We start from the raw sequence: 51,994 nt of genomic DNA, 5'->3' as shown, positions 1-51,994 counted from the left end.
AATTGTAGGGCTCGCACGCACGGTATCTGACAGCACCAACTTGGTGTTTGCCCGTATGTCTGCGGCCGCCAAAGATCCTTGCTGTTCTTGTTAGCAACTATCGCGCCTGCATGATGTTAATGTTACTTAACATAATATACATCGTAGAATATCAAATCGGGAGGAAAAACGGAGCTCGCAGGCTCCGCTTTGTTCACGCTGCCTGATCAGCGATCTGCTCACGCTCCTTGAAGAAAGCTCGAACGGAGGTCAACACGCTCCAGAGCACGATGGCCGCACCAAACGCAAGGAAGCCGGCGCTGATCGGTCGTTCGATGAAGGTCATCATGTCGCCGCGCGACAAGAGCAAGGCTCGACGGAGATTTTCTTCCATCAGAGGGCCCAGCACAAAGCCCAGCAACATGGGGGCAGCCTCGAACTTCAGAACTGCCAACACGTAGCCCACTGATCCGATGACGGCGACCATGAACACGTCAAAAGTGTTGTTGTTGACGCTGTACACGCCCAGGCTGATAAAGACCAGGATGGCCGGGTACAGCACGCGGTAAGGAATGCGCAAAATCGCCACCCACAAGCCAATCAGCGGCAGGTTCAGGACCATCAGCATGATGTTGCCGATACCGAAGCTCACGATCAGGCCCCAGAACAGCTCAGGTTGCTGTGTCATGAGCAGCGGGCCGGGCTGGATGCCGTGGATGATCAGTGCACCCAGCATCAGGGCCATGACCGCGTCACCGGGAATGCCCAGCGACAGCGTGGGCACGAACGCGGTCTGCGCAGCGGCGTTGTTGGCTGCTTCAGGCGCGGTGATGCCCTCGATAGCGCCTTTGCCGAAACGGCTCGGGTCCTTGGCGATCTTTTTTTCCACCGCGTAGGACATGAACGACGCGATGGACGCGCCCGTGCCCGGCAAAGCGCCGAAGAAGCTGCCTACCGCCGTGCCTCGCAGCATAGGCATGATGGATTGCTTCACATCCTCGCGGGTGGGCGTCATGGTGCGCATATTGATGTCTTCGCGCACCTCGCCTTCACGCACCTGGTTCACGCTGGACACTACCTCTGAAATACCAAACATGCCCATGGCCAGGGCCACGAGGTTGATGCCGTCGGTGAGCTCGGGGATGCCGAACTCAAAGCGTGCCTGGCCGGAGTTGATGTCAGTCCCTACCGTACCCAGCAGCAGACCAAACACCACCATAGAAAGGCCTTTGGCGGGTGAGCCCGAGGCCAGTGCGGAGGCGGCGATGAGGCCCAGCAGCATCATGGCGAAGTACTCGGCCGGGCCAAACTTCAGCCCCAGCTCGGCAATGGCCGGGGAGAACAGCACCAGCACCAGGATGCCGAGCATGGAGCCCACAAACGAAGCGATGGTGGTCATGAAAAGCGCCACACCGGCCCTGCCCTGCTTGGCCATGGGGTAGCCGTCCAACGTGGTCACCGCCGACGACGGGGTGCCGGGTAGATTCAGCAGGATGGACGCGGTCGAGCCGCCGTACTGAGCTCCGTAGTACACGCCGGCGAGCATCACGATCGCCGCGGTAGGCGGAATATGGTAGGTGACCGGCAGCAGCAGCGAGATGGTGGCCAGCGCGCCAATGCCCGGCAGCACACCGATCAGCGTGCCGAGAAACACGCCGATAAAGCAGTACAGCAAGGTAACCGGGTTCAGTGCGGCGTCTAGGCCAAGCATCAGTCCGTTGAGGATGTCCATGTGGGATGTCTCTGTCAGGTTTTGGGTCGGGCTGTTCGGTCAGGCGTGCTCAAGGGCTCCAGGGCCAGGTTGGCAAGACCATGCTCAGGCCGAACTTGAACACCAGCCAGGTGATCACCGCGATACCTGCAGCCGTCAGCAGACGGCCCTTCCAGGTAGATGCATCGTCAGCCAGCGAGGCCACGATGACCGCGAGCGCGGTGGAGAAGATCACACCCAGCAGCTTGAGTGTGAAGGCGAACACCACGATGCTGGCCATCACCAGCCCGAAGGTCTTCCAGGCCACCACGATCGGCTCGCCGCGGCGGAAGAACGCCGGCAGCGCAATCAGAAGACCCAGCGCCGCGAGCAAGCCGCCCAAAGCGACCGGGAAATACCCTGGCCCCATGCGGTTGAGGTCGCCGAATTCGTAGCGTTGACCGTAGACCACGGCGAAAATGCCAATGGCGGCCAAGCCCAGTCCCCCGATGATGTCGCGGGTGTCTCTTTTGTGCATGGGTTCTCCTCAGGGTGCCCCGGACGAAGGCCAGGGTCGAGCCGACGGACTCAACCCGAATTGGACGCGGTTTTGGGGTCTTGCGGCTTAAGTAGTTGCACGTAGGGTAAACCTCGCGTAGCGGTCCGGGCGATTCTTCCACTACGGTTTGCTTTGAAGCGCTCGGTCGGCAGGTTCGCTGGGTACCTGTGCAACATCAGCCTGGAGCAAAAGGCTGGCCCGCCTCGCCAGTTCAGGGAAATGAAGTCACCATTTGCCCGCAGGCTGCTTGGCGCGGACCTGTTTGGCGATGAGTTCGACCGCCGCCGGCCGGCCTGCCTGCCGCGCAAAGTCGATCGCGGAGAGTTCTTGCTCGTTGCGCAGCAGCGGGTCGGCACCCTCTTCCAGCAGCAATTGCACCACCGGGTCTCGCCCGTAGCGGGCCGCCATCATCAGCGGCGTAGTCTTGTTCGGGGAATCGGCGTCAATGTAAGCGTGGTGCTCCAGGAGCAAGCGCACCATGTCCAGGCTGATTGGCTCCGGATTGCTGGCCGCGTAGTGCAGCGGCGCCCAGCCCGGCTTGTTGACCTCTGCACCTCGCTGAATCAACCGCTTCGCCTGAGCCAGTTGGCCCTTGAGGGCAGCCATCATCAGCGGACTTTCACCTTGGGCATTGCGTGCCTCTACGGTCACCGTGTTTTGCTTGAGCAGGAAGTCGGCGACCTTGATCGACCCCAGCCGCAACGCGATCAGCAGGCCGGTCTCGCCCTTCTCGTCGCGGGTGTTGAGATCGAAACCCCGCAGCGTGAGCGCCACCACAGCCGACTCGTTGTCGCTGCGGACCGCCGCGAAAAAGTCTTCGAACGATCCGGCTCGGGCGCCAAATGCTGTCAAAGTAATCCAAGCAAAAACAATAAGCTTTTTAAATAAGTTCATTTATCACTTGAGGTTGAAAGGGCGTCACTCGGGTGAAGAGCTGGTCAAAATTGGCGCTGGTGGCCTGGGCCACAGCCTCCACCGGAAGACCTTTGACCTCAGCAATTTGCCGGGCCACAAAGGGCACATAGGCCGGGCTGTTGGTCTTGCCCCGGTGCGGCACCGGGGCAAGGTACGGGCTGTCGGTTTCGATCAGCATGCGCTCCAGCGGCACCCAGCGCAAGAGGTCGCGCAGATCGGCAGCGCTGCGAAACGTGATGATGCCCGAGAAGGAGATGTAGAAATCGAGATCCAGCGCCGCGCGGGCCACGGCTTCGGTCTCGGTGAAGCAATGGAATACGCCGCGCGCCTGGGGCCATCCACCCTCGCCTGCGCTGGCGAAGCCGCCGGCCTCGCGCAGGATGGACAGGGTGTCATCCGAGGCGCTGCGGGTGTGGATCACCAACGGCAGATCGGTCTGGCGCGCGGCCTCGATGTGCACCCGGTAGCGCTCACGTTGCCACGCCATGTCGGCCAAGCTTCGTCCGTTGAGCCGATAGTAGTCCAGGCCGGTCTCGCCGATACCGACCACGCGGGGCAACGCGGCGCGCTGCAGCAGATCCTCCAGACTGGGCTCTTGCACGCCCTCGTTGTCCGGGTGCACTCCCGCGGTGCACCAGAGATGGGGGTGTTCAAGGGCCAGGCTGTGCACATCGTCAAACTCTTCCAGCGTGGTGCAGATGCAGAGGGCGCGATCCACCTCGGCGGCCTGCATGGCGGCCAGGATGTCGGGCAGTTGTGCGCGCAGCTCGGGAAAGCTCAGGTGGCAGTGGGAGTCGGTGAACATGGGCAGCAGTTTCGCACGGGAAGCCGGGCCTGCTGGGTGCTCGCTGGCCTGCGAGCGGAGGAGAGGGCTGTCAGATGGTCTGGGTCGGACGATCCGAGCCCAGCTGGGTGCCCAGGATTTCTTCGATGCGCAGCTTGAGCTGGCGCGATTTTTCATCGGCCGGAAACCGGATACCCACGCCCTGAGTGCGACCGGCCTGGGCTTTGGCTGGTGTGACCCACGCCACCTTGCCCGCCACCGGGTAGCGCTGCGGATCATCGGGCAGGCTCAGCAGCACGTACACATCGTCGCCCAGGCGGTAATCCCGGGTGGACGGGATGAATATGCCCCCATCGGCAAACAGCGGGATGTAGGCCGCGTACAGCGCCGCTTTTTCCTTGATGGAAAGCTGGATCACGCTTGGGCGTGATGCGCTGGCTGGCGGTGAGGTGCTCATGGCCCGTGAGTTTAGCGGCAATCGGGTGGGGGTGAGATCGAGAGTACGCGCAGAAAACCCGCCAGACTTGGCGATTCAGGCCCGCTGCGGCTGCCGCGAGAGCACTTCGCGGGTGCGCGCCGCCCAGGCTTCCTGCGTCAGGCCCGGGTTGAAGGGGTGCTCGACCGACCGCGCCGCCATCAACAGTTCTTTGGACCATTGGGCCAGCGCGGTCCAGCGCGGCGCGGGCGGCAGCTGGGCAGCCGGGAAGAACCGGGGGGGGCCGCCGCTCGCGTGGGCCATCAGGTCGTGGCACAGCTTCTGCAGCACCGAGAGCTGTCGTGCGGCGGGCCAGCCGCTCATCAGGGTCCAGTCGCCGCGGCTCAGGGCTTGCGGCAATGCAGTCCAGGCCTGGGCGTCCAAGCCACTGTGGGCCCAGTCGAGTGCGTCGTCGGGCCGACCACCCGCGGCCTGCAGCCAAACTTGGGCCTGCTCGCGGGTCGCACGGTGCTTGGGGTCGGCGTTGACCTGGGCCAGCAACCAGTCGATGGCCTGGTCTTCGTCGGGCCAGGCCATGGTGTGGGTCTGGCAGCGGCTGCGGATGGTGGGCAGCAGCAGGTCGGCCGCTTCGGTGGCCAGCACCAGGCGCACCGCACCCACCGGCTCTTCCAGGGTCTTGAGCAAGGTGTTGGCCGACTCGTTGTTCATGCGCTCGGCCGGGTACACCAGCACCACCTTGGTGTTGCCGCGCGAGCGGGTGAACTGGGTGAAGCTGACGGCTTGGCGCGTGGCGTCCACCCGGATCAGCTTGCTGGGCTTGCGCTTCTTGTCGTCGATGTCTTTCTGTGCTGACTCATCGAGTGGCCAGGCCAGCTCCTGGCTCAAGGTCTCCGGCATGAGCACGCATAGGTCGGCGTGGGTGCGCACGTCCACCGCATGGCAGCTGCCGCACTGTCCGCAGGCGCCGGCCTCGGTGGGCGCTTCACAAAGCCAGGCGCGTGCGAGCGCCAGGGCCAGGTCGTACTGCCCCAGCCCGGACGGCCCAGCCAGCAGCAGCGCGTGGCCGCGTTGGGCCAGGCAGGTCTGCAGCTGGGCCTGCAGCCAGGGCGCGAGCGCCACGTGGCCTGGGGTTGGGATGCCTCCGCTCATGCGTTGCCGGGCTGCAGCCAGCCGCGAGTTTCGAAGATAGCTCGCACGCTGATCCACACCTCTTCCACCGGGCGGTTGGAGGCGATGCGGGCGAATCGGGCCGGCTGTTCCTGCAGGCGATGTGCATAGCCCGCGGCCACACGCGAGAAAAATTCGACCGGCTGCGACTCGAAGCGGTCGGGCACCCGGGCAGCCGCCAGGCGCTCGGCCGCCGTCGCCGGTGGCAGATCGAACCAGACCGTCAGGTCTGGCTGGCGCAAACCGCCTTCAGGCAAGGCCTGCACCCAGGTTTCAAGCTGGCGCAAGACGCTCAGATCAAAGCCGCGCCCGAAGCCCTGGTAGGCCACAGTGGCATCGGTGAAGCGGTCGCACAACACCACCTCGCCCCGTGCCAGCGCCGGCTCGATCACCTGCTGCAAGTGGTCGCGGCGCGCCGCAAACATGAGCAAGGCCTCGCACAGTGGATCCATGGCGTCATTCAGCACCAGCACGCGCAGCTTTTCGGCCAGCGGTGTGCCGCCGGGTTCACGGGTCAGCGCGACCGCCCTGCCCTGAGCGCGAAAGGCATCGGCCAGACCCGCGATGTGGGTGGACTTGCCGGCGCCGTCGATGCCTTCGAAGCTGATGAACAAACCAGTTGCTGTCATGCGGCAAGCATAAGGCTCGGGCAGCGCGCGCTCAGCGACGCAGGATGAAACGCTGCACGGCGGCGTTGTGCTCTTGCAGGGTGGCACTGAACTGGCTGGAGCCGTCACCGCGCGAGACGAAGTAGAACGCCGGGGTGGCCTGCGGTTGCACGGCCGCGAGCAGGCTGTTCCAGCCCGGCATGGCGATCGGAGTGGGCGGTAGCCCGGCTCGGGTGTAGGTGTTGTACGGCGTATCGGTCTGCAGGTGGATGCGGCGCAGGTTGCCGTCGAAACGCTCGCCCAGCCCATAGATCACGGTGGGGTCGGTCTGCAAGCGCATGCCGATGCGAAGTCGGTTACTGAAAACGCCGGCAATCTGCGCCCGGTCACTTTCAAGACCAGTCTCCTTCTCGACGATGCTGGCCAGGATGAGCGCTTCTTCGGGCGAACGCAGCGGCGTAGTGGCGCTGCGCTGCGCCCAGGCTTCGGCCAGCCGCTTGTCCATGGTCTGAGCGGCCTGGCGCAGCACGGTTGAGGCAGGCGCGTGCTTCACCATGCGGTAGGTGTCGGGGAAAAAGCGGCCCTCGGGGTGGCGGCCGGGGTAGCCAATGAGCGTCATGATCTCGGGCACGCTCAGACCGTCGATGTCCTGCTGCAGGTCTGGCGAGCTGCGCACCTCCGCCAGCACCTCACGAATGTTCCAGCCCTCGAGCAGGGTCAAGCTGCGCAGCGCCTGATCACCACGTACCAACTTGTCCAGCAGACCGCGCGGCGTGGTTCCCGCTTCGAACTCGTAACTGCCCGCTTTGATGTCGCGCGCCTGGCCGGAGAGTCGAAACCAGGCAAACAGCAGCATGGCGGGCGACCGGGCTCCCGCGTCGGCGAGGGACTCGGCCACCCGCCGCGGCGAAGCTCCGGGTTCCACGTTCAGCTCGATCACCTGGGCGGCGTCAATCGGCACCAGCGGGTGTTGAAGCCACCACACAGCAGCACCAGCCACCAGCATGGTCAGCAGCACACACGCAATCAGAAGGCGCTTGAACAGGCGAATCAATGAGGGCAGCCTTGGGCTGGAAGGCGGTGGGGACAAGGGTGCCGGCATGGCCGGACCTAGGGCGCCATGATCATAATCGACCCGTCAGCGTGCCACTGGGCCGCCGCACTCAGGACCTCTCATGACCACCACCCTCCCCTCAGTGCCTCAAGGCGTTGCCCGACTGGATTCGCTGGGCGTGATCCGCGCTCACGGACCGGAAGCCGCCAAGTTCCTGCAAGGCCAGCTCACCCAGGACTTTGCTTTGCTCGGTTTGTCCGAAGCCCGCCTCGCTGCGTTTTGCACGGCCAAGGGGCGCATGCTGGCCAGCTTCATCGGCTTCAAGCAAGGACACGATGAGATCCTGCTGCTGTGCAGCCGGGATCTGCTGGCGGCCACACTCAAGCGCCTGTCCATGTTTGTGATGCGCGCCCAGGTCAAGCTCACCGATGCGAGCGACGCGTTCGCCATCTGGGGCGTGGCAGGTGTTGCAGTGGCCGGCCTGTCCGACACTCCGTGGGGTCATCTTGCCTCCGAGGATGGGACGTCATGGACTCGCCTGTATCCGGCCGAAGGTGTGGCACGTGCCTTATGCGTGCGGCCAGTAGCCGAGGGCGATTTGGCAGAAGCTCCAGTTGGCCCCGCGCTGGACCCCTCAGTCTGGTCCTGGCTTGACGTCATGAGCGGCGTGAGCACGCTGAGCCAGCCCGTGGCCGAGGCGTTTGTGCCTCAGATGCTGAACTACGAATCGGTGGGTGGGGTGAACTTCAAGAAGGGCTGTTACCCCGGTCAGGAAGTGGTGGCACGAAGCCAGTTCCGTGGCACGCTCAAGCGCCGTGCCTACAGGGTGGCTTGCGAAGCGCCCCTGGCGGTGGGTCAGGATGTGTTTCACGACAGCGATGTCGAACAGCCTTGCGGCACGGTGGCCGCGGCAGCGGCATCGCCCGCTGGTGGCTGGAACGGCATCGTCTCCATGCAGGTCAGCGCCGCGCAAGGCGGTCGCCTGTCTTCGGGCAGTGCCGATGGCCCCGAGATCCAGCTGCTTGCCCTGCCCTACCCCCTGCTGGAAGACATCTGACGCCAGTCTCATGTGCCTGATCGCTTTTGCTATCGAGGCCCGACCCGGCTTGCCGCTGCTGCTGGCGGCGAACCGCGACGAGTTTTTTGAACGCCCGACCGCGGCGCTGCACCGGTGGGGCACTGACGGTGGCGTCGAGGTCCTGGCGGGCCGCGACCTGCGTGATGGCGGCACTTGGCTGGGCGTGAGCGAGGCCGGTCGAGTCGCGATGCTGACCAATGTGCGTGGTCCTGACGCCGCCAGCGGCGTGCGCAGCCGGGGCGAGCTGGCCACGCGCTGGTTGCGGGGAGCGCTCGATGAGGCTGCGATGGTGAGTGAGATCGACCCAATGGCCTACGCGGGGTTCAACCTGGTGGTGGGTGACTTGCACCGGGGCCAGTGGGCTTGGCTGAGCAATTGCGACCCGGCTCGGCCCCACGCAGGCCCGCAGTCGACGCTGGCTCAGCAAACGCTGGACCGGGGCATTTATGGCCTTTCCAACGCCTCGCTGGACACGCCCTGGCCCAAGACGCTGCGGCTCAAGGCCGCCATGCAAACGGCGCTGCAGACGAGCGATCTCTCAAGCACCAGCGCGGACTCGGACCCTGAACGCCACACGCTGAGCGCCGCGCTGGCCGATGCCACCCCGGCGCCAGCGGATCGCCTGCCGGCCAGCGGTATCGACTCGGCGCGCGAACGCGCGCTGTCAGCCGCTTTTGTGCACCTGCCCGATGCGGGCTATGGCACACGCAGCAGCCTGGTGCTCAAGGTGCAGGCGCAGGGATCGCAAGCCCCGTCGGTCCAGGCCTGGGAATGGACCCATCTGCCCAACACGCCGGGCTGGACCACGGAGCGACCTGCGTACGCCACGCTCGCGCTTTGAGGTGTTGCTATGGTTTCTGTAGCATCGGCCAGAGCGCCTGCGGAATCATGTTCAGCGTGGCCTGCTCCTGGCCTGGCGGTGTGGCGGCCATGGCGGCGCGGAAAAACTCCATTGCCTTGTTCGTGTCGCCCTTGCCGATCCAGGCGTTGCCGAGCTTGGCGTCGGCATCGAGCTTGTTCGCCGGCCAGCCCTTGTTGCGCAGCTCCATTGATTTGATGGCGAGGTCGTAGTCTTTGGCGCGCATAGCCAGCACGTAGCCGGTGTTGACCATGTCGTAGTCGTAGCGCTCGGCCAGGATGTCCTCGCGCGCCATGGCCAGGGCTTTGGGTTCGTTGCCGTTGCGGCTCAGGAGGATGACTTCCAGCGAGCGCACTGACGGCGCCATCGGTTGCAGCACCTTGGCGCGCTCCAGCATGGCCATGGCCTTGTCGGGCTCGCCCATCTGGGCGTAGCCTCGCGCCACGTTGCTCATGATGGCCGTCACATACGGCCTTGATCCCAGCACCGATTCCCAGATCCAGACCGCGTTGGTCCAGTCGCCCCACTTGGCCAGTTCATCGGCCACCATGGGGGTGATCTTGCGGTAGTGCGGGTTGATGTCAATGCCGCGACGGATCAGGTCTAGCATCTCTTCGCGCTGCTTGATCCACCTGGGGCTGTTGTAGTCACCTGACTGGCTCACCGATAGGGCAATTTTGGTCGCGCGCACGATCAGGCTTTCGGTGGCTGCCGCCTGCTGGGTAATGTAGGCCGCCAGCGCCAGGCAGCCCATGGTGGCCACGGCGCCGACCTGGGAAAACGCGGGCTTCCAGCTCAGCCGCGTAGCCACCGACCAGCCGCGCTGCGCCAGTCGTGCGTCCGACGCAGCCAGGATGGCAAGGCACAGGGCGAACAGCGCGCCGGTGCTGGCCATGCGCCAGGGAAAGCCGGCGTTGCTGACAATCAGAAACGCCATCAGCGCAGCCAGCGTGGTGGCGCGCAACATGCCTTCCTGGCGCGCCTCGTCCCCGCTCAGGCGCCAGGTGCGCCAGGCTGCACGGCTGAGGTAGGCCAGCAGCGCCAGCAGGAAGATCCAGCCGGCCAGACCGTATTCGGCTAGCAGCTGCAGGACCTCGTTGTGCACGTAGTAGTCGGTCTCCAGCTGCGAGCCAGCTTCCTGGTACAGCGGAATGTCCACTTCCCAGGCGCCAGCACCCACGCCCGTCAGAGGCCGGGCCTGGATGATGCGACCGGTGGCCCTCCACATGACCCAGCGCACCGAGAACGAACGTTCGGTGTACTCCTCAGTGACCGCCATGGATTTGGCGCGCGCAAAGCTGCGCTCCAGCGCATTGAGCCCACGGCCCTCCAGACGGTGTTCTTCCACCATCTTGGGGTTGCCGGTGGTGATCAAACCCAGGCCGATCACAGTGGCCACGATCAGGCCGCCCGCCAGGATGCGCCGCCCAGCGTCCCACCCGGACAGCGCCATGTGCTGGCGGTAGCGCCAGACGATGAAGGGCAGCACCACCAGCAGCGCAAAAAAGGCCAGCAGCGCCGAGCGCGTGCCGGTCATGAACATGGCAACCAGGTTGAAGCCGATCGAGAACGCCAGCAAGGCCACGGTGGCGCTGCTTTTGGCACGGGTCAGCAGGTAGACCGAAAACGGCAGCGTGCAGACCACGAACTCGGCGAAAAAGTTGCGGTTGACGAAGGTCGACGCTGGGTTGGGGCCCTGGGGGAAAAACGTGAAGTCAGTCCAGTATTGAAGGGCCGTCCACAACGACGCCACCACCGCGCCCGCGTGAATACCCCAGGCCAGGGTTGGCAGGCGCTCGCGGTCCAGCGTGTTCAGGCCCAGCCATAGGAGCAGCGAGAAGATGAACCAGCGGATGGCTTCCACGCCGGCCAGGTAGGTGTGCGACCAGACCATGCTGCCCAGTGCGTACAACGTGAGCAGCAGCGGCAGCCACATCAGGCCATGCCAGCGCAGAGGCTGAGTACGATTGCGCTGGTTCCAGAAGAACGCCATCCCGGCGCTCAGCGCCGCAAATGACACCACGATGGACTTGAGCGTGTCCTGCAGCATCTCCTCGTTGGGTACGCCCAGCGCCGGGGCCAGGAACATCATCAATGCCAGGATGGCCACCGTCCAGTCGTCCTTGAGCACCTCGCCCGGCAGGGCCGGGGTGGGGGTTGCAGTTGGCGGACGAACTTTCACCGAGGCGGGCGCCTCCTCAGCGGACGGTGCCAAAGCCGGCCTCGCCGCAGCGCCGTTGTTGCCCGTTGTGGGTGAAGGGATGCGTTTTTTCTTGGCCATGAATGGGGAATGGGTGAGGGTCTGGCGGCGCTGATTGGCGCGCGGCCCGCAGACAGCGTGCCTATGCCGTGCCGTTGCAGCCGGCTATTGTCGCCGCATCCCTGGCTGCCCTTACCTAGCTCGCCCGAGCCGGTCACGGCTGGTTACAGCCTGGTGAACATCTCCACATGGCCAATGCCAGCCTCTTCGAACGGTTCGCCGCGTTGCGCAAAGCCCAATCGGCGGTAAAAACCCTCGGCGCTGCGCTGGGCGTGCAGCATCACTTCGCGTTCGCCGCGCTGGGCCGCAGCGTCCATCAGGGCGTGCAACACCTGGCGGCCCACCTGGCCGCCGCGCAGCACCCGGTTGACGGCCATGCGGCCGATCTTCACCACCCCGGGCTGGTGTGGTAGCAGCCGCCCGGTGGCTACGGCTTCACCCAGCCGGTTGTAGGCCACCGCGTGCAACGCCGTGGCATCGGCCGCGTCCCATTCCAGTTCCTTGGGAATCTGCTGCTCCTGAACAAACACCTCGGTGCGGATGCGCTGCGCGTCAGCCCTCAGCGTTTCCCAGTCGCCCGTCTTCAGCACCAGCATTGGCTCGCCCGCCTCGTAGCCCAGCAGGGTTTCTCTGAGAGCGGGGGGCACAGGCCGCGAGGTCTGGCTGGCCGGGTCGGCGAACACATACACGATTTCACCCGATATTAGGTGTTGCTCACCGCGGAAGATGGCGCCGGTGAAGACCATGGACGAGTTGCCGATGCGGGTGCACTTCATGGCCACTTCGATCTGGTCGTCGACCTCGGCCGAGGCATGAAACTCCACCGTCGCCTTGACCACATACAGGTCGCCACCTAGGCTGTCCATGGTGGCCTGGTAAGGCAGGGCCAGTGCGCGCCAGTAGTCGGCGATCGCGGTGTCGAAGTACATCAGGTAGTGCGCGTTGAACACGATCTTCTGCATATCCACCTCGGCCCATCGCACGCGCAGGCGGTGAAAGAAGCGGAAGTCGGCTCGGCAGAGTGAGGTGGTCATTCAATGGGCTCCAAAGGCTTGGCGCAGGGCGCGCGCCGCGTCGTTGTGGGCGGTCATGGCCTCGGGAATGGCCCGACCAAACTGGATGAAGCCGTGCACCACGCCACGGTAAATCTCCAGGTCCACCGCCACGCCACCCAGGCGCAGGCGATCGGCGTACAGCACGCCTTCCTCGGTCAGCGGGTCGCATTCGGCCAGGCCAATCCAGGCGGGTGCCACGCCGTCCAGGTCGCGCGGGTGGCCGGTGTCGTCCACCCCGTCGAGTGGCGCAAAGCGCCAGTCATCGCGGTCGGCCGCACTGCGCAGGTAATGGCCAAAGAAGTAGCTGATGTGCGGTTCTTCCAGCAGGAAGCCTTGGGCAAAGGTCTTGTGTGTGTAGCGGTGTCCTGGTGACCTGCGGTGCCTGGATAGAAGAGCAGTTGCAGCGCCAGCGGCCAGCCTGCGTCGCGCGCTGCAATGGCGGTGACCGCCGCCAGCGTGCCACCGGCGCTGTCACCACCCAGGGCGATGAGCTGGCTGTCCAGCGCCATTGCTGTCGCCCGTTCGCGAAGCCAGGACAGGCTGTCCCAGGCGTCGTGCACGGCAGCGGGAAACGGGTTTTCAGGGGCGAGTCGGTAGTCGACCGAGATCACCGCGCAATGGGCCAGATGAGCCAGGTGCCGGCACAGCGGCTCGTGGGTGGCCATGCTGCCCACGGTGAAGCCGCCACCGTGAAAGTACAGCAGCACCGGCAGCGGCTGCTCGCTGGCGGGTGCGGTCAGCTGTGCTCGCAGACTGGCGCCATCGCGCGTGGGAATGCGCAAGTTTTCCACTCGGGGCAGCTTGTGCAGCGGGATGTCGAGCACGCCAGCGCCTGCCTCATAGGCCAGCTTGGCCTGGGCGGGCGTCAGCGCGTGCATGGGCGGGTGACCTGCGCGGGCTATGCGGTCGAGCACGCCCCGCATGGCTGGCGTGAGCAGGGCGCGTGGGTTGGGGTGGTAGGACATGCGCTGCCATTCTGCCCTCGCCCGCCCCGAGCACCCGGATGCGGGTGACCCGCGAGTGACGCCGCGCTCGGCGCGCAGACCCGTATAGTCACCTTAGTGTTGCGCTGGGCATCACTGTTGCCCCCATCGAAGCAGCGCCCCCAGCGCACACCGTGGAACCGGCTTCGCCGGGCCACAGGTGTGGTCTCCCAGAGGGAAGACGCGAAGCGGCGCAGGGGGCTTGGACATCCTCATGGCCCAGATTCTGTACATCACCAACATCCTGATCGACTTCGGCGCCGTGTCGCAGCTGCAAACCGAGTGTGAGCGGGTCGGCATCACCCGGCCCTTGATCGTGACCGACGCCGGGGTCAAGGCCGCCGGCCTGGTCGACAAGGTGCTGGCTGCCCTGCCCGGCCTGAAGCCCGCCGTGTTTGACGCCACACCGTCCAACCCCACCGAAGCCGCCGTGCGTGGAGCGGTGCAGGTATACCAGACCGAACATTGCGACGGCCTGATCGCGCTGGGTGGTGGCAGCGCCATCGACTGCGCCAAGGGTGCAGCCATCGCTGCGGTCCACACGGGCCCGCTCAAGACCTACGCCACCATCGAGGGTGGCTCAGCCAAGATCACTGATCTAGTGCCTCCCATCATTGCCGTACCGACCACGGCGGGCACCGGCAGCGAGGTGGCGCGCGGTGCCATTGTGATCGTAGAGGACGGCCGCAAGCTCGGCTTTCACAGCTGGTTTCTGGTGCCCAAGACCGCCCTGCTCGACCCCGAACTCACGCTGGGTTTGCCACCCATGCTCACCGCTGCCACCGGCATGGACGCCATTGCCCACTGCATGGAAACCTTCATGGCTGAGCCCTTCAACCCGCCGGCCGATGGCATCGCGCTGGATGGTCTGGCGCGTGGCTGGGCCCACATCAAGCGCGCCACCCGCGACGGCAGCGATCGAGAGGCCCGGCTCAACATGATGAGCGCCAGCATGCAAGGTGCCATGGCGTTCCAGAAGGGCCTGGGCTGTGTGCACTCGCTGAGCCACAGCCTGGGTGGTGTGGACCCGCGCCTGCACCATGGCACGCTCAACGCCATGTTCTTGCCCGCCGTGATCCGGTTCAACGCCGAGGCCGAATCCATGAAGAAGGAGCGACGCCTGGATCGCATGGCCCACGCCATGGGCCTGGGTCAAGGCAGCGAAGTGCCCGGCGCCATCACCGCCATGAATGCCCGATTGGGACTGCCTTCCGGCTTGGCCGCCATGGGGGTGACACCCGACCTGTTTGACCGGGTCATTGAAGGGGCCCTGGCTGATCACTGCCACAAGACCAATCCAAGGATCGCCACGCCTGCCGACTACCTGGCGATGCTGGAAGCGGCGATGTGATCATCGGCTGCCTCTCCTCTTTGGTGAGCAGGTATAAGCAAATTGAATAATCTAAAAGTCGTTTTAAAACAATGGTCTTTCTCTTGTTTATGAGGTGATATCTTAAATTCAGACGCCTCTGATGATGAGTTGAGGCGCAGTCTGACTGATTCTGTCTATCAGCGATTTTTATGGGCCATATTTTCTTTATAAAACAACATCGTTTTGTCGATATCGCATGTGAAGTCTAAAGATGAAGGTGCTTTATTCGAGATGGGGCATGCGGGCACCCACATGCACCTCTCCCCGTGCCTCGGCCAGTTCCACCTGCCGTTGCCGCTCGGCCAGACGGGCCTTCTCTTCCGGGGTTCTGAGATCGTGGCAGTGTTCGCAGCTCACGCCTTTGATGTAGTGCGCTGAGGCCTTGTCGGCCACGCCGAGTGGCCAGCGGCAGGAGCGGCACAGTTCGTGAGGCCCGGGCGCCAGGCCGTGGCCGACGCTGACGCGTTCGTCAAACACGAAGCACTCGCCCTGCCACTGGCTGCTCTCCCGAGGCACCTCTTCCAGGTACTTCAGGATGCCGCCTTGCAGGTGGTAGACCTCTTCAAAACCGCGCATCTTCATCAGTGCGGTGGATTTTTCGCAGCGGATGCCGCCGGTGCAGAACATGGCGACCTTGGTCTTTTTGCCGGCCTCGCCCCGCAGCCGGTCTTGCGCATCCAACCAGGCGGGTAGCTCGGTGAAGGTCTTGATGTGAGGGTTGACCGCGCCGGCAAAGCTGCCGATGGCCACCTCGTAGTCGTTACGGGTGTCGACCACCAGCACCTCAGGGTCGGCCAGCAAGGCGTTCCAGTCCTGCGGCTTGACGTACTGGCCCACGGTTTGATTCGGATCGAGGCCGGGCACGTGCAGCGTGACGATTTCTTTTTTCAGGCGCACCTTCATGCGCAGAAACGGCGGCTTATCGCTCCAGGATTCTTTGTGCGGAAGGCCTGCCAAGCGCGGATCGGCGCGCAAATGGGCCAGCACCGCGTGTACGTCCGCCTCGGAGCCGGCGATGGTGCCGTTGATGCCTTCCCGCGCCAGCAGCAGCGTGCCCTTGACGCCGTGGCGCTCGCAGCAGGCATGCAGCGGCTCACGCAGCTCGGCAAAATCGGGCAAATCGACGAACTGGTAGAGCGCAGCAGTGAGGTAGCGCGCGCTGGCGGCAGGCTGGGGGGCAGAGGTCTTCGGGTGCATGCGAAATTATCCCTTGAGCCTGCTTGGCCGCACCCCTGGCGCAGAAAGCGCCCTGTTTCTGGGACTTACAGCGGCTCGACCACCGCGGGATCTGGGTCTTCCAGCCATGCGGCGAGCTCTTCGGCCAGCTGCACGCTGGCCGCGGTGGCCGCGCTCCAGGCGGCGACGCGGGCGGCCAGGTCGGGGCCGTAGCGGGTGAAGTCGGTGCGGTCGGGCAGCTTGCCGTTGGGCAGGCTGCGCACCCACACGGGGCTGGGCGCGATCACCAGCATGGCGTCCAGCGCCGGGCTGGCCCGGTGGCGCCGTTTCCAGACCTTGTCCAGCCAGCCGGGCACTACTTGCTGCTGAAAATGCGGGTACAGCACGATGGGCGCTGCCGCCTGAGGCTGGTAGCGCAGGTGCAAGTGGTAGTCGGTGATGCCGCCGTCCCAATAGGCGCCAGGCGGTGCACCCTCGATGCCGTGCACCGCGTTGAGGACAAACGGGATGGAGCAGCTGGCCTGCAAGGCATCCATGAAGTTGGCTTCGGACAGCGGCACCTGCCGGGTGCGGAAATCCTGGGTGGCGAAGGGCAGCGGTACTGCGGCTGTTGCGTCGCCCGGAGACGAGAACACTACCCGCTCCAGCCAGGCGCCCAGCGCCTTGCGGTGCACCGCGTTGGCGGCGAACGCGCCCAGGTAGCCCACGGGCGTGCGCACCGGCCCCTGCCGACCCAACACATGGCGGCCGCGCGAGGTGACCACATGCAGGCGGTAGCGCGGGTGTTGTATGACTTCGGCGATGCGGCCGCGGTAGAACAGCCTCAGGTTCTCGCCAAACTGCCCGCTCACCTGGTCGGCGCTGGGCCGTTTCTGCCCAGGTGGCAGCTCGTAGTGCTGGCGGATGTAGTCGCGCTCCAGACGCTCAAAGGCCGGCACCGCGCGATCGAGGCAGGCCGTGGCCATGCGCCAGGCGCCGATGGAGGCGCCCACCAGGTCGACCGATTGTTGGGATCTGGGCAACCAGTCACCAAACAGAAAGCGGTCAATGGGTCCGAGGATCAGACCTTTGGGGCCGCCGGCCGCGGCCGGAATGATGCCCACGTCCTGCGGCTGCAGGCCATGCCTATTGATGTGTTGCCAGGCTTTCGGGCCGGCGTAGAGGCGAAGCGCCTGAAAACGGGAAGCCATGGGCAACGATTGTCGCCGACGCCCGCTTCGGACACTGGGTCATCAACCCAGACAAGGTTCACAGAGCCCTTTTGAAGATAGAGGCTCTTGGCCTCGCCGCTCCAGCGGACAGCTCCAGCGTTGGCTGACCTCAGGCTGGCTCAGACGCGTCTTCGGTACGGGTCAGCGCCGGATTCTCCTCGCCGACCACGATATCCGGGTCGATGCCCAGCGCCAGACCCACCGGATCCGGGTACGTGTTGATCAGCATTTCGCTGCGCATGTGACCTTCCTCGGCCCGGGCGCGCCAGGACGCGATGTGTACCACGCCGGCAATCGGCTCGTAGGTTTCATTTTCAAACGGTGCGCACTGGTGCTCGATGGCAGTGATCATGCGTTTGGGGAAGTGCCATTCTCTGGCCAGCGCAGCACCAACGTCGGCGTAGCTGTAGCCGAAAAGCCCTTTTTCGGCATTGGCCCGCTTGAGATCGAGCATGGGCACGCTGCGCTCCAGATCGATCATCGCTTCGGGCATGCCGACGTGCATCACCAGCTCACCGATGTTGTGGATCAGGCCGGAGGTGAAGGCTGTGCTCTCGTCGATGCGGATCGGCAGCGCGATGTAGCGAGCCAGGTTGGCCGAGTTCAGGCTGTAGCGCCAGAACTGGTTCATGTTCACACTGCCCACGCAGTGAAATCCCTCGCCGAACGAGGCAGCGATCACCAGCGCTCGGACCTTGATCAGGCCTAGGACGTTGATGGCTTCCTTGGCGTTGGACACCGAGCGGGTGAGGCCAAAAAACGCCGAGTTGGCCATCTTCAGCAGCTTGGCGGTGAGCACCGGATCGTCCTGGATCAGGGCCGCCACCTGGCTCATGTCCACTTCTTCCTGATCGAAGGTGGCAATCAGCTTGCGCACCACCTTTGGTGCAGCGGGGAGTGCATTGGGCTGCTTAAGGAGCTTTTCGATTTGCATGGTGTGCTGCCTGGTGGTTTGCGATATGGACAAAGCCTGGTTTAAGGAAGTTTTCGGTGGTCTGTAGGAAAACTTGAGGCGGATTGGCAAAAAAAGGCGCTTAACCGACAAAAGCGCCCAGCGCATTGCTGAACGACCATTCCGATGGATCTTTGCCGAGCACGCTGTCCAAGTCGAGGCCCAGGGTGAGGCCGACCATATCGGGGAAAGTCGAGGCCAGGCCACTGCTGTCGAGCTGCAGTTCTTCGGCGCGGGCTCGCCAGGAAGCCAGGTTCAGCAGACCGGCCAGCGGGTCGTAGGCCTCTCCCTCGAAGGGCTCGATCTGGTTGGCCAGCGCAGACACCATCTCTGGTGGGAACTGCCATTTCTCGATCATGCCGGCGCCGGCCTCGGCGTAGCAGTAGCCCAGCTGGGCTTTTTCGGCGGCAGCGCGTTGCAGATCCAGCGGCGGCGTGGCCATGTCCAGCGGCAGCATGTCCTCGGGCATCGCAATGTGCATGATCAGGATCCCGATGCCGTGGATGAGGCCACCGGTGAAAGCGTTGCCTTCGTTTTGCCGCAACACGCCGGCCAGCGAGCGCGAAATGTCGGCCACGCGCAGGCTGTAGCGCCAGAACTGTTTGAGATCGATGCCGGGCACGTTTTTGAAGCTCGAGCCCAGGGCCGCGGCCATGACCAGGGAGCGCACGTGGGTCAGGCCCAGCAGGGCCACCGCCTCGTCGGCGCTGCCGATCTTGCGGCTGACGCGAAAAAAGGCGGAGTTGGCGAGTCGCAGCACCCGGGTGGTGAGCGCTGGATCGCGCGATATCAGCTCGCCGATGCGGCGTGGGCTCGGGTCTTCCTGGTTCATCTCGCCCAGCAGGTCGGTGACGGCGCGGGGCATGGCCGGCAAGGCGCGAGGGTAGTTGAGCAGGGCTTCCAGTTGCATGGGGAAGGCTTCAGGTCAGGTTTGAATGCCTTTTGTATCGACCTGTCCCCCCCATACTTGAGCTGCGCAGCCCTCTGGAAACCAGCCAATTGCGCTCGATTTCACACCCATCTTTGGGCTGCACGACCCGGGCAGGCCGGGATCAGCGTTTGCCCTGCCCTTGCAGGCGCGCAAAAGCCGAGGCCATGGCCGATGCAGCCGGCGCTCCAGCGCCGGTCGAACGTCCATCGCGCTGGCGTGACGGCTCAAAGCGGTTGTCGCGCGGCATCCCCGCATCGCGCCGAGGGGCTGCAGCGTCGAGCTTCATCGACAAGGCGATGCGCTTGCGCGCCACATCAACCTCCATCACCTTCACCTTCACGATGTCGCCGGTCTTCACGATCTCGCGTGCATCGTTCACGAACTTGTTGGCCAGCTGGCTCACGTGCACCAGCCCGTCTTGGTGCACGCCCAAGTCTACAAAGGCGCCGAACTGGGCCACGTTGCTCACTGTGCCCTCCAGGATCATGCCCTCGCGAAGGTCGCTGATATCGTCCACGCCCTCGTTGAAGCGCGCCACCTGGAAATCCGGACGGGGATCGCGGCCAGGCTTTTCCAGCTCGGTCAGGATGTCCTTGACCGTGATGATGCCAAAGCGCTCGTTGGCGAACAGCTCCGGACGCAAGGCCTTGAGCATGTCGGTCCGGCCCATGAGTGCGGTCACCGGCTGACCAGTCTGTTGCATGATTTGCTCGACCACCGGGTAGGTTTCCGGGTGCACGCCTGTCATATCCAGCGGGTTGTCACCGCCGCGGATGCGCAGAAAACCGGCACTTTGCTCAAACGTCTTGGCACCCAGGCCGGCCACGTCCATCAGCTGCTGGCGGCTTCTGAACGCGCCATGAGCCTCGCGCCAGCGCACCACCGCCTTTGCCACGGTCGGCGACAAGCCCGACACCCTGGAGAGCAGCGGCACGCTCGCGGTGTTGAGGTCCACACCCACGCCGTTCACGCAGTCTTCCACCACCGCTTCGAGCGTGCGCGCCAGCTCGCTCTGGTTCACATCGTGCTGGTACTGACCGACGCCGATGCTCTTGGGGTCGATCTTGACCAGCTCGGACAGCGGGTCTTGCAGGCGCCGTGCGATGCTGGCTGCGCCGCGCAGGCTCACGTCCACATCGGGCATTTCCTGCGAGGCAAATTCGCTCGCGGAGTACACCGAAGCGCCGGCCTCGCTGACCACAACCTTCTGCACCCCGCCTTGCCCGGCTCTCTCCAGCAGCTTGATCAGGTCGGCGGCCAGCTTGTCGGTCTCGCGGCTGGCTGTACCGTTGCCAATCGCAATTAGGTTCACACCGTGCTTTCGCGCGAGCTGGCCGAGTGTGTGCAGGGATCCTTCCCAGTCTCTCCGGGGTTCGTGCGGAAAGACGGTCGCGGTGTCCACCAGCTTGCCCGTGGCGTCGACCACGGCTACCTTCACGCCGGTGCGGATGCCCGGGTCCAGCCCCATCACCACCTTCGGGCCTGCCGGCGCAGCCAGCAGCAGGTCGCGCAGGTTGTCGGCAAACACCTTGATCGCTACCGCTTCGGCGCTCTCGCGCAGGCGGGTGAACAGGTCTCGTTCGCTGGACAGGCTGAGCTTGACCCGCCAAGCCCAGGCCACGCACTTGCGCAGCAGTTCGTCGGCGGCACGGCCTTGGTGGCGCCAGCCCAGATGCAGCGCGATGCGACCTTCGGCCAGCGACACCGCCGCTGCGGGCTTGGTGCCGGTGGTCGCCACCGGCTGGGGTTCTGGCAAGACCAGCTTGGCGTCCAGAATCTCCAGGGTGCGGCCACGGAACACGGCCAGCGCCCGGTGCGAGGGTACGCGGCTGATCGACTCGGCGTAATCGAAATAGTCGCGGAACTTGGCCACATCGGGGTGGTTTTCGTCCTTGCCGGGTAGCAAGCTGCTCTTGAACAGGCCCTGGTCCCAGAGCCACTCGCGCAGCGATTTCACCAGGGCCGCATCTTCGGCCCAGCGTTCGCTCAGGATGTCGCGCACGCCGTCGAGCACCGCGGGCACGGTGGAGAAATCGGCGCCAGGCTTGCCGTCATCGAGCACCTCGGGTGGCCTGGTGAACGCAGCGGCCTCGGTGGCCGGGTCCAGCGTCGGGTCGGCCCAGAGCTTGTCGGCCAGCGGCTCAATCCCGAACTCACGGGCGATCTGGCCCTTGGTGCGGCGTTTCTGCTTGAACGGCAGGTACAGGTCTTCGAGTTCCTGCTTGGTCGGGGCGGCGGCGATCGCCGCGCGCAGCGCGTCGGTGAGCTTGCCTTGCTCGTCGATGGCTTTGACCACGGCAGCTCGGCGGTCTTCGAGTTCGCGCAGGTAGCTCAGGCGCGCCTCCAGCTCACGCAGCTGGATGTCGTCCAGCCCGTTGGTGGCTTCTTTGCGGTAACGGGCGATGAACGGCACGGTGGCGCCGCTGTCGAGCAGGTCCACAGCGGCCTGCACCTGCTGCACCTGAATCCGGATTTCCTGCGCGATCTGCGCGATGATTTTCTGCATGACAAAAAAAAGGCACCGAATGGTGCCGTTGGGGAATGACAAGCGTCAGTTTGCCACAGCCGGTACCCTCTTCCTGCTCAGGCCCAAAGCACCTTCTGCTTGTTCTGGTACCACTTCTCCATCTGCGGCTCGACCATCTTCTCGATGCGCGTCCGCTTGATCTTCATGGTGGGCGTGAGGCAGCCGTTTTCAATGCTCCAGGGTTCACTCACGACCACGATCATCTGCAGCCGCTCGTAGTCGGCCACCTGGGCGTTGAGCTGGTCGAGCAGCTGGGTGAACTCCTGCTCCACCTGCTGGCGCAGCGCCGGCTCGTGCTGGCGTGGGCGCAGGGCTTCACTCAACACCACCATGGCGTAGGCCGACGGCTGGCCGACACCGGAGACGATGGACAGCTCGACCATCGGGTGGGCGTTGATACGGTTCTCGATCGGGGCCGGCGCCACGTATTTGCCCTTGGCGGTCTTGAACTGCTCCTTGGCGCGGCCGGTGATCTTGAGCAGGCCATCGTCGCGGATTTCGCCCAGATCGCCGGTTCGGAAAAAGCCGTCTTCGGTGAAACACTGCGCCGTCAGCTCGGGCTGCTTGTAGTAGCCGACAAGTTGCCCCGGCGACTTGACCTGGATCTCGCCCTCCGCACTGATGCGACCCTCCACCCCCGCCAACGCCACGCCCACGTAGCCGGGAGCGCTTTGCGCATCGTTCGAGGTGAACGAGTAGGCAAAGTCTTCGGTCATGCCATAGCCTTCGTTCAGGTTCAAGCCCAGGCGCTTGTACCAGGTGATCAGATCCGCCGGAATCGGCGCCGATCCGCTGCCGGCAAACTTCACCTGCTCCAGGCCCAGACCGGTGAGCACCTTGCGGCCGACGATCCGGCCCAGAATGGGAATGCCGAGCAGCCGGTCCAGCTTCTTGGGCGGCATCTTGGCAAACACGCCTTGCTGGAACTTCAACCAGAGGCGGGGCACCGAGATGAAGGCGGTGGGCCGCGCACGCTGCAGATCGGCCAAGAAGGTGTCAAGCGACTCGGCAAAGAAGATATGCACCTGCCCGTCGATCAAAGAGCCGCACTCGATCCAGGCTCGCTCGAAGATGTGGGCCAGCGGCAGGTAGGACAGAACGCGGATATCCCCTTGCACATTGCTGCGCAGGCTGGCGGCGATGCCGGTGGCCGCGGCCGAGGCGCTGGCAAAGCTGTGCATCACGCCTTTGGGCGTGCCGGTGGAACCCGAGGTGTACATCAGCAGCGCGAGGTCGTCGGCGCCGCGCGCGGGCTGGCCGGTGACGGGCTCGGTGCGCGCCACGATCGCGTCCCATGTCTCGAAATCGGTCTCGGGCGCGAGCGGGAAGGCGATGCATGGCAGGCCGGCGGGCACGCCAGGCGCCTGATGGGGCCAGGTGTCGAGCTTGCCCACGAACAGAAGGCTGGCCTCGCTGTGTTCCAGCACGTACTTGACCGTGTCGGCGGTTTCGGTCGGGAAGATCGCCACCGTGGTGTGGCCGGCCATCCAGATGGCGATCTCGGCCATGATGAAGTGGGCGCAGTTTTTCGACAGGATGGCGATGCGCGAACCCGGTGCAAAGCCCTGGGCTTGCAGGTGCGCGGCCATGCGCCTCGACTGGTCCATCACCTGGGCCCAGGTGTAGTCCACCACCTGGCCGCCACCCGTGGGCTGGGTCAGGAAGACGCGGCTGGCCTGGGCCTTCTCGTGTTCGTAAATGTGATCAAGCAGCAGTTTCGCGGTGCCCATGGAAGCCTCTCATGTTGATGGTGGCGGCCATTGGACGCCATGGCCGGCAGATGCGCATCGCGGCAAACACCCTTGCCTGCCTTGCCGATTGCTGTCAGCCCCCTCGAAGAGCGGCGCGCAGACCCATGCCGATGTCGGGCCGCTCGGCAAACGGATCCGCCGGGTTGGTGCCGGCCACGATGGCGTCGAAGCGCTGCTGGGCGTTGCCCAGGGCCTTTGGGTGGCTGTAGATGTAGAAGTGGTCGGCGGTCATGGCATCAAACACCATCTGCGCCACCTGGGCTGCGCTCACCTTGCCCGACTTCACCGCTTTTTCGCCCATGGCCTGACCGATCAGCTGGCTTTGGGTGGGCTGCTCGTCAGCCATGGCGCTCGGGCGGTTGCGCTGGCTGTGGCTGATGCCAGTGGGCACAAAGTACGGGCACAGCACGCTGGCGCTCAGCTGGTCGGTCACCAGCTTCAAGTCCTGGTACAGGGTCTCGGTCAAGCTCACCACCGCGTGTTTGCTCACGTTGTAAATGCCCATGTTGGGCGCGTTGAGCAGGCCGGCCATGCTGGCGGTGTTGACGATGTGGCCGCGCCAGGTCGGATCGACCTTGGCAGCGGCCAGCATCATGGGCGTGAACAGGCGCACGCCGTGCACCACACCCCAGAGGTTGACGCCGAGCACCCACTCCCAGTCCTGGACCGAGTTCTCCCAGATCAGGCCGCCCGAGCCCACGCCCGCGTTGTTGAACACGAAGTGCGGCGCTCCGAAGGCCTGCTGCACCTCGCTCGCCAGGGCTTCCATCTGGGCCGCATCGGACACGTCGACCCGGCGCGCCAGCACCTTGGCGCCGGCGGTCTTCATCTCGGCCTCGGCGGCGTCCAGCGCGTCCTGCTGCACATCCACCAGCACCAGGTTCATGCCATGTGCAGCACCGATGCGCGCGCACTCGAGGCCAAAGCCCGATCCCGCGCCGGTGAGCACGGCGGTCTTGCCTTTGAAGTCTTGAATCATGGAAAGGTCTCCTGGGTGTGATGGTGGGTAGGTGAAGGGTGCCTTTCAGCACACACCGCGGAACCGGCTCTGCCGGGCCGCTGGTGTGGTCCCCTTGGGGGGAAGACGCGAAGCGGCGCAGGGGAATTCAGTTTCTGATCATCTCGATGTGGTCAATGCCGTCTTCCAGATAGATCTCACCCTGCGGCTCGAAACCGTGCTGGCGGTAAAAGGCTTGGAGGTGCGCCTGGGCGCCAATGCGGATGGGCTGATCGCCCCAGCGCCGGTGGAGTTCGGCGATGGACTCGCGCATCAGCCCGTGACCCAGGCCGCTGCCGCGGGTGAGCGGGGCGGTGACCACCCGACCGATGCTGGCCTCGGCGAAGGCAGTGTGAGCTGGCAGCAGTCGAGCATAGGCTAACAAGGCCGTGCCCTCGGGCGCATGGGCGGTTTCCCCAAGCATGTGCAGCGCGTGCGCGTCGCGGCCATCCAGGTCCTGAAAAGCACAGACCTGCTCCACCACGAACACCTCGGCGCGCAATTGCAGCGCCCGGTACAGCTCGGCCGCCGTCAGCTCGTCAAAGGTCAGGCAGCGCCAGCGCAGCGCCTGATGGGGTGGCATGTGGCTCAAGCGCGCACGGCCTTCAGCACAAAGCCGATGCGCGGAAAGTGCACATGCAAGGTGCCTGCGCGCACGTCGCTGCGCTCGAGGGTGTAGCGGGTGCGGGTGGCGGCGCGCAGGATGCCTTCAGTGGGTTCCTGGCCAAAGGTTTCAGCGGCGATGGTGACGTGGCTGCCCAGAGCTATGTCGTGCTCATCCTGGAAGGCCTCGTCACCCAAGGGCAGGGGCTGGGCAGCGGTAGCCACCGCCAGGGCGGCGGCTGCGTCGAATTTCTCCATCTGGCCATGGCCCAGCGCGTGCAGGCGGTCCATCCAGGCGATGACCCCGGGCGTGGCGTCCAGGATCACGCCCATGGTGGGGTTCACCACGCGGCTGAACCACAGCGGGTGGTAGGCGGCGAAGTCGGCCACGCAAGGCGCGTCACCGAGCAGAAACGGCTGTTGGTCCAGCATGTCGGCCAGGCGGCGCAGGTAGCTTTTGTAGGCCGCGGTGGCGTCACCCGCGCGAGGCGTGGTCATGCCGGTGCGCATCGCACCACGGTCGGTGGCGAAGGCCTTGGCTTCTTCGGGTGGGCGCCCGGCGAACATGGCCGCTGCCCCTGTCGGGCTGAGGTTGTAGCCCATGGCGGCCCAGAACAAGGTGCTGTCGGCCCATTGCGCCAGCACGCGGGCCAGGCCCTTGCGCCCGTGCTGGTACAGCGTGGGCTCGGGTTGGCGGTGTTCGAGCACGTCGCAGATCAGCGCGGTGTCGCAATAGATGTCGGCGCCGATCTGCAGGATGGGCGTGCGCCGGTAGCCACCGGTCAGAGCCAGCACATCGGGTTTGGGCATGATGCGCGGGATCAGCACGCTCTTCCAGGCCAGCTGCTTGAGGCCCATGATGAGGCGGACCTTCTCCGAAAACGGAGACGACGGGTAGTGGTGAAAGATCAGCTCGCTCATTGGGGTCTCCGAATGTTGTTGTGGGTATCGTGGATCAGTGTGGCATGGCCCGCGCCAGGATTGCATCGAAGTCGGTGCCGGCGGACAGGCTGCCGAAGGTGTGGCCCCAGTGTCCGGCGATGCGAGACTCGCAGAAGGCCGCAAACACCTCGGCGGGCGCGGTCTGCGCCAGCAGCGCGGCCTGCACGGCCAGGGCCACGGCTTGCGCCAGGCGGCGGGCTTCTGTTTCGGTGGCCATCTGCTCGACGCGCAGTGGCAGCGTGTCGGCCAGGTGGTCGAGTGCGCGGTGCATGCCACGCGCTGGCGCGAGCTCGTGTGCCAGCGCCGCGGCGGCGTCGGCCTTGCGCAAGGCGCGCAACAGGTCCAGCGCCATGATGTTGCCCGCGCCCTCCCAGATGCTGTTGAGCGGCATTTCGCGGTAAATGCGCGCCATGATGCCCTCGCCACCCTCCTCCACATAGCCATTGCCGCCCAGGCACTCCATGGTCTCCTGGGCGAAGTGGCTGCCGCGTTTGCAGATCCAGAGTTTCGCCACCGGCGTGAGCAGGCGTTGCATCACGCGCTCGTGCGCGTCCTCGGCTTTGTCGAAGCTGCGCGCCAGCCGCATGGCCAAAGCGGTCGCCGCCTCGGACTCCAGCGCCAGATCGGCCAACACGTTTTTCATCAGCGGCTGCTCGATCAGTGGCTTGCCAAAGGCCTGCCGCTGCGACGTGTGGTTCAGCGCCAGCGACAAGGCCTGGCGCATGAGACCGCTGGTGCCCAGGGCGCAGTCGAGCCGGGTCATCGTGCCCATGGCCAGGATTTGCGGCACACCGCGCCCCTCCTCGCCCACCAGCCAGGCCGTAGCGCCCACGAATTCAACCTCCGAGCTCGCGTTGGCCTTGTTGCCCAGCTTGTCCTTCAGGCGCTGGATGAACAGCTGGTTTAACGTGCCGTCCGGTAGCACGCGCGGCAGGAACAGGCAGCTCAGGCCCGACGGTGTCTGGGCCAGGATCAAAAAGGCGTCGCACATCGGTGCCGAAAAAAACCACTTGTGGCCGGTGACGCGGAAGCGCTGGCCCCAGGGGTCACTGCCATCGGCCACCGCCTGCGTGGTGTTGGCCCGCACGTCCGAGCCGCCCTGCTTCTCGGTCATGCCCATGCCCATAGTCACGCCGGGCTTGTTTGTCCACAGGGTCAGCGCCGGGTCGTAGGCGCGGCTGGTGAGTTGCGGCGCCCAGTCGCGGTAGATGGCGTGGTTGGCCTGCAGTGCGGGTGCCACCGCGTAGGTCATGGAAATCGGACAGAGCATGGACGGCTCCAGCTCGGTGAAGAGCATGAAGCCGGCCGCGCGTTGAAGGTGGGCATGGCCGGTCGCCTGTTCGATTTCGGCGAAGGGTGTGCCATGCAGACCAGCGGCAGTGGCCTCGGCCATCAGCGCGTGGTAACTCGGGTGGAATTCCACCTGATCGATGCGGTGGCCAAACCGGTCGTGGCTCTTGAGCTGCGGCGTGAACACATTGGCCAGGCGGGCGTGGGTCTGCATGGCCGCGCTGCCCACGCGCTCACCCAGCGCGCTCAACGGCGCAGTGTCCAGCGCTGGCGCATTGAACGCAAGCGCCGCCTGCAACGCGCGATTGCCGCTGAACAGATTCACGTCAACCAACGGTTCAGGTTGATTGAAAACCTCATGCGTCGCGTTCATGGAGTCTCCTGATGGGAGAGAGCTAAGGACATCGCAATACCGGAAGGGAGCTCACCCAGGCCACCGCGGAACCGGCTACGCTGGACCGCCAGTGGCGCCCCCTGGGGGGTGACGCCGCAGGCGGCGCGGTGAGATCAAAGTTTCACCAGTTGCTTGCCGAAGTTCTTGCCCTTGAGCAGACCCAGGAAAGCTTCGGGTGCGGCGGCAATGCCTTCGGCGATGGTTTCGCGCGGGCGCAGCTTGCCGGTGGCGACTAGGGTGCCCAGCTCGGTGAGCGCCTCGGGCCAGATTTCCATGTGTTCGCTGACGATGAAGCCCTCAACCTTGAGGCGGTTCACCAGGATCAGGGCCGGGTTGGTGAGCGGCAGCGGCGCGCCGTCGTAGCCGGCGATCATGCCGCAGACGGCAATGCGACCGAAGGCGTTCATGCGCAGCAACACTGCGTCCAGGATCATGCCTCCGACGTTCTCGAAATAGCCGTCAATGCCGTCCGGGCAGTGCTCTTTGAGCGCCTTGGCCAGGGAGTACATGTCCTTGTGCTGCTTGTAGTCGATGCAGGCGTCAAACCCCAGCTCCTCGACCGCGTACTTACACTTCTCCGGGCCGCCGGCAATGCCCACCGCGCGGCAGCCGCGCGCCTTGGCCAGGGCGCCAAACGCGCTGCCCACCGCGCCGGTGGCAGCGCTGATGACCACCGTCTCGCCGGCCTTGGGGTTGATGATCTTGACCAGGCCGTACCAGGCGGTCACGCCCGGCATGCCGACCGCGCCCAGGTAGTGCGACAGCGGAACATGGGTGGTGTCAACCTTTCGCAGCGCGCCGGGCTGGTTGGCGTCCACCACGCTGTATTGCTGCCAGCCGCCCATGCCGACTACCTGGTCGCCGACAGCCAGCTTGGGGTGCTTGGACTCGACCACTTCGCCGACGGTGCCGCCGATCATGACTTCGCCCAGGCCCTGTGAGGCGGCGTAGCTCTTGCTGTCGTTCATGCGGCCGCGCATGTAGGGGTCCAGGCTCAGGAAGTGGTGCTTGACCAGCACCTGGCCATCTTTCAATGCAGGCGTCTCGGTGGTGACGAGCTTGAAGTTGTCGACGGTGGCTTCGCCTTGGGGGCGGTTGTCGAGCACGATCTGTTGGTTGGTGGGCATGTGAATGTCTCCAGTTTGGGAAGGGTTTCAGGGTTGAATGGGACGGCGCAAGGTGGGCAGGCCGACGCCAGCGGCGTCAAAGCCGCCGTCGACCGCCAGCACCTGGCCATTGACATAGCCGGCCTCGGCGCTGCAAAGAAAACCCACTGCGTGGGCGATTTCGGCTTCGGTGCCGTAGCGGGCCAGAGGAATGGTGTCGCGGTAATCGGCGCGGATGGCTGGCGTGTGCACCGCCTTGGCCATGGCGGTTTCCACCGGGCCGGGCGCAATGGCGTTGACGCGGATGCCGGCGTTGCCATACTCCACGGCCTGTTGCTTCGTGAGATGGATCAGTGCCGCCTTCGAAGTGCCGTAGGCCACACGCAGCGTGCTGGCGCGCAGACCCGAGATCGACGCGATGTTGACCACCGACCCACCCCCCTGAGCCAGCATCGTGGGTGCCACCGCCTGTGTGCACAGGAACGGGCCGTCGAGGTTGGTCGCCATGACCCAGCGCCAATCGTCGAAGCTGGTCTCGCCGATCGGTTTGAAGGTGGCCACACCGGCGTTGTTCACCAGAGCGTCGATGCGTCCAAAGGCCTCCACCGTCTTTTGTACTGCCGCGCTCACTTGAGCGGGGTCGGACACATCGGTGTGCAGCGCCAGCAAACGGTGGGCCTGGTCGCCCAGCGCATCCTTCAGCCGGGCCGCGGTCTGGGTCAACGTCTCGGCGTCGACATCGATGAGTGCCACGCGGTGACCCTGGTCCAGGAACCAGCGAGCAATCGCCAGGCCGATGCCACGCGCGGCACCCGTGACCAGGGCAACAGGAGGGGTGGTCGGCTGGTTCATGGGCTCAGTCGGTGGCAATGCGGTTCAAGGGCTGAGTGCTGCCGGGACCCACAGGCAAACGGGCCACGAACTTGAAGGTGCCGGTGGCGTGGCAGCACAGCTTGCCCGCCGCGTCGAAGATGCTGGACTCGGTGAATGCCATGGTCGCGGTGCGGTGCAGCAGCCGGCCTTTGGCCAGCAGCGGCCCCTTGGCCGCGCGCATGAAGCTGGTTTTCATCTCGATGGTGACGCAGCCCATGGTGGGCTCGACTGACCGCGCCGCATGGGCCATGACCACGTCCATCAGCGTCATGCTGGCCCCGCCGTGCACCACATCAAACGAATTGAGATGGTCGTCGGCCGGCGAAAAGGCGATCTCCGCTTCACCGCCTTCCATGCGCAGCAATTCGAAACCCAGCAGGTCAACAAAAGGAATGCGAACTTCAAACTTCATGTGGTGGTCTTATCGAAATCGAACCGTTGACGAAACATGGGCGGCACGACGTGCCTGGGTTCTGGATTCGGTAGAACAGGCTCTGCCGGTCCACTCGCATCGCCCCCTTGAGGTGGTGACGCGCGCAGCGCGGGGGTGGACCTTTTCTACCCGCCAGTGACCACACTGACCCCACCGTCCACGGCGAGCCATTGCCCGGTGATGTGCTTGCCAGCGTCCGAGGCGTACAGCACCGTCAGACCCTTCAAGTCTTCATCGTCACCCAGGCGGCGCAGGGGCGCGTGTGCGGCGAGCTTTTCCTCGCCCATGGCCTTGAGCGTGCCCATGGTCATCTTGCTGGGAAAAAAGCCTGGGCAAATGGCGTTGACCGTGATGCCGTACTTGCCCCACTCGGCCGCCAGGGCGCGGGTGAAGTTGATCACAGCGCCCTTGGAGGTGTTGTAGGCGATGGTCTGCATTTCGGGCGGGTTGCCGCCCAGGCCTGCGATGCTGGCGGTATTGATGATGCGACCGCTCTTGCGCGCGATCATGCTGCGCTTGGCCACGATCTGGCTCAGGATGAAGTAGCTGCGCACATTGAGGTTCATCACCTTGTCCCAGGCCTCGACCGGATGGTCTTCGGCGGGCGCGCCCCAGGCGGCACCGGCGTTGTTCACCAGGATGTCGATCTCGCCCAGACGCTGCAGCGATTCGTCGGCCAAGCGCTGGATGTCTGCTTCCTTCGAACAGTCGGCCGCGATCCAGCGCGCGTCGATGCCGGCGGCCTGCAACTCAGCGGTGGCCGCCTCCAGGTCGCTGGCCTTGCGAGAGCTGATCACCACGCGGGCGCCCTGCTCTCCCAGCGCGTGGGCCATTTGCAAACCCAGGCCTCGCGAGCCACCGGTGATGAGGGCGGTCTTGCCCTTGAGGTCGAAGAGTTGCGAAACAGTGCGGGTCATGGGTGTCTCCTGTTGGGATCGGTTTCAGATTGAGGGCCTGCCAAAGACGATAGCGGCGTCAGTGGGCAGCAGCTGTCACTCAGGACTCATAGTCCATGCACTGACGCTCCAGCCGGATGGAGCCGATGAAGGGCTTCAGGGCGAGGTGCTGCGGGTGGTTCTGGTAGGCATCCAGCGCCTGAGCGTCGGTGAAGCGGCTGTTGAGGATGAGGTCATAGGTGCACTCCATGCCGGGCTGGGCCATCGCCACTTCGAATCCCAGCATACCGGGGGTGAGGTTTGCGCACGCATCGAGCAAAGCCTTGGCCTTGGCCGCATTGCTCGCCTTGTCGGCGCCTCCGGCGTGGTCCTTGAGCTTCCACATCACGATGTGGTGCAGCATCAGAACGCTTCCTCGGGCAATCCGGCGCAGGTGGCGTCGCGCTGGCTCACCACCTGCAGCCACGCGCCGATCTTGGGCAGTTCATAGTGGAAGAAGAAGCGCATCGCACCGAGCCGCCCGGTGCGCGCTGGTGCTTCGGGTGCGGCGTGGGCAGTGAGCGCCACGTCCAGCCAGATCCAGGCCAGCACCGCATGGCCAAAAGCCTGCAGGTAGGGAACAGCATTAGCCAGGGCGTCGGTAGGGTTGCCAGTGGCCCAGGCTGCCTTGGTGGCGGCACCCACATCGGCGAGGGCTTGTCCCAGTGACCTGGCGTGATCCGCCAGCTCGGGCACCTGGCCGGCCCGCGCCATGGTGGCTTGCATGCGTGCGGCCAGCAGCTGCAGGCCCTTGCCCTCTTCCATCAACACCTTGCGACCCAGCAGGTCCATGGCCTGGATGCCGTGTGTGCCTTCGTGAATCATGTTCAGGCGGTTGTCGCGCCAGTACTGTTCGACCGGGAAATCGCGCGTGTAGCCGTACCCGCCGTGCACCTGGATGGCCAGGCTGTTAGCCTCCAGACACCATTCGCTGGGCCAGCTCTTGGCGATGGGGGTGAGCACTTCGAGCAGCAGGCGGGCGTCGTCCGCGGACTGCGCGTCGCCCGTGTGCTGCTCGTCGACCAGACGGGCGCAGTAAAGCTCCAGAGCCAGCGCGCCTTCGCAATACGACTTCTGCGCCAGCAGCATGCGCTTGACGTCGGCGTGTTCGATGATCCGGATCTGGGACTGTGCCGGGTCTTTGCCGGCGGGGCCCATGGGTCGCCCTTGGGGTCGGCCCTTGGCATAGGCCAAAGACGCGTGGTAACCCGCCATGCCCAGCATGGTGGCGGCCAGGCCGACGCCGATGCGCGCCTCGTTCATCATGTGGAACATACACGCTAGGCCTTTGCCGGGCTGACCCACCAGATAACCCACTGCGCCGGCTGCGCCGCCGACCGGGTACTTGCCCTCGCCGAAATTGAGCAAAGTATTGGTGGTGCCGCGCCAGCCGCACTTGTGGTTCAGTCCGGCGAGCGCCACGTCGTTGCGCTCGCCGGTCAGTTCACCGTGTGCATTGACCATGTGCTTGGGCACGATGAAGAGCGAGATGCCGCGCGTGCCAGGCACCAGCTTGCCGCTTTCGTCCGGGATCTTGGCCAGCACCAAGTGGACAATGTTCTCGGTCAGCTCGTGCTCGCCGGCCGAGATCCACATCTTGTTGCCCTTGAGGCGATATCGCGAACCCAGCGGATCGTCGGCGAAATCTGCACCGTCAGGCACGGCGCGGGTGACCACGTCGCTCAATGAGGAGCCAGCCTGGGGCTCGGACAAGCACATGGTGCCCGACCAGCGGCCGGAAAACTCGTTGAGCGCAAACACCTGCTTCTGCACTTCGGTGCCATGCTTCATCAGCAGGTTGGCGTTCCCGGTGGTCAGCATGCCCGAGCCGATGCTGACCGATGCCATGGCAAAAAAGCTGTTGGCCGCCGCCTCCACCGTATACGGCAGCTGCATGCCGCCGATCTCTGCATCCTGCGCAGCGCTCAGCATTCCGCTCTCGGCATAGGCCTTCTGGGCGTCGTGAGTGGCCCGTGGCAGGATCACCTTGTCTCCATCGAAGTGCGGTTCCTGCGTATCAACCAGGCGGTTGAACGGCGCGTACTTCTCGCGCGCGATGCGTTCGCAGGTGTCGAGCACCGCATCAAACGTTTCGCGCGAATGGTCAGAGAAACGCTCACGCTGGTTGAGGCTTTCAACGGCCAGCCAATCGTTGAGCAGGAAATCGAGGGTCGGGCGAAGGCTCATCAAAACTCCATGAAAGCGTCATCAATGGAAGTCAGCGCCCAAGGTCAGCGCGGAACTGGCTTTGCCAGGCCACTGCTGACGCCCCCCCCCTCTAGGGGGTGACGCGAAGCGGCGCGGGGGGTGCTGTTTACAGCACTTCGAATACGCCCGCCGCGCCCATGCCGCCGCCGATGCACATCGTCACGCACACCCGCTTGGCGCCGCGGCGCTTGCCTTCGATCAGTGCGTGACCGGTCAGCCGCTGGCCGGAGACGCCATAGGGGTGCCCCACCGCGATGGCTCCGCCGTTGACGTTGAGTTTGTCTGCCGGGATGCCCAGCTTGTCGCGGCAGTAGATCACCTGTACGGCAAACGCTTCGTTGAGTTCCCACAGGTCAATGTCACTCACCTTCAGCCCCAGGCGGGCCAGCACTTTGGGCACGGCGAAGACCGGGCCAATGCCCATCTCATCCGGCTCGCAGCCGGCCACGGCAAAACCGAGGAACCGGCCCAACGGTTTCATGCCTCGCTTCTCGGCCAGGGTTTCGTCCATCAGCACGCAGGCTCCGGCACCGTCGGAGAACTGGCTGGCGTTGCCGGCTGACACCAAGCCGCCAGGCAGCGCCGAACGCAGGCCGTGGATGCCATCAAAGGTGGTGCCGGCGCGGATGCCCTCGTCGTTCTCAACGGTCACCTCTTTGGTGATCAGGCCCAGCGTCTTGTCCGCAATGCCAGCTGTCACGGTGATGGGGGCGATCTCATCTTTGAAGAGGCCTTTTTCCAGCGCGGCGGTGGCGCGTTGCTGGCTGGCTGCGCCGTACTCATCCATGGCGTCTCGGCCGATGTTGTAGCGCTTGGCCACTTGCTCGGCCGTCTGCAGCATGTTCCAGTAGATTTCGGGTTTGTTCTTCGCCAGCCACGGGTCGGCCAGCATGTGGGTATTCATCTCTTGCTGCACGCAGGAAATGCTCTCCACGCCACCCGCTACATACACACTGCCTTCACCGGCAATGATGCGCTGGGCGGCCAGGGCGATGGTCTGCAGGCCGGACGAGCAGAAACGGTTCACGGTCATACCCGAAACCGTGATGGGCAATCCGGCGCGCAGCGCAATCTGGCGCGCGATGTTGGCCCCGGTGGCCCCTTCGGGGTTGGCGCAGCCCATGATGACGTCTTCCACTTCAGCGGCGTCGATGCCCGCGCGCGCCACGGCGTGCTGCACAGCGTGGCCGCCGAGCGTGGCGCCATGGGTCATGTTGAAGGCGCCCTTCCAGCTCTTGGCCAGGGGCGTGCGGGCAGTGGAAACGATGACGGCGTTGGTCATGAAAATTCTCCAGATGAGTTGAGCTTGATGAGCAAAGGGGTGCTGGGTTCAGCTCATCCGTTGAACGTTTTACCTTCAGCGACCAGTCGCGCGAGCAAGGGCGCGGGCTCCCAGAACTTCGCGTCGTCCAGTGGGTTCTTGGCGAAACGCTTCATGGCTTGCACCACGTTGAACAGCCCCACCTCATCGGCATAGCGCAGCGGCCCGCCGCGGTGCACCGGGAAACCGTAGCCGAAGATGTAGACCACGTCGATGTCGCTGGCCTTGTTGGCAATGCCCTCTTCCAGAATGTGCGCGGCTTCATTCACCAGCGAGAACACCAGGCGCTGCACGATTTCTTCGTCGGAAATCTTGCGTGGCGTGATGCCGATGGCCTTGCGGTGGTCGGCAATCATCTGCTCGACCTCGGCATTCGGGATCGCGTCGCGCTTGCCCGGCACGTAGTCGTACCAGCCGGCGCCGGTCTTCTGACCGAAACGGCCCTTTTCGCAGAGCAGGTCGGCTGTCTTGCTGTACTTCATGTCCGGCTTTTCCTGGTAGCGGCGCTTGCGAATCGCCCAGCCGATGTCGTTGCCGGCCAGGTCACCCATGCGGAACGGGCCCATGGCCATGCCGAACTTCTCCATCGCCTTGTCGACCTGCTGTGGTGTGCAGCCTTCGTCGAGCAGGAAACCGCCCTGGCGGCCGTACTGCTCGATCATGCGGTTGCCGATGAAGCCGTCGCACACACCAGACACCACGGCGGTTTTGCGGATCTTCTTGGCCGCGGTCATCACGGTGGCCATCACGTCTTTGGCCGTCTTTTCGCCGCGCACCACTTCGAGCAGCTTCATCACGTTGGCCGGGCTGAAGAAGTGCAGACCCACCACGTCCTGTGGGCGCTTGGTGAAGGATGCGATCTTGTTGACGTCCAGGGTCGACGTGTTGGATGCCAGGATGGCACCAGGCTTCATCACCCGGTCGAGTTCCTTGAACACGGCTTCCTTGACACCGATCTCTTCAAACACCGCTTCGATCACCAGATCGGCGTCTTTCAAGTCGTCGTAGCTCAGCGTGGTGCTCAGCAAGGCCATGCGCTGGTCGTACTTGTCCTGCTTGAGCTTGCCCTTCTTGACCTGGGCTTCGTAGTTCTTCTTGATGATGCCCAGGCCCTTGTCCAGCGCCTCCTGCTTCATTTCCAGGATCTTCACCGGCACACCTGCGTTGAGGAAGTTCATGGCGATACCACCGCCCATGGTGCCGGCACCAATCACGGCCACAGCCTTGATGTCGCGCTGAGGCGTGTCGGCTGGCACGTCAGGAATCTTGGACGCGGCGCGCTCGGCCATGAACAGGTGGCGCAGCGCGCGGCACTCGGGCGTCCACATCAGGTTGATGAAGATCTCGCGCTCGGTCGCCATGCCGGCATCGAACTTCTGCTTGGTGGCGGCTTGCACCGCGTCCACGCACTTGGCAGGCGCTGGGAAATTCTTGGCCATGCCCTTGACCATGTTGCGCGCGAACTGGAAGTAGGCGTCGCCTTTCGGGTGCTTGCACGGCAGGTTGCGCACCAGCGGCAGGGCCGAGCCATCGGCGTGTTTGGCGGCGACCTCTCTGGCGAAGGCCAGGGCTTCTTCGGCCAGCGACTCAGGCGACTTGGCCAGCTTGTCAAACAGCTTCTGGCCGGGCACGCTGGCAAGCAGCTCGCTCTTGACCGGCTCGCCTGAGACGATCATGTTGAGCGCGGCCTCCACACCCAGCACACGCGGCAGGCGCTGCGTGCCGCCAGCGCCGGGGATCAGGCCCAGCTTCACTTCGGGCAGCGCCACGCTGCAACCGGGCGACACGATGCGGTAGTGGCAACCCAGGGCCAACTCGAGGCCGCCACCCATGCACACGCTGTGGATGGCTGCGACCACCGGCTTGGATGTATTTTCCAACGCCAGAATCACGCTCAGCAGATTGGGCTCGGCCAGTGCTTCGGGTTTGCCAAACTCGCGGATATCGGCACCGCCTGAAAACGCCTTGCCCGCGCCGGTGATCACGATCGCTTTCACTTTCGCATCGCTCTCCGCCTTTTCGAGACCTGCGGCAATGCCTTGCCGGGTGGACATCCCCAGGCCATTGACCGGTGGGTTGTTCAGCGTGATGACGGCAACATCGCCGTGGACCTGGTACTCAGCGGTCATGGGATCTCCTCTGTTGGATGCGGTGAAAGGGAAAAACGGTAACGGGGATAAATCCGAAAAAAAGAACGGTCGTTCGATTCTAGAGAGATTGTGCGGTGCGGCAAGGGCCACTTGTCGCGAGTGAGTCAAGGCTCCCCCGCGCCGCTTCGCGCTACCCCCCAGGGACGGCACTGGCGGCCCGGCAAAGCCGGTTCCACGGAGCCCTGGGTTGTAGACATCTCGCGCTGGAGGGGACGCTCAACTCAGGAATGCCGTGGAACCGGCTTTGCCGGGCCATAGGCATTGCTCCCTGGAGGGTGACACCGTAGGCGGCGCGGGGGGTGATCAAACCTCCAGCCATTCCTTTCGGATGCGCGGGTCCGCCCGCAAGCTGTCGGGCGTGCCCTTGAAGACGATGCTGCCGTGGCCCATGACCAGGGCCCGATCGGAGATGCTCATGGCAATGGTGAGCTTCTGCTCGATCAGCAACACCGAAATACCTCGCGATTTCAAGTTATGCAGGTACTGCCCAACAAGCTCCACGATCTTGGGCGCCAGACCTTCGGTGGGTTCGTCGATGATGATCAGGTCGGGGTCGCCCATCAGGGTGCGGCACAGCGTCAGCATCTGCTGTTCGCCACCCGAGAGCACGCCAGCTTCATTGTGCTGGCGCTCCTTGAGGCGCGGAAACATGGTGTACATGTCATCGAAGCCCCAGCGTGAGCCTTTGCCATTGCCCTTCTGGCCCAGTAGCAGGTTTTGATGCACCGTCAGCCGGGGAAAGATGTCGCGGTTCTCGGGCACATGGCCAATGCCCAGGTGGGCGATCTCGAACGACTTCTTCCCCATGATGTCCTGGCCACGCCACTCAACGCGACCGGTCGCCTCCACCAGTCCCATGATGGCCTTGGCGGTCGTGGAACGGCCGGAACCATTGCGCCCCAGCAGCGCCACGATTTCACCCTTGCCCACTTCCAAGGACACACCGTGCAGGATGTGGCTCTTGCCGTAGAAGGCATGCAGGTTCTCGATTTTCAACATGGTGCTGCTCCTCAGTGGCCCGCGGCCTGTTCTTCCGGCGAGCCCAGATAGGCCTCCTGCACCCGCGCGTTGGCGCGCACCTCGTCTGGCGTGTCAAAGGCCAGCACCTCGCCATACACCAGCACGGCAATCTTGTCGGCCAGACCAAACACCACGCCCATGTCGTGTTCCACCGTCAGCAGAGTCTTGCCCACCGTGACCTCGCGGATGAGATCGATAAACCGACTGGTCTCGCTCTTGCTCATGCCGGCGGTGGGCTCGTCCAGCAGGATCACGCCTGCGCCACCCGCAATCGTGATACCGATCTCCAGCGCGCGCTGCTCGGCATAGGTGAGATTCATGGCCAGCACGTCGCGTTTTTTATCCAGTCGGATCATGTGCATCAGCTCATCGGCCCGCTCGTTGGCGTCATCCAGATCGGCCAGGAAACGGAACAGCGTGTACTTGTAGCCCAGGCTCCAGAGCACGCCACAACGCAGGTTCTCGAACACCGACAGCTTAGGAAAGATATTGGTGATCTGAAAGCTTCGCGAGAGGCCCATGCGATTGATCTCGTAAGGCTTTTTTCCGTTGATGCGCGTTCCCGCCAGCATCACATCGCCACTGGTGGGCGAAAAACGGCCCGAGATCAGGTTGAATAGGGTAGATTTGCCGGCGCCGTTTGGCCCAATGATGGCGACCCGCTCGCCGGGGCGCACCGCAAGATCGACCCCGCGGATGATCTCAGTCTTGCCAAAGCTCTTGCGCAGGTTCTTGAGTTCCAACGCGAAGCCGCCAGCGGCCACATGGCTCATAGATTGCTCGTGTGGGGTGGTGTTGCTCACAAGGTCTCCCGCCGCTTGATTTCCTGTTCAATCTCGGTCTGGATCGCATTCCATTCGCGCTTAAACTGGCGCCGCGCCAGCTCAAACAAGGCCAGGCCGGTCAGCGCCACAAAGGCCGAGCCAAACCAGCTGTTGACGCTGCGCGCGTTGAGGCTGACGCCGAAGAACGTCAGCTCGTCGCCCATGGCTGCGTTGAGCTGCAGGTGGTAGACCATTTCAATCATGGCGCCTGCGCCGCCGAAGATCACGAGTGCCAGCAGGCCTAGCGCGAGGTAGCTGGCCCAGATCCGGCGCAACATGCCAAACGCCGCCACCCGGACATTCATCATGATCAGGCTGGCAAACCCCCCCGGCGCGTACATCACCATGAAGGTGAAGATCAGGCCCAGATAGAGCAACCAGGCCTTGGTGAACTCGGATAGCAGCACAAACGCCAGCACCATCAGAATGCCACCGATGATGGGACCGAAAAAGAAGGTGGCACCGCCCAGGAAGGTGAACAGCAGGTAGGCGCCAGAGCGGTAGGCCCCCACGACTTCCGATGTCACGATTTCAAAATTGAGCGTTGCAAGCCCGCCCGAGATGCCCGCAAAGAACGCTGCGACGATGAACGCCAGGTATCGCACCATCTGCGTGTCGTAGCCGACAAACTCGACGCGCTCCGGGTTGTCGCGCACCGCGTTGAGCATGCGCCCCAGAGGCGTGCGGGTGAAGGCGAACATCAGCGCGGTGCAGATGAAGGTGTAGATGCCGATCAGGTAGTAAAGCTGAATCTGCGGCCCAAAGGTGATCCCCATAGGGCTGGGGCCCGTGACCCGGTTGCCCGAAATACCCCCCTCTCCACCAAAAAATCCAGGGAACATCAGCGACATCGCCCATACCAGCTCCCCAATGCCCAGCGTGATCATGGCAAAGGTGGTCGACGATTTTTTGGTGGTGACCCAGCCCAACAACACGGCAAACAGTGCAGCGGCCAAGCCGCCCACGATCGGGATCAGGCTGACGGGCAGCTGGAACTGGCCGTCGGTCACGCGGTTGAGGGTGTGGATCGCGAGGAACGAGCCCATGCCCGAGTACGCGGCGTGGCCGAAGCTCAGCATTCCGCCCTGTCCTAGCAGGATGTTGTAGCTTAGGCAGACGATGATGGCGATCCCCATCTGCGACAACATGGTGTGCGAGAGGCTGCTGGTCCAGATCATGGGGGCGACGAGGATCAGCAGCGCAAACAACCCCCAGATGATCCAGCGACCCAGGTTGATGGGGCGGAATTCCACGTATGTCCGGTGGGCTGCGTGCTTGGAGGTCTTGGCGAGGGTAGAGGTGTTCATGGAATCAGCCTTCGCGTGTGCCGAGCAGCCCGCGGGGCCGGAAGATGAGGATCAGCACTAGAAACAGATAGGGCAGGATGGGGGCGACCTGACTCACCTTGAGTTTCCAAAGCGCATAGCCAAATGTCTGGTCCGTCACCATAACGTTGAAAAACGCCAAAAAGCTCATGAGCGAGACGTCGATCGCAACAGCAAAGGTCTGGATCACGCCGATCAACAACGAGGCGAGGAATGCACCGGCCAGCGACCCCATGCCACCCACGACCACCACGACAAAGATGATGGAGCCCACCGTGGCTGCCATGCCAGGCTCGGTTACAAACGCGTTGCCACCGATCACCCCCGCTAGCCCCGCCAGCGCGGCTCCTCCGCCAAACACGAGCATGAACACCCGTGGCACGTTGTGACCCAGCGTCTCCACCGTCTCGGGGTGGGTGAGCGCGGCCTGGATCACTAGGCCGATGCGGGTGCGCGTGAGCAGTTGCCAGATGGCGATCAGCATGAGCAATGACACGCCCATCATGAAACCCCGGTAGATCGGGAACTGGGTCCCCCACAAGGTGAATAGCGGGCCGTTGAGCTCGTCGGGCACCCGGTAATCCACCGAGCTCGTGCCCCAGACCAGCTGCACCAGCTCCAGGATGATATAGCTCAGACCGAAGGTGATCAGCAGCTCGGGCACATGGCCAAACTTGTGTACCCGGCGCAGCGCGTATTTCTCGAACAGGGCGCCCAGCAAGCCGACCAGCAAAGGCGCGATCACCAGCGCAGGCCAGTAGCCCACCACTGCGGTTGTCGTGTACGCCAGGTAGGCGCCGAGCATGTAAAAACTGGCGTGGGCAAAATTGAGCACGCCCATCATGCTGAAAATCAGCGTGAGGCCAGAGCTGAGCATGAACAGCAGCAGTCCGTAGCTCACACCGTTGAGCAGCGATATGGTGAAGAATTCCATGTGCGGCAGTGGTTGACAGTGGGGGATGAATCAAAAAGAAGGCCCGCTCCGCACCGCACGTGCCAGCACGGTGGAGGAGCAGGCCTGCAGATCAAGCCCGCAAGCGGCCACGAGCGTGGTCACTTGCGGTGCGCGGTCGATCAGGGCCGCTTCATGTTGCAGCTCGTGGGCGTGCTGGCCACATAGGGCTCCATCTGCTTGACCGGTGCAAAGGTGTAGCCGGTGTTCTCCACGCTGTACGGGAACTCTTTGGATACTTTCTGCCACTTGGTGACGAACATCGATTGCTGCAGCTGATGGTCGGTCTTGCGCATGGTCACCTCACCCGCAAAGCTCTTGACGGACAGGCCTTCAAGCGCGGCCGCCACGGCCACGGGGTTGGTGGACTTTGCCTTGGCCATTGCCGCACCCAGCAAGTTCACGCCGTTGTAGGTAGCGTAGGTGTAGTAGTCGTCGTTGAACTGCTTCTTGAAGTCGGCCGACATCTTACCGACCTCGCCAGTGTGGTTGGCGTGTCCGTAGGCGATCACGTAAACCTCGCCATCGCCGCCGGCCGCCAGCGCGGTCGGTGTGCCGGTGACCTGGGCGTAGTAGGTGTACATCGGGATCTTCAGGCCGGCATCGTTCAAGGCCTTCACAAACAGCGTGAGGTCGGTGCCCCAGTTGCCGGTGACGATGGTGTCGGCACCGGACTGCTTGATCTTGGCCACGTAGGGCGCGAAGTCCTTCACCTGTCCAATCGGGTGCAGGTCCTCGCCTACGATCTGCACGTCGGGCCGCTTGCGGGCAATGCCTTCCTTGAAGTACTTCGCCACCTGCTGACCATGCGAATAATTCTGGTTCAGCAGAAACACCTTCTTCACTTTCGGCTGGTCCTTCATGAAGCTGGTCAGGGCCTCCATCTTCATGGTGGTGTCCGCATCCAGGCGGAAATGCCAGTAGTCACACTTTTCGTTGGTGAGCGAAGGATCCACCGCCGCATAGTTCAAGAAAACCACCTCTTTACCGGGGTTGCGCGCGTTGTGCTTACTCACCGCATCCGAAATTGCGGCGGCGGCACCCGATCCATTGCCCTGTGTGACGTAACGAAAGCCCTGGTCGATGGCTGCGCGCAGTGCGTTCAGGCTTTCCTGTGGAGAGCCCTTGTTGTCGAACCCGATCACCTCGAAATTAACGTTTGCAGGATTGGCCTTGCCGCTTTTCGTCGAAGCCGCAAACTGCCAGCTCTTGAGCTGGTTCTGCCCCACGTTGGCGAAGGGGCCGGACAGAGGGTCAATGAACGCGATGCGAACAGTCTCGCCGCTCTGGGCATGGGCCGCGAAGGCGCAGGCGATCAGGGAGGCAGCGGTCAGGCTCTTGATGGCAAATGACATGGGGAAGGTCTCCGGTGGGTTGAAGTTGACGACTAGCTTACAAGCCCGGCCGGCCCGGGCACTCAGGGATAGCCCCTAGGGCCTATCGCGAAAGAGACTCTGCGAGTCAGCCAGGCAGCACGTAATCCTTGAGCTGCTGGCGCAAGATCATTTTCTGCATCTTGCCGGTCGCGCCCAGAGGGATGGCATCGACGAAAACAACATCGTCTGGAATCTGCCATTTGGCGATACGGCCTTCGTAGTGAGCCAGCAGCTCTTCGCGAGTGACTTCCTTGCCCGGCTTCTTCACCACCACCACGATCGGGCGCTCGTCCCACTTCGGGTGCTTCATGCCCACGCACGCGGCCATGGCCACGGCAGGGTGGGCCATGGCGATGTTCTCCACGTCGATCGAGCTGATCCACTCGCCGCCGGACTTGATCACGTCCTTGCTGCGGTCGGTGATCTGCATGAAGCCATCGGCATCGATCACCGCCACGTCACCGGTGGGGAACCAGCCGTGCCCCGCCTTGTCGTAAACCAACGGGTCGCCACCCTCGCCTTTGAAATAGCTGGCGATGATCCAGGGCCCGCGCACCAGCAGGTCGCCGTAGGTCTTGCCGTCCCATGGCAGTTCGTTGCCGTCGGCGTCGATGATCTTCATGTCCACGCCATAGACCGCACGCCCCTGCTTGAGCCGCACCTTCATCTGTTCGGCGGGAGACAACGCGAGTTGCTCGCGCTTGAGCGTGCACACCGTGCCCAACGGCGACATCTCGGTCATGCCCCAAGCGTGCAGCACCTCCACCCCATAGTCGTTGTTGAAGGCTTCGATCATGGCAGGCGGGCAGGCTGAGCCACCAATCACCGTGCTCTTGAGCGTGCTGAACTTCAGGCCCTCGGCCTGCATGTGACCCAGCAGCATCTGCCATACAGTGGGCACGCCGGCGGCCATGGTCACCTTTTCAGATTCCAGCAGTTCGTAGATCGACTTGCCGTCCATCGCCGGGCCGGGGAACACCAGGCTGCAACCGGTGGCCGCGGCCGAGTACGGCAGGCCCCAGGCGTTGACGTGGAACATCGGCACCACTGGCAGCACGCTGTCGCGCGCGCTCAGGCACAGCGAATCGGGCAGCGCAGCACTGAACGCGTGCAGGATGGTGGAACGGTGCGAATACAGCGCGGCCTTGGGATTGCCCGTGGTGCCGCTGGTGTAGCACATGCTGGAGGCCGAGTTTTCGTCGAACTCTGGCCAGGTGTATTCGGTGGGCTGTTCGCTCACCCAGGCCTCATAGCTCAGCAGGCTGGGCAGACCGCTGTCGGCAGGCAGCGCGTCAGCGTCACACAGAGCAATCCAGTGCTTGACCGTCGGGCACTTGGCCGCCACCGCTTTGACCAGCGGCAGAAACGTCATGTCAAACGCCACCACCTTGTCTTCTGCGTGGTTGATGATCCAGGCCAGTTGTTCGGGGTGAAGGCGCGGATTGAGCGTGTGCAGCACGCGCTCGGAGCCGCTCACGCCGAAGTACAGCTCCAGGTGCCGATAGCCGTTCCAGGCCAGAGTGGCAAAGCGGTCACCGGCCGTCAGCCCCAGGCCGTTGATGGCGTTGGCCACCTGCCTCGAGCGTTGGGCGACCTGGCCCCAGTTGGTGCGGTGGATGTCGCCCTCGACGCGACGCGAGACGATTTCACCACTGGCGTGGTGGCGCTCGGCGTGAACGATGAGCGACGAAATCAGCAGCGGCTGACTTTGCATTTGTCCCAGCATGGGTGTTCTCCTGTTCTGGTTTGTGTGAAAACGAACGGCCATTCGCGGTCAGCCGGTGATGATGCACCAAATCGGATTCTGTGCGGACGAGTCAGCCAACGCAGCCGTCCCCTTGAGCCCCGTTCGGCGCCAGCCCGCTGCCGCATCGTCGGCGTGAGCGAGGAGATGTGTCCGTCGGATGGCCCAGGGTGCGGCAGGTTTGAAGCCTCAGCCGTGGGGCCATCGTGCGTCCGCATCCAGAGGGAATGCGGGCCTGGGCACGCGTTGCAGCGAAAGCCGGCTGAGGACCGGGGTGGTCAATCCGGGTCCATCGACTTCAATCAGCCGGTGGGCTGGCGCAAAGTCGCTGAAGGCGGCACGGAAATGCCCGCGGCTTTTGACCACGAGGGTACGAATGGAATCTGTCGACTGCGCGAGGTCGATGCCGAAGATGTCCAGCTGTGCCGGATCCAGCAACTGCTGACGCTGACTGATCACGATCACCTGCACCCCACCCAGCGACAGCAACGCGCTGGGTCCCATGGATTGGGTGCTGCCCTGAACCAGACCTTTTCGCCCGACAAAGGTGCCATCGGACAGGGCCAGCACGCGCGCCTCATGGTCTAGCGGGTCGGCAAAGGCCTCCGGCGGCCCCCCCGCATTGAAATGGGCCATAAACCGGGCCCCCACCCCTTCTTTATGCGCCTCGGCGGCCAGCCTCGGATCGGTGAAGACACCAACCAGGACCTTGTCCGCGCCCGCCTTGAGCAAGGCACCGAGCAGGGCGGTCGTGTTGCCGCCCCCGCCTCCACCAGGGTTGTCGCCCACGTCGGCCAGGATCAGCCTGGGCGGTCGCGACAGCAGGTCAGCCGGATCGGCGCCTGCGCCCACCGTCATCGCCACCGCGGTGTCCATAGGCGTGAGTGCTGTGAGAAATGCATTTCGGGTGTCCCACACCCGCCGCGCCATTCCCGTGGCAGCCGCCTGCGCCGCGTCGCGCGCACCTCGGGACGCGGTCACCACCACGCTGAAGCCACACTTGGCGCAATCGGCCAGCGGGAATCCACCGCAAAGGGAAATGTTCAGAACCCGCGCGTCCGCCCAAGCCGCAGCCTCCTCCAGAAGGCTGGCATAAGGCGAGCCCGGCGCAATCAGCTGGTCTGTGCTGGCTGGCAGAAACGGCAGCTTCTCCAGCACCACGACACCGGGCCCCTCGACCAGCATGCGCCGCATGAGCACCGCCGCTTCGGCTCCCCGCTCCCGCAAATCCACGTGGGGATTGGTCCGGTAGGCGACGAAGGCGGACAGCGCATCGGTCATGCGGCGCGAGACGTTGGTGTGCAGGTCAAACACCGCCACCACCGGGACGTTGGGGCCCACCAGGGCACGGATGCGCTCGAAGAGCACACCGTCTGGATCGTCTTCCTCAGTGGTCAAGGCCGCGCCGTGCGAGCTGATGAAGACACCATCGAGTGGCCCCGCCTCGGCCAGGCGATGCTCGATATCAGCCAGAAAGCGGGTCCACCAGACGTGATCCACTGGGCCACCAGGGTAGGCCAGCGCCATGCGCAATGCCACCGGCTCCCAATCGCCGCTGGCGCCCATGGTGGCCACAAACCCTTGGCTGTCCGGCAGGAGCCGGGGCGCTGGAGCGCGCAATTCGGCCAGCAACTCGGCCCCCGCCTTGTCACAGGACTGCTCGAAGTGCGCTCCGGTGGTTACCGGTGCCAGCCGATTGGCCTCCAGAAAGAAGCCCGCCAGGCCGATGCGCGGTAGTTGGGGCATGTGCCTTCAGCCCATCAGTCCAGCTTGATGCCTTGCACCAGCGGCCGGTACTTCGCCAGCTCGGCGGCGACAAATGCCTTCGTCTCCTCAGGCGACATCGTCGCTTTCAGTTCGACCCCCAGACGGGCCCGCTGCTCCACCGTGGCGGGAAGCATCAGGGCCTGGTTGATCTCGGCATTGAGACGGCTGACCGCGGCGGCTGGCGTGGTGGCCGGCGCATAGACGACGCCCCAGGTCGAAAGCTCCAGCCCCTTGAGCGCGGGAATGTCCCCGAAGGACTGCGCATCCGGAATGGCCGCCAGGCGCTGTGCTGCGGTCACGCCAATCGCCTTCAGCCGGCCGCTGCGCACAAACCCCGCCGCGTTGGCGGCACTGGTGATGCCGACATCAATCTGCCCGCTCATCACGTCGTTGAGGATCTGGGCGCCGCCGCGATAGGGAATGTGCAGCATGAACACGCCGACCTTGGCCTTGAATGCCTCACCAATCACATGCTGGAAAGTGCCTATGCCCGGTGACCCGTAGCTGAGCTTGCCCGGGTTGCGCTTGGCCATGGCGATGAACTCGTCCAGCGATTTCGCCGGAAAATCGGGTCGGGTCACAAACACCGCTGGCGTTCCTCCCACAAAAGCCACCGGCAGCAGGTCTTCAACCCGGTACGAAGCGCGTGGGTTGATGAGCGGCACCAGCAGCGCCTCGCTCAGCGATCCGTACAGCACCGTGTGGCCGTCGGGCGTGGCCCGAGTCAGCTTCTGCACGCCGAGCGCACCGCCTGCGCCTGCGGCGTTGTCGACGATTACGGGCTGACCTAGCAACCGACCCATCTCCTGCGTGATCATGCGAGCGCCGATGTCGCTGGCGCCGCCAGCCGTGTAGGGGACGATCATCGACACCGTGGTCGATGGAAAAACGCTCTGCGCAAATGCCGCTGTGGTCAACGCCTGCGACAGGCCACCCGCGCACATGGCCAGCATCAGGCTGCGTCGGGTTGAGGTGAATCGAGCGAAAGGCATCTGGGTCTCCTGCAACAAATAGGAGATCGCAGTGTAGAAACCGCAGAGCTTTCGTCCTAGGTGATATTCCGCCAAGCTTGATGGCTATCCCGCCAGCCCGATGTGGCACCATCTGCACTGTTTCTGTCCGGAAAAAATGTCCGTCATGCCTGCCAGTTCATCCCGAGCCACGCTGCGACAGCCTTTGCGGCTGTGGGAAATCCTGCGGTGCGACGAGGGTCTGGAAGGCCCCCTTGGCGCTCTGGCTGATCTGCTTCGCATGGTCAACACCATCGCCAGACTCAGAGGGCTTCGCCACGACCGGGTGGCACTGCAACACAGAACGCCGACTGGCCGCATCACGCGCGGTCTGGCGGCCATTCAAACCCGTGAAGCGTCGTCCAAGGAGCAGGTCGGCCGTGCCCGCCTGCCCCCGCCCCGGCTGCCAGATGTGCTCGTGGTGCCAGGATGGCAGGCGCGCAACGGACCCCATCTGAACCGACTGGTCGCCAGGGACCGTGCGGCCTGTGACCGGTTGCGCACCGTGCACGCCGCCGGTGGACATGTGATCGGCCTCTTCACGGGTGTGGCTCTGCTGGCAGAAGCGGGCCTGCTGGACGACTCGCCAGCGGTCATTCCCTGGCCCTTTGTGCCGGCTGTTCTGCGCCATGCGCCCAGCCTGCAGATCGTCACCGGCGCGTCGCACGCCCAGCATCAGCGTGTCTGGACCGTGGATTCGCCGTTGCTGGCGACCGACGTCTCACTGATGTTGCTGCAGACCGGGGGCCTGAAGGCACTCGCCGAATCGGCTCGCGCTGTGCTGCTGCACTCGCCACAGCGGCAGGGTCTGGTCCGTGCGGTGGCGCAAGACGCTCGTTCCAGAGTGGGACTGGGCTCGCTCGAACGGGCCCGGCGCTGGCTGGAGGATCATCTGCATGAACCCTACAGCCTGTCAGACACGGCACGAGCCGCCGCCACCAGCGAACGATCGCTTTTGCGGCACTTTGGACTGACGTTTGGACAGACCCCTTTGCAGATGCTGCACGAATTGCGCGTGACCCGAGCCCGTATGCTGCTGGAGACCACCTACCTCAGCACCGAGGCGATTGCCGAGCGTTGCGGCTGGCGCGACCCGGTGATGCTGCGCGAGGTGTTCCGGCGGGCCACTGGCCTGACACCTGCTGCCTACCGCGAACGATTCCGGCTGCGCACCTCGCGCCGGGAATGGGGCAAGGATCTTTCCTGAAGGGTGTATCACCCTTCAACCGGCGCACCAGCAGGGGGAACGGCCAACGGACTTGTCCAGCCACTGCCAGAATGCAGGTTCACCCCGCAGAAGCAGACTCGGAGAAAAGACCATGAGCAGTTCGTTTCCCATCCAGAAAACCGAAGCCGAATGGCGGGCTGAGCTGGCCGCCAGGAAGGCCGAGCCACTGGCCTACGAGGTGACCCGGCTTGCCTACACCGAGCGCCCGTTCACCGGCAAGTACGAAAAAATCTGGGCCGACGGCAGCTACCACTGCATTTCTTGTGGCAACCATTTGTTCAATGCCGACACCAAATTCAACGCCCATTGCGGCTGGCCCAGCTTCTCCAAGGCCATCACTGGCGCCATCACCGAAATCCGCGACACCAGCCACGGCATGGTTCGGGTGGAGACGGTGTGCAGCCAGTGTGGTGCCCACCTGGGCCATGTGTTTGAAGACGGCCCTACCGAAACCGGCCTGCGCTACTGCATGAACTCGGCTGCGCTGGACCTCAAACGCGCAGACAAGCCCTGAGCACCCTGCCTGCGCAAAGCCGAGGTCACCCAACCCACCTGGAGCATCCTCATGAAGGCACAAAACATCCTGGAAACCATCGGTCAGACACCACATGTCCGGCTCGGCAAACTGTTTGCGGGCGCCACGCAGCAAGTCTGGATCAAGTCCGAGCGGAGCAACCCGGGAGGCTCGATCAAGGACCGCATAGCGCTGTCCATGGTAGAGGACGCCGAGGCTAGCGGCACACTCAAGCCTGGCGGCACCATCGTGGAGCCCACCTCGGGCAACACGGGAATTGGTTTGGCCATGGTGGCCGCAGTCAAGGGCTACAAGCTGGTGCTGGTGATGCCCGACAGCATGAGCATCGAACGTCGCCGGCTGATGTTGGCCTACGGCGCGAGCTTTGATCTCACGCCCAAGGAAAAAGGCATGAAGGGAGCCATTGCGCGCGCCGAAGAGCTGGTCGCCAGTACGCCGGGCGCCTGGATGCCGCAGCAGTTCAACAACCCGGCCAACACGGCGGTCCATGTGCGCACCACGGCGAAGGAAATCCTGGCCGATTTCCCGGACGGCGTGGACGTGATGATCACTGGCGTGGGCACGGGTGGCCACTTGAGCGGTTGTGCCGAGGTGTTGAAGGCCAAGTGGCCCAAGCTGCAGGTGTTTGCGGTCGAGCCGACGGCCTCACCCGTGATCTCCGGTGGAGCCCCGGCGCCGCACCCGATTCAGGGCATTGGCGCCGGCTTCATTCCAGGCAACCTCAACATGGCTTTGCTCGACGGCGTGATTCAGGTCGATGCCGAACCGGCGCGCGAGATGGCGCGCCGCTGCGCGCGCGAAGAAGGCCTGCTGGTGGGCATTTCCTCCGGTGCCACGCTGGCTGCCATCGCCCAGAAGCTGCCTGATCTGCCTGCCAACGCGGTGGTGCTGGGCTTCAATTACGACACGGGCGAGCGCTACTTCTCCGTCGAGGGCTTTCTGCCGACTTGAGAGCTCAGGCGCTGGGGCCCCCGCGCACCATGGCCAGCACCTTGCCCGCATCCAGGGTGGACGCGGTCTGCTGAATCTGCGGCAGGTACCGAGTCTGCATCTGCTTGGCCGGCGCCAGCAGGCCCTGGAAGGTCTGCTGAAGCAGCGCGGTGCTCATGACCCGGCCTCCGGCGTAGTAACGCTTGGCGAGCTGTCCCAAGGCGTAGGTGGTTGCAAAGGAAAACGCCATGCCCGTGGCGGCGCGGCCCATGCCGCCCACCATGCGCCCAGCCGCCTTGCCCAGCAGGCCGCCGATCAGCTTGCGGCCAAACTGCTCGATGTACTGGGAAGTCAGACCCACACCGGCCGCAGCAATGAACTCGCGGATGTGGCCCTGGTCCAGCTCCACGCCATGGGCCTTGCCGATGTTGTAGACCATGCGGATCTGCAGCGGGATGATGGCCATCGAAGCCCAGGACTGCGGCAGCAGTTCCAGCGCACCGTTGAGCAGTGAAGCGTTGAGGATGAGCCTGTCCATCTCGGCATCCGGCGGCGCGTTGACCGCAACCGCCACCGGCACGGGCGCCGCCGCAGAGGCCGCAGCGCCAGCGATCGCCACCACCGCCACGGTGCCTGCTGCAGGAGCCGCCTGGTCCGATGCCTCTACCAGCTCGGCTTCCTCGCGCTCGAAACGCTCGGTCTCGTCTGCGTCCAGGCCCAGTCGCTGTTTCAGATCCGTCAGGAAGGCGCTTTCAGTGGGCGACTGGCTGCCGTCGGCGTCGCAGACGCACACCGCCATCTCGTAAGCCAGCTGTCGCTGACCGGTGTCGGTTAGCCCCGCGACCGCAGTCTGCACCGTGGCCCGCTTGAGCAACACGTCCTGGTAGAGCTGGGCCAGGCCGGCCCCGCCCGCCTCGCGTCCGAGCGAATCGGCGATGCCGCGAATCGTTTCGCGTTCGATGTCCGCCTTGGCGCCGTCCGAGAAAGCGGCTAGCAGGGCAATGGTGAGAATGGCTTGTTGTTCGGCAGAGGTCATGGAGGGGGAAAAAGAGGGTTGGACAGAACAGCGCGGCCGCGCCTGGCTGATGGACTCCATCAGCGTGCCACAGTTCCGCGCCTGACCGGCCTCAACCCCACAGCAAGCCACCGCCTCCGCAGGCCCGATAATCGGGCCATGCGTTTCCTGATCGACTTTTTTCCGATCGCCCTCTTTGTCGGGGCGTACAAGCTGCACGACATCTACACCGCCACCGCGGTGCTGATGGCGGCCACCGTGGTGCAGACTGGCCTCATCTACGCCATTGACCGCAAGCTGCAGACCCTGCACAAGGTCACGCTGGTGCTGGTAATCGTTTTCGGGGTCCTCACGCTGGCGCTGCACGATGAACGTTTCATCAAGTGGAAGCCTACCGTGCTGTACGCCAGCATGGCCATCGTGCTGGGCGCGGCCCTCTGGGGCTGGAAGAAGAACTTCCTGCAGATTTTGCTGGGGAGCCAGCTGAGCCTGCCCGAGGCGGTGTGGGCCCGCTTGACGGTGATCTGGATCATCTACTTTCTCTTCATGGCGGCGCTCAATGCCTACGTGGCGGCCTACTACTCCACCGAGGCCTGGGTGAACTTCAAGCTCTGGGGTTACGCCTTCCCGGTGGTCTTCATCGTGGGCCAGGGCCTGTACATCTCGCGCTACCTGAAAGACGACGACGGTGAGGCGAGCAAATCATGAGCGCACCAGCAGACGCCATCCCCACCGCGCCAGCCATTGAAGCCGCCTTGCGCGCCACGCTCTCGCCCAGCGTGCTGGAGGTGATCGACGAGAGCGCCGACCACGCTGGTCACGCAGGCGCCAATGGCCTGGGTTACGGCACCCATTTCCGGGTGCGCATCGGTGGCCCGGCCTTTGCTGGCCATAGCCGAGTGGCTCAGCACCGCCTTGTGTATGATGCGCTGCAAAAATTCACCGATGCCGGCCTGCACGCACTGGCCATCGAAATCCAGCGCTGACGCTGCCCTGCCCCCTCCAGCTGACACGCTGATTCAGCATCCGTCCCAGCTTTGCGGCACTTTCTTGCGCCGACCTCCTCCAAGCCCTTTTCCACTTCGAGACGCTCCATGAAACGCTCCCTGCTTGCCCTCACCGCGACCGCCTTGCTCGCCGCCGCCCCTTGGTCCCTGGCCCAGAACGTGGCCATCGTCAACGGCAAGGCCGTGCCCCTGGCCCGCGTGGAGGCCCTGGCCCAGCAGGTCGCCGCCTCGGGCCGTCCGGTGGACGACCAGGTGCGAGCCCAGCTCAAGGAAGAGGTCATCCTGCGTGAGATCTTCATGCAGGAAGCGCAGAAGCGCGGCATCGGCGCCACCGACGACTACAAGAACCAGATGGAACTGGCGCGTCAGACCATCATGATCCGCACCCTGTTTGCGGAATACCAGAAAAAGAACCCGGTGACCGACGCCGACATCAAGGCCGAATACGACAAATTTGTGGCGGCCAACGGTGGCAAGGAATTCCGCGCCCGCCACATCCTGGTGGAGAAAGAAGACGAGGCCAAGGCCATCATCAAGTCCATCAAAGGAGGGGCCAAGTTTGAAGACATCGCCAAGAAATCCTCCAAAGACCCGGGGTCCGGCGCCAACGGTGGTGATCTTGACTGGGCCGCCGCCGCCAGCTACGTGACCGAGTTCTCCGA

46 protein-coding genes and 1 pseudogene (1 of these 47 only partly in view) are annotated in these 51,994 nt (G+C 64.2%); 9 read left to right on the top strand and 38 right to left on the bottom strand.

The genetic code is table 11. The annotated features are described in order from the left end of the window. Positions 1-193: 193 nt before the first annotated feature. The 8 genes from GPT34_RS02965 to mltG form a co-directional block, all read right to left on the bottom strand. The gene (locus GPT34_RS02965) at positions 194-1,711 is read right to left on the bottom strand and encodes a tripartite tricarboxylate transporter permease (protein WP_291009520.1); all 1,518 of its coding nucleotides are present in this window, start codon (positions 1,709-1,711) and stop codon (positions 194-196) included. A gap of 49 nt (positions 1,712-1,760) precedes the next feature. Further along, positions 1,761-2,207, bottom strand: coding sequence for a tripartite tricarboxylate transporter TctB family protein (locus GPT34_RS02960; RefSeq protein ID WP_291009518.1), 447 nt, complete (start codon positions 2,205-2,207; stop codon positions 1,761-1,763). A 246-nt stretch (positions 2,208-2,453) separates the two neighbouring features. Beyond that, on the bottom strand, positions 2,454-3,080 hold the full coding sequence (locus GPT34_RS02955; RefSeq protein ID WP_363356081.1) for an ankyrin repeat domain-containing protein: 627 nt from the start codon (positions 3,078-3,080) through the stop codon (positions 2,454-2,456). Positions 3,081-3,108: 28 nt separating this feature from the next. After that, the gene (locus GPT34_RS02950; protein ID WP_291009514.1) at positions 3,109-3,948 is read right to left on the bottom strand and encodes a TatD family hydrolase; all 840 of its coding nucleotides are present in this window, start codon (positions 3,946-3,948) and stop codon (positions 3,109-3,111) included. A 70-nt stretch (positions 3,949-4,018) separates the two neighbouring features. Further along, on the bottom strand, positions 4,019-4,384 hold the full coding sequence (locus GPT34_RS02945) for a PilZ domain-containing protein (RefSeq protein ID WP_291009512.1): 366 nt from the start codon (positions 4,382-4,384) through the stop codon (positions 4,019-4,021). A gap of 75 nt (positions 4,385-4,459) precedes the next feature. Then, entirely contained in the window at positions 4,460-5,512 is a 1,053-nt protein-coding gene (locus tag GPT34_RS02940; RefSeq protein WP_291009510.1) for a DNA polymerase III subunit delta', read from the bottom strand. Further along, positions 5,509-6,159 (bottom strand): dTMP kinase, encoded by a 651-nt coding sequence (gene tmk, locus GPT34_RS02935; RefSeq protein ID WP_291009508.1) that lies wholly within the window; start codon positions 6,157-6,159, stop codon positions 5,509-5,511. The genes GPT34_RS02940 and tmk overlap by 4 nt, the downstream gene beginning before the upstream one ends. 31 nt (positions 6,160-6,190) lie before the next feature. Continuing rightward, positions 6,191-7,189, bottom strand: coding sequence for an endolytic transglycosylase MltG (gene mltG / locus GPT34_RS02930; RefSeq protein ID WP_291009534.1), 999 nt, complete (start codon positions 7,187-7,189; stop codon positions 6,191-6,193). 124 nt (positions 7,190-7,313) lie between these two features. On the opposite strand from mltG, the gene GPT34_RS02925 reads away from it, so the two are divergent. Both GPT34_RS02925 and GPT34_RS02920 read left to right on the top strand, forming a co-directional pair. Then, positions 7,314-8,249: a folate-binding protein gene (locus tag GPT34_RS02925; RefSeq protein ID WP_291009506.1), complete on the top strand. Its 936-nt coding sequence runs from the start codon at positions 7,314-7,316 to the stop codon at positions 8,247-8,249. A 10-nt stretch (positions 8,250-8,259) separates the two neighbouring features. Continuing rightward, positions 8,260-9,111, top strand: a complete 852-nt coding sequence (locus tag GPT34_RS02920) for an NRDE family protein (protein ID WP_291009504.1) — start codon at positions 8,260-8,262, stop codon at positions 9,109-9,111. 7 nt (positions 9,112-9,118) lie between these two features. Here the strand turns inward: GPT34_RS02920 and GPT34_RS02915 are convergent, their stop codons facing one another. The 3 genes and pseudogenes from GPT34_RS02915 to GPT34_RS02905 all read right to left on the bottom strand — a co-directional run bounded on the left by GPT34_RS02915 (position 9,119) and on the right by GPT34_RS02905 (position 13,118). Beyond that, the gene (locus tag GPT34_RS02915; RefSeq protein WP_291009502.1) at positions 9,119-11,410 is read right to left on the bottom strand and encodes an O-antigen ligase family protein; all 2,292 of its coding nucleotides are present in this window, start codon (positions 11,408-11,410) and stop codon (positions 9,119-9,121) included. Positions 11,411-11,553: 143 nt separating this feature from the next. Next, positions 11,554-12,423 (bottom strand): YbgC/FadM family acyl-CoA thioesterase, encoded by an 870-nt coding sequence (locus tag GPT34_RS02910; protein ID WP_291009501.1) that lies wholly within the window; start codon positions 12,421-12,423, stop codon positions 11,554-11,556. Then, a pseudogene (locus GPT34_RS02905) lies at positions 12,424-13,118 on the bottom strand (alpha/beta hydrolase). 523 nt (positions 13,119-13,641) lie between these two features. Here GPT34_RS02905 and GPT34_RS02900 point away from each other — a divergent pair. Beyond that, positions 13,642-14,778 carry an iron-containing alcohol dehydrogenase gene (locus GPT34_RS02900; RefSeq protein WP_291009499.1) on the top strand — a complete coding sequence of 379 codons (1,137 nt, stop codon included), beginning with the start codon at positions 13,642-13,644 and terminating at the stop codon, positions 14,776-14,778. 243 nt (positions 14,779-15,021) lie between these two features. On the opposite strand, the gene GPT34_RS02895 is transcribed toward GPT34_RS02900, so the two are convergent. The 26 genes from GPT34_RS02895 to GPT34_RS02770 form a co-directional block, all read right to left on the bottom strand. Then, a complete protein-coding gene (locus tag GPT34_RS02895; RefSeq protein ID WP_291009497.1) occupies positions 15,022-15,996 on the bottom strand; it encodes a rhodanese-related sulfurtransferase in 975 nt (324 codons plus the stop codon). A gap of 65 nt (positions 15,997-16,061) precedes the next feature. Continuing rightward, a complete protein-coding gene (locus tag GPT34_RS02890; RefSeq protein WP_291009496.1) occupies positions 16,062-17,165 on the bottom strand; it encodes a phospholipase in 1,104 nt (367 codons plus the stop codon). Positions 17,166-17,295: 130 nt separating this feature from the next. Beyond that, a complete protein-coding gene (locus GPT34_RS02885) occupies positions 17,296-18,120 on the bottom strand; it encodes an HDOD domain-containing protein (RefSeq protein ID WP_291009494.1) in 825 nt (274 codons plus the stop codon). 100 nt (positions 18,121-18,220) lie between these two features. Continuing rightward, positions 18,221-19,048, bottom strand: coding sequence for an HDOD domain-containing protein (locus tag GPT34_RS02880; RefSeq protein WP_291009492.1), 828 nt, complete (start codon positions 19,046-19,048; stop codon positions 18,221-18,223). A 142-nt stretch (positions 19,049-19,190) separates the two neighbouring features. Then, positions 19,191-21,575 carry a Tex family protein gene (locus GPT34_RS02875; RefSeq protein ID WP_291009490.1) on the bottom strand — a complete coding sequence of 795 codons (2,385 nt, stop codon included), beginning with the start codon at positions 21,573-21,575 and terminating at the stop codon, positions 19,191-19,193. A 77-nt stretch (positions 21,576-21,652) separates the two neighbouring features. Continuing rightward, positions 21,653-23,326, bottom strand: a complete 1,674-nt coding sequence (locus GPT34_RS02870; RefSeq protein WP_291009488.1) for an AMP-binding protein — start codon at positions 23,324-23,326, stop codon at positions 21,653-21,655. Positions 23,327-23,420: 94 nt separating this feature from the next. After that, positions 23,421-24,326 carry an SDR family oxidoreductase gene (locus GPT34_RS02865; protein ID WP_291009486.1) on the bottom strand — a complete coding sequence of 302 codons (906 nt, stop codon included), beginning with the start codon at positions 24,324-24,326 and terminating at the stop codon, positions 23,421-23,423. Between the two features lie 127 nt (positions 24,327-24,453). After that, entirely contained in the window at positions 24,454-24,927 is a 474-nt protein-coding gene (locus tag GPT34_RS02860) for a GNAT family N-acetyltransferase (RefSeq protein ID WP_291009484.1), read from the bottom strand. Positions 24,928-24,932: 5 nt separating this feature from the next. Then, positions 24,933-25,868, bottom strand: coding sequence for a glutathione S-transferase family protein (locus tag GPT34_RS02855; RefSeq protein ID WP_291009482.1), 936 nt, complete (start codon positions 25,866-25,868; stop codon positions 24,933-24,935). Positions 25,869-25,902: 34 nt separating this feature from the next. After that, positions 25,903-27,552 (bottom strand): isovaleryl-CoA dehydrogenase, encoded by a 1,650-nt coding sequence (locus GPT34_RS02850; protein WP_291009480.1) that lies wholly within the window; start codon positions 27,550-27,552, stop codon positions 25,903-25,905. A 134-nt stretch (positions 27,553-27,686) separates the two neighbouring features. Next, positions 27,687-28,700, bottom strand: coding sequence for an NADP-dependent oxidoreductase (locus GPT34_RS02845; protein ID WP_291009478.1), 1,014 nt, complete (start codon positions 28,698-28,700; stop codon positions 27,687-27,689). A 27-nt stretch (positions 28,701-28,727) separates the two neighbouring features. Next, complete coding sequence (locus GPT34_RS02840) at positions 28,728-29,531, bottom strand: SDR family oxidoreductase (RefSeq protein WP_291009476.1); 804 nt, start codon at positions 29,529-29,531, stop codon at positions 28,728-28,730. 4 nt (positions 29,532-29,535) lie between these two features. Beyond that, positions 29,536-29,964, bottom strand: a complete 429-nt coding sequence (locus GPT34_RS02835) for a PaaI family thioesterase (RefSeq protein ID WP_291009474.1) — start codon at positions 29,962-29,964, stop codon at positions 29,536-29,538. A 146-nt stretch (positions 29,965-30,110) separates the two neighbouring features. Then, the gene (locus GPT34_RS02830) at positions 30,111-30,902 is read right to left on the bottom strand and encodes an SDR family oxidoreductase (RefSeq protein WP_291009472.1); all 792 of its coding nucleotides are present in this window, start codon (positions 30,900-30,902) and stop codon (positions 30,111-30,113) included. A gap of 79 nt (positions 30,903-30,981) precedes the next feature. Then, positions 30,982-31,284 carry a Dabb family protein gene (locus tag GPT34_RS02825; protein WP_291009470.1) on the bottom strand — a complete coding sequence of 101 codons (303 nt, stop codon included), beginning with the start codon at positions 31,282-31,284 and terminating at the stop codon, positions 30,982-30,984. Continuing rightward, positions 31,284-33,107 carry an acyl-CoA dehydrogenase gene (locus GPT34_RS02820; protein ID WP_291009468.1) on the bottom strand — a complete coding sequence of 608 codons (1,824 nt, stop codon included), beginning with the start codon at positions 33,105-33,107 and terminating at the stop codon, positions 31,284-31,286. Before GPT34_RS02820 ends, GPT34_RS02825 begins: the two co-directional genes overlap by 1 nt. Before the next feature lie 127 nt (positions 33,108-33,234). Further along, entirely contained in the window at positions 33,235-34,410 is a 1,176-nt protein-coding gene (locus GPT34_RS02815; protein ID WP_291009466.1) for an acetyl-CoA C-acyltransferase, read from the bottom strand. Positions 34,411-34,463: 53 nt separating this feature from the next. Further along, entirely contained in the window at positions 34,464-36,578 is a 2,115-nt protein-coding gene (locus GPT34_RS02810) for a 3-hydroxyacyl-CoA dehydrogenase NAD-binding domain-containing protein (RefSeq protein WP_291009464.1), read from the bottom strand. 324 nt (positions 36,579-36,902) lie between these two features. Next, positions 36,903-37,598 carry an ABC transporter ATP-binding protein gene (locus tag GPT34_RS02805; protein ID WP_291009462.1) on the bottom strand — a complete coding sequence of 232 codons (696 nt, stop codon included), beginning with the start codon at positions 37,596-37,598 and terminating at the stop codon, positions 36,903-36,905. 11 nt (positions 37,599-37,609) lie between these two features. Further along, entirely contained in the window at positions 37,610-38,392 is a 783-nt protein-coding gene (locus GPT34_RS02800; protein ID WP_291009532.1) for an ABC transporter ATP-binding protein, read from the bottom strand. A gap of 26 nt (positions 38,393-38,418) precedes the next feature. Beyond that, entirely contained in the window at positions 38,419-39,750 is a 1,332-nt protein-coding gene (locus GPT34_RS02795) for a branched-chain amino acid ABC transporter permease (protein ID WP_291009460.1), read from the bottom strand. Positions 39,751-39,754: 4 nt separating this feature from the next. Then, positions 39,755-40,702: a branched-chain amino acid ABC transporter permease gene (locus tag GPT34_RS02790; RefSeq protein WP_291009458.1), complete on the bottom strand. Its 948-nt coding sequence runs from the start codon at positions 40,700-40,702 to the stop codon at positions 39,755-39,757. Between the two features lie 140 nt (positions 40,703-40,842). Further along, positions 40,843-42,075: a branched-chain amino acid ABC transporter substrate-binding protein gene (locus tag GPT34_RS02785; protein WP_291009456.1), complete on the bottom strand. Its 1,233-nt coding sequence runs from the start codon at positions 42,073-42,075 to the stop codon at positions 40,843-40,845. Positions 42,076-42,181: 106 nt separating this feature from the next. Then, entirely contained in the window at positions 42,182-43,822 is a 1,641-nt protein-coding gene (locus tag GPT34_RS02780; protein WP_291009455.1) for a 3-(methylthio)propionyl-CoA ligase, read from the bottom strand. 207 nt (positions 43,823-44,029) lie between these two features. Then, complete coding sequence (locus GPT34_RS02775; RefSeq protein WP_291009453.1) at positions 44,030-45,586, bottom strand: M81 family metallopeptidase; 1,557 nt, start codon at positions 45,584-45,586, stop codon at positions 44,030-44,032. Between the two features lie 14 nt (positions 45,587-45,600). Then, positions 45,601-46,599, bottom strand: a complete 999-nt coding sequence (locus GPT34_RS02770) for a tripartite tricarboxylate transporter substrate-binding protein (protein WP_291009451.1) — start codon at positions 46,597-46,599, stop codon at positions 45,601-45,603. A gap of 145 nt (positions 46,600-46,744) precedes the next feature. Here GPT34_RS02770 and GPT34_RS02765 point away from each other — a divergent pair, with 145 nt between their 5' ends. From GPT34_RS02765 to cysK, 3 genes are all read left to right on the top strand, one after another. After that, positions 46,745-47,824, top strand: a complete 1,080-nt coding sequence (locus tag GPT34_RS02765; RefSeq protein WP_291009449.1) for a helix-turn-helix domain-containing protein — start codon at positions 46,745-46,747, stop codon at positions 47,822-47,824. Positions 47,825-47,936: 112 nt separating this feature from the next. Further along, positions 47,937-48,359 (top strand): peptide-methionine (R)-S-oxide reductase MsrB, encoded by a 423-nt coding sequence (gene msrB, locus GPT34_RS02760; protein ID WP_291009447.1) that lies wholly within the window; start codon positions 47,937-47,939, stop codon positions 48,357-48,359. Positions 48,360-48,410: 51 nt separating this feature from the next. Continuing rightward, positions 48,411-49,331 carry a cysteine synthase A gene (gene cysK / locus GPT34_RS02755; protein WP_291009444.1) on the top strand — a complete coding sequence of 307 codons (921 nt, stop codon included), beginning with the start codon at positions 48,411-48,413 and terminating at the stop codon, positions 49,329-49,331. 4 nt (positions 49,332-49,335) lie between these two features. On the opposite strand, the gene GPT34_RS02750 is transcribed toward cysK, so the two are convergent. Beyond that, positions 49,336-50,406: a DUF533 domain-containing protein gene (locus tag GPT34_RS02750; RefSeq protein ID WP_291009442.1), complete on the bottom strand. Its 1,071-nt coding sequence runs from the start codon at positions 50,404-50,406 to the stop codon at positions 49,336-49,338. A gap of 78 nt (positions 50,407-50,484) precedes the next feature. On the opposite strand from GPT34_RS02750, the gene GPT34_RS02745 reads away from it, so the two are divergent. The 3 genes from GPT34_RS02745 to GPT34_RS02735 form a co-directional block, all read left to right on the top strand. Beyond that, entirely contained in the window at positions 50,485-51,033 is a 549-nt protein-coding gene (locus GPT34_RS02745) for a septation protein A (RefSeq protein WP_291009440.1), read from the top strand. After that, complete coding sequence (locus tag GPT34_RS02740; RefSeq protein ID WP_291009438.1) at positions 51,030-51,311, top strand: BolA family protein; 282 nt, start codon at positions 51,030-51,032, stop codon at positions 51,309-51,311. Before GPT34_RS02745 ends, GPT34_RS02740 begins: the two co-directional genes overlap by 4 nt. Before the next feature lie 108 nt (positions 51,312-51,419). After that, positions 51,420-51,994: the 5' portion of a peptidylprolyl isomerase gene (locus GPT34_RS02735; RefSeq protein WP_291009436.1), read on the top strand. The gene runs 205 nt beyond the window's last position; 575 of the gene's 780 nt are visible here — the first part of the coding sequence; its start codon is at positions 51,420-51,422; its stop codon lies off the right edge, out of view.

It is taken from the genome of Hydrogenophaga sp. (assembly GCF_011390835.1).
Taxonomy (GTDB): domain Bacteria; phylum Pseudomonadota; class Gammaproteobacteria; order Burkholderiales; family Burkholderiaceae_C; genus Hydrogenophaga.
This window is presented reverse-complemented; position numbering and strand designations above follow the sequence as displayed.

Excerpts from the sequence above, each read along its gene's own strand:
- GPT34_RS02965 (WP_291009520.1), bottom strand. The coding sequence starts at position 1,711 with ATGGACATCCTCAACGGACTGATGCTTGGCCTAGACGCCGCACTGAAC.
- GPT34_RS02960 (WP_291009518.1), bottom strand. The coding sequence starts at position 2,207 with ATGCACAAAAGAGACACCCGCGACATCATCGGGGGACTGGGCTTGGCC.
- GPT34_RS02950 (WP_291009514.1), bottom strand. The coding sequence starts at position 3,948 with ATGTTCACCGACTCCCACTGCCACCTGAGCTTTCCCGAGCTGCGCGCA.
- GPT34_RS02945 (WP_291009512.1), bottom strand. The coding sequence starts at position 4,384 with ATGAGCACCTCACCGCCAGCCAGCGCATCACGCCCAAGCGTGATCCAG.
- GPT34_RS02940 (WP_291009510.1), bottom strand. The coding sequence starts at position 5,512 with ATGAGCGGAGGCATCCCAACCCCAGGCCACGTGGCGCTCGCGCCCTGG.
- tmk (WP_291009508.1), bottom strand. The coding sequence starts at position 6,159 with ATGACAGCAACTGGTTTGTTCATCAGCTTCGAAGGCATCGACGGCGCC.
- GPT34_RS02925 (WP_291009506.1), top strand. The coding sequence starts at position 7,314 with ATGACCACCACCCTCCCCTCAGTGCCTCAAGGCGTTGCCCGACTGGAT.
- GPT34_RS02920 (WP_291009504.1), top strand. The coding sequence starts at position 8,260 with ATGTGCCTGATCGCTTTTGCTATCGAGGCCCGACCCGGCTTGCCGCTG.
- GPT34_RS02915 (WP_291009502.1), bottom strand. The coding sequence starts at position 11,410 with ATGGCCAAGAAAAAACGCATCCCTTCACCCACAACGGGCAACAACGGC.
- GPT34_RS02910 (WP_291009501.1), bottom strand. The coding sequence starts at position 12,423 with ATGACCACCTCACTCTGCCGAGCCGACTTCCGCTTCTTTCACCGCCTG.
- GPT34_RS02900 (WP_291009499.1), top strand. The coding sequence starts at position 13,642 with ATGGCCCAGATTCTGTACATCACCAACATCCTGATCGACTTCGGCGCC.
- GPT34_RS02895 (WP_291009497.1), bottom strand. The coding sequence starts at position 15,996 with ATGCACCCGAAGACCTCTGCCCCCCAGCCTGCCGCCAGCGCGCGCTAC.
- GPT34_RS02890 (WP_291009496.1), bottom strand. The coding sequence starts at position 17,165 with ATGGCTTCCCGTTTTCAGGCGCTTCGCCTCTACGCCGGCCCGAAAGCC.
- GPT34_RS02885 (WP_291009494.1), bottom strand. The coding sequence starts at position 18,120 with ATGCAAATCGAAAAGCTCCTTAAGCAGCCCAATGCACTCCCCGCTGCA.
- GPT34_RS02880 (WP_291009492.1), bottom strand. The coding sequence starts at position 19,048 with ATGCAACTGGAAGCCCTGCTCAACTACCCTCGCGCCTTGCCGGCCATG.
- GPT34_RS02875 (WP_291009490.1), bottom strand. The coding sequence starts at position 21,575 with ATGCAGAAAATCATCGCGCAGATCGCGCAGGAAATCCGGATTCAGGTG.
- GPT34_RS02870 (WP_291009488.1), bottom strand. The coding sequence starts at position 23,326 with ATGGGCACCGCGAAACTGCTGCTTGATCACATTTACGAACACGAGAAG.
- GPT34_RS02865 (WP_291009486.1), bottom strand. The coding sequence starts at position 24,326 with ATGATTCAAGACTTCAAAGGCAAGACCGCCGTGCTCACCGGCGCGGGA.
- GPT34_RS02860 (WP_291009484.1), bottom strand. The coding sequence starts at position 24,927 with ATGCCACCCCATCAGGCGCTGCGCTGGCGCTGCCTGACCTTTGACGAG.
- GPT34_RS02855 (WP_291009482.1), bottom strand. The coding sequence starts at position 25,868 with ATGAGCGAGCTGATCTTTCACCACTACCCGTCGTCTCCGTTTTCGGAG.
- GPT34_RS02850 (WP_291009480.1), bottom strand. The coding sequence starts at position 27,552 with ATGAACGCGACGCATGAGGTTTTCAATCAACCTGAACCGTTGGTTGAC.
- GPT34_RS02845 (WP_291009478.1), bottom strand. The coding sequence starts at position 28,700 with ATGCCCACCAACCAACAGATCGTGCTCGACAACCGCCCCCAAGGCGAA.
- GPT34_RS02840 (WP_291009476.1), bottom strand. The coding sequence starts at position 29,531 with ATGAACCAGCCGACCACCCCTCCTGTTGCCCTGGTCACGGGTGCCGCG.
- GPT34_RS02835 (WP_291009474.1), bottom strand. The coding sequence starts at position 29,964 with ATGAAGTTTGAAGTTCGCATTCCTTTTGTTGACCTGCTGGGTTTCGAA.
- GPT34_RS02830 (WP_291009472.1), bottom strand. The coding sequence starts at position 30,902 with ATGACCCGCACTGTTTCGCAACTCTTCGACCTCAAGGGCAAGACCGCC.
- GPT34_RS02825 (WP_291009470.1), bottom strand. The coding sequence starts at position 31,284 with ATGCTGCACCACATCGTGATGTGGAAGCTCAAGGACCACGCCGGAGGC.
- GPT34_RS02820 (WP_291009468.1), bottom strand. The coding sequence starts at position 33,107 with ATGAGCCTTCGCCCGACCCTCGATTTCCTGCTCAACGATTGGCTGGCC.
- GPT34_RS02815 (WP_291009466.1), bottom strand. The coding sequence starts at position 34,410 with ATGACCAACGCCGTCATCGTTTCCACTGCCCGCACGCCCCTGGCCAAG.
- GPT34_RS02810 (WP_291009464.1), bottom strand. The coding sequence starts at position 36,578 with ATGACCGCTGAGTACCAGGTCCACGGCGATGTTGCCGTCATCACGCTG.
- GPT34_RS02805 (WP_291009462.1), bottom strand. The coding sequence starts at position 37,598 with ATGTTGAAAATCGAGAACCTGCATGCCTTCTACGGCAAGAGCCACATC.
- GPT34_RS02800 (WP_291009532.1), bottom strand. The coding sequence starts at position 38,392 with ATGAGCCATGTGGCCGCTGGCGGCTTCGCGTTGGAACTCAAGAACCTG.
- GPT34_RS02795 (WP_291009460.1), bottom strand. The coding sequence starts at position 39,750 with ATGAACACCTCTACCCTCGCCAAGACCTCCAAGCACGCAGCCCACCGG.
- GPT34_RS02790 (WP_291009458.1), bottom strand. The coding sequence starts at position 40,702 with ATGGAATTCTTCACCATATCGCTGCTCAACGGTGTGAGCTACGGACTG.
- GPT34_RS02785 (WP_291009456.1), bottom strand. The coding sequence starts at position 42,075 with ATGTCATTTGCCATCAAGAGCCTGACCGCTGCCTCCCTGATCGCCTGC.
- GPT34_RS02780 (WP_291009455.1), bottom strand. The coding sequence starts at position 43,822 with ATGCTGGGACAAATGCAAAGTCAGCCGCTGCTGATTTCGTCGCTCATC.
- GPT34_RS02775 (WP_291009453.1), bottom strand. The coding sequence starts at position 45,586 with ATGCCCCAACTACCGCGCATCGGCCTGGCGGGCTTCTTTCTGGAGGCC.
- GPT34_RS02770 (WP_291009451.1), bottom strand. The coding sequence starts at position 46,599 with ATGCCTTTCGCTCGATTCACCTCAACCCGACGCAGCCTGATGCTGGCC.
- GPT34_RS02765 (WP_291009449.1), top strand. The coding sequence starts at position 46,745 with ATGCCTGCCAGTTCATCCCGAGCCACGCTGCGACAGCCTTTGCGGCTG.
- msrB (WP_291009447.1), top strand. The coding sequence starts at position 47,937 with ATGAGCAGTTCGTTTCCCATCCAGAAAACCGAAGCCGAATGGCGGGCT.
- cysK (WP_291009444.1), top strand. The coding sequence starts at position 48,411 with ATGAAGGCACAAAACATCCTGGAAACCATCGGTCAGACACCACATGTC.
- GPT34_RS02750 (WP_291009442.1), bottom strand. The coding sequence starts at position 50,406 with ATGGAGTCCATCAGCCAGGCGCGGCCGCGCTGTTCTGTCCAACCCTCT.
- GPT34_RS02745 (WP_291009440.1), top strand. The coding sequence starts at position 50,485 with ATGCGTTTCCTGATCGACTTTTTTCCGATCGCCCTCTTTGTCGGGGCG.
- GPT34_RS02740 (WP_291009438.1), top strand. The coding sequence starts at position 51,030 with ATGAGCGCACCAGCAGACGCCATCCCCACCGCGCCAGCCATTGAAGCC.